Annotated in this window: 51 protein-coding genes (2 of these 51 running past the window's edge); 17 read left to right on the top strand and 34 right to left on the bottom strand. The window is 61.5% G+C overall.

Going from position 1 to position 57064, the window contains the following annotated elements; all coding sequences use genetic code 11:
* From AC1DV9_RS22535 to urtA, 6 genes are all read right to left on the bottom strand, one after another.
* A protein-coding gene (locus AC1DV9_RS22535) for an urease accessory protein UreD (protein ID WP_477950110.1) crosses the window boundary here: on the bottom strand, positions 1 to 451 show its 5' portion. 371 nt of this gene lie to the left of the window's left edge; 451 of the gene's 822 nt are visible here — the first part of the coding sequence; its start codon is at positions 449 to 451; the stop codon falls past the left edge of the window.
* Between the two features lie 159 nt (positions 452 to 610).
* Entirely contained in the window at positions 611 to 1306 is a 696-nt protein-coding gene (gene urtE / locus AC1DV9_RS22530) for an urea ABC transporter ATP-binding subunit UrtE (protein ID WP_477950109.1), read from the bottom strand.
* Between the two features lie 215 nt (positions 1307 to 1521).
* Positions 1522 to 2277, bottom strand: a complete 756-nt coding sequence (urtD, locus tag AC1DV9_RS22525) for an urea ABC transporter ATP-binding protein UrtD (RefSeq protein WP_477950108.1) — start codon at positions 2275 to 2277, stop codon at positions 1522 to 1524.
* Between the two features lie 6 nt (positions 2278 to 2283).
* A complete protein-coding gene (urtC, locus tag AC1DV9_RS22520; protein WP_477950107.1) occupies positions 2284 to 3444 on the bottom strand; it encodes an urea ABC transporter permease subunit UrtC in 1161 nt (386 codons plus the stop codon).
* Positions 3441 to 5060, bottom strand: coding sequence for an urea ABC transporter permease subunit UrtB (gene urtB / locus AC1DV9_RS22515; RefSeq protein WP_477950106.1), 1620 nt, complete (start codon positions 5058 to 5060; stop codon positions 3441 to 3443). Before urtB ends, urtC begins: the two co-directional genes overlap by 4 nt.
* A 118-nt stretch (positions 5061 to 5178) precedes the next feature.
* Positions 5179 to 6471, bottom strand: coding sequence for an urea ABC transporter substrate-binding protein (gene urtA / locus AC1DV9_RS22510; protein ID WP_477950105.1), 1293 nt, complete (start codon positions 6469 to 6471; stop codon positions 5179 to 5181).
* 217 nt (positions 6472 to 6688) lie between these two features.
* Here urtA and AC1DV9_RS22505 point away from each other — a divergent pair, with 217 nt between their 5' ends.
* Together AC1DV9_RS22505 and AC1DV9_RS22500 are read left to right on the top strand one after the other, a co-directional pair.
* The gene (locus AC1DV9_RS22505; RefSeq protein WP_477950104.1) at positions 6689 to 10075 is read left to right on the top strand and encodes a hybrid sensor histidine kinase/response regulator; all 3387 of its coding nucleotides are present in this window, start codon (positions 6689 to 6691) and stop codon (positions 10073 to 10075) included.
* A complete protein-coding gene (locus tag AC1DV9_RS22500) occupies positions 10068 to 10985 on the top strand; it encodes a response regulator transcription factor (RefSeq protein WP_112390416.1) in 918 nt (305 codons plus the stop codon). The genes AC1DV9_RS22505 and AC1DV9_RS22500 overlap by 8 nt, the downstream gene beginning before the upstream one ends.
* 427 nt (positions 10986 to 11412) lie before the next feature.
* On the opposite strand, the gene AC1DV9_RS22495 is transcribed toward AC1DV9_RS22500, so the two are convergent.
* The 7 genes from AC1DV9_RS22495 to AC1DV9_RS22465 all read right to left on the bottom strand — a co-directional run bounded on the left by AC1DV9_RS22495 (position 11413) and on the right by AC1DV9_RS22465 (position 18158).
* Positions 11413 to 12381 carry a 2-hydroxyacid dehydrogenase gene (locus AC1DV9_RS22495; RefSeq protein WP_477950103.1) on the bottom strand — a complete coding sequence of 323 codons (969 nt, stop codon included), beginning with the start codon at positions 12379 to 12381 and terminating at the stop codon, positions 11413 to 11415.
* Between the two features lie 154 nt (positions 12382 to 12535).
* Positions 12536 to 13660, bottom strand: a complete 1125-nt coding sequence (locus AC1DV9_RS22490) for a branched-chain amino acid ABC transporter substrate-binding protein (protein ID WP_477950102.1) — start codon at positions 13658 to 13660, stop codon at positions 12536 to 12538.
* Between the two features lie 229 nt (positions 13661 to 13889).
* Entirely contained in the window at positions 13890 to 14243 is a 354-nt protein-coding gene (locus tag AC1DV9_RS22485) for a DUF6867 family protein (RefSeq protein WP_112390414.1), read from the bottom strand.
* 24 nt (positions 14244 to 14267) lie between these two features.
* Positions 14268 to 14996, bottom strand: a complete 729-nt coding sequence (locus AC1DV9_RS22480) for an ABC transporter ATP-binding protein (RefSeq protein WP_112390413.1) — start codon at positions 14994 to 14996, stop codon at positions 14268 to 14270.
* Entirely contained in the window at positions 14996 to 15859 is an 864-nt protein-coding gene (locus AC1DV9_RS22475; RefSeq protein ID WP_112390412.1) for an ABC transporter ATP-binding protein, read from the bottom strand. Before AC1DV9_RS22475 ends, AC1DV9_RS22480 begins: the two co-directional genes overlap by 1 nt.
* The gene (gene livM, locus AC1DV9_RS22470) at positions 15859 to 17250 is read right to left on the bottom strand and encodes a high-affinity branched-chain amino acid ABC transporter permease LivM (RefSeq protein WP_112516336.1); all 1392 of its coding nucleotides are present in this window, start codon (positions 17248 to 17250) and stop codon (positions 15859 to 15861) included. The genes AC1DV9_RS22475 and livM overlap by 1 nt, the downstream gene beginning before the upstream one ends.
* A 5-nt stretch (positions 17251 to 17255) precedes the next feature.
* Positions 17256 to 18158 (bottom strand): branched-chain amino acid ABC transporter permease, encoded by a 903-nt coding sequence (locus AC1DV9_RS22465; protein ID WP_112390410.1) that lies wholly within the window; start codon positions 18156 to 18158, stop codon positions 17256 to 17258.
* Positions 18159 to 18636: 478 nt separating this feature from the next.
* Here AC1DV9_RS22465 and cysQ point away from each other — a divergent pair, with 478 nt between their 5' ends.
* The gene (cysQ, locus tag AC1DV9_RS22460) at positions 18637 to 19434 is read left to right on the top strand and encodes a 3'(2'),5'-bisphosphate nucleotidase CysQ (protein WP_477950101.1); all 798 of its coding nucleotides are present in this window, start codon (positions 18637 to 18639) and stop codon (positions 19432 to 19434) included.
* A 113-nt stretch (positions 19435 to 19547) separates the two neighbouring features.
* The gene (locus AC1DV9_RS22455; RefSeq protein ID WP_477950100.1) at positions 19548 to 20582 is read left to right on the top strand and encodes a DUF2793 domain-containing protein; all 1035 of its coding nucleotides are present in this window, start codon (positions 19548 to 19550) and stop codon (positions 20580 to 20582) included.
* A gap of 3 nt (positions 20583 to 20585) precedes the next feature.
* On the opposite strand, the gene AC1DV9_RS22450 is transcribed toward AC1DV9_RS22455, so the two are convergent.
* A complete protein-coding gene (locus AC1DV9_RS22450; protein WP_112390407.1) occupies positions 20586 to 21332 on the bottom strand; it encodes a helix-turn-helix transcriptional regulator in 747 nt (248 codons plus the stop codon).
* Positions 21333 to 21728: 396 nt separating this feature from the next.
* Between AC1DV9_RS22450 and sciP the strand changes: the two genes are divergently transcribed.
* Complete coding sequence (gene sciP / locus AC1DV9_RS22445; protein ID WP_034476390.1) at positions 21729 to 22004, top strand: CtrA inhibitor SciP; 276 nt, start codon at positions 21729 to 21731, stop codon at positions 22002 to 22004.
* Positions 22005 to 22023: 19 nt separating this feature from the next.
* Here sciP and AC1DV9_RS22440 read toward each other — a convergent pair whose 3' ends face one another.
* A complete protein-coding gene (locus AC1DV9_RS22440; protein WP_477950099.1) occupies positions 22024 to 22491 on the bottom strand; it encodes a paraquat-inducible protein A in 468 nt (155 codons plus the stop codon).
* Between the two features lie 102 nt (positions 22492 to 22593).
* Between AC1DV9_RS22440 and AC1DV9_RS22435 the strand changes: the two genes are divergently transcribed.
* Positions 22594 to 22872 carry a GNAT family N-acetyltransferase gene (locus AC1DV9_RS22435; RefSeq protein ID WP_477950098.1) on the top strand — a complete coding sequence of 93 codons (279 nt, stop codon included), beginning with the start codon at positions 22594 to 22596 and terminating at the stop codon, positions 22870 to 22872.
* Positions 22873 to 22977: 105 nt separating this feature from the next.
* On the opposite strand, the gene AC1DV9_RS22430 is transcribed toward AC1DV9_RS22435, so the two are convergent.
* Complete coding sequence (locus AC1DV9_RS22430; RefSeq protein WP_112390402.1) at positions 22978 to 23328, bottom strand: flagellar export protein FliJ; 351 nt, start codon at positions 23326 to 23328, stop codon at positions 22978 to 22980.
* 443 nt (positions 23329 to 23771) lie between these two features.
* Here AC1DV9_RS22430 and ctrA point away from each other — a divergent pair, with 443 nt between their 5' ends.
* Positions 23772 to 24473, top strand: a complete 702-nt coding sequence (ctrA, locus tag AC1DV9_RS22425; RefSeq protein WP_112390401.1) for a response regulator transcription factor CtrA — start codon at positions 23772 to 23774, stop codon at positions 24471 to 24473.
* Positions 24474 to 24674: 201 nt separating this feature from the next.
* Here the strand turns inward: ctrA and AC1DV9_RS22420 are convergent, their stop codons facing one another.
* Entirely contained in the window at positions 24675 to 25037 is a 363-nt protein-coding gene (locus tag AC1DV9_RS22420) for a response regulator (protein ID WP_112516329.1), read from the bottom strand.
* Between the two features lie 119 nt (positions 25038 to 25156).
* On the bottom strand, positions 25157 to 25804 hold the full coding sequence (chpT, locus tag AC1DV9_RS22415; RefSeq protein ID WP_477950167.1) for a histidine phosphotransferase ChpT: 648 nt from the start codon (positions 25802 to 25804) through the stop codon (positions 25157 to 25159).
* 189 nt (positions 25805 to 25993) lie between these two features.
* On the opposite strand from chpT, the gene AC1DV9_RS22410 reads away from it, so the two are divergent.
* Both AC1DV9_RS22410 and AC1DV9_RS22405 read left to right on the top strand, forming a co-directional pair.
* Positions 25994 to 26590, top strand: coding sequence for a DUF1134 domain-containing protein (locus AC1DV9_RS22410; RefSeq protein WP_112516328.1), 597 nt, complete (start codon positions 25994 to 25996; stop codon positions 26588 to 26590).
* A gap of 118 nt (positions 26591 to 26708) precedes the next feature.
* The gene (locus AC1DV9_RS22405) at positions 26709 to 27866 is read left to right on the top strand and encodes a hypothetical protein (protein ID WP_477950097.1); all 1158 of its coding nucleotides are present in this window, start codon (positions 26709 to 26711) and stop codon (positions 27864 to 27866) included.
* Positions 27867 to 27868: 2 nt separating this feature from the next.
* On the opposite strand, the gene AC1DV9_RS22400 is transcribed toward AC1DV9_RS22405, so the two are convergent.
* Positions 27869 to 28687 carry a TrmH family RNA methyltransferase gene (locus AC1DV9_RS22400; RefSeq protein WP_477950096.1) on the bottom strand — a complete coding sequence of 273 codons (819 nt, stop codon included), beginning with the start codon at positions 28685 to 28687 and terminating at the stop codon, positions 27869 to 27871.
* A 3-nt stretch (positions 28688 to 28690) separates the two neighbouring features.
* Positions 28691 to 29074, bottom strand: a complete 384-nt coding sequence (locus AC1DV9_RS22395) for a hypothetical protein (RefSeq protein ID WP_477950095.1) — start codon at positions 29072 to 29074, stop codon at positions 28691 to 28693.
* Positions 29075 to 29110: 36 nt separating this feature from the next.
* Here AC1DV9_RS22395 and AC1DV9_RS22390 point away from each other — a divergent pair, with 36 nt between their 5' ends.
* Both AC1DV9_RS22390 and rpoH read left to right on the top strand, forming a co-directional pair.
* A complete protein-coding gene (locus AC1DV9_RS22390; protein WP_112516323.1) occupies positions 29111 to 30145 on the top strand; it encodes an RluA family pseudouridine synthase in 1035 nt (344 codons plus the stop codon).
* Between the two features lie 163 nt (positions 30146 to 30308).
* Positions 30309 to 31217 carry an RNA polymerase sigma factor RpoH gene (rpoH, locus tag AC1DV9_RS22385; RefSeq protein ID WP_477950094.1) on the top strand — a complete coding sequence of 303 codons (909 nt, stop codon included), beginning with the start codon at positions 30309 to 30311 and terminating at the stop codon, positions 31215 to 31217.
* An 88-nt stretch (positions 31218 to 31305) separates the two neighbouring features.
* On the opposite strand, the gene AC1DV9_RS22380 is transcribed toward rpoH, so the two are convergent.
* From AC1DV9_RS22380 to AC1DV9_RS22365, 4 genes are all read right to left on the bottom strand, one after another.
* Positions 31306 to 31815, bottom strand: coding sequence for an SRPBCC family protein (locus tag AC1DV9_RS22380; protein ID WP_477950093.1), 510 nt, complete (start codon positions 31813 to 31815; stop codon positions 31306 to 31308).
* Positions 31799 to 32155: a helix-turn-helix domain-containing protein gene (locus AC1DV9_RS22375; RefSeq protein WP_112516321.1), complete on the bottom strand. Its 357-nt coding sequence runs from the start codon at positions 32153 to 32155 to the stop codon at positions 31799 to 31801. The genes AC1DV9_RS22380 and AC1DV9_RS22375 overlap by 17 nt, the downstream gene beginning before the upstream one ends.
* A gap of 228 nt (positions 32156 to 32383) precedes the next feature.
* Entirely contained in the window at positions 32384 to 34756 is a 2373-nt protein-coding gene (locus AC1DV9_RS22370) for a hypothetical protein (RefSeq protein ID WP_477950092.1), read from the bottom strand.
* Between the two features lie 59 nt (positions 34757 to 34815).
* Complete coding sequence (locus AC1DV9_RS22365; protein WP_477950091.1) at positions 34816 to 36111, bottom strand: adenylosuccinate synthase; 1296 nt, start codon at positions 36109 to 36111, stop codon at positions 34816 to 34818.
* Positions 36112 to 36307: 196 nt separating this feature from the next.
* On the opposite strand from AC1DV9_RS22365, the gene AC1DV9_RS22360 reads away from it, so the two are divergent.
* Positions 36308 to 37225: a DMT family transporter gene (locus AC1DV9_RS22360; protein WP_477950090.1), complete on the top strand. Its 918-nt coding sequence runs from the start codon at positions 36308 to 36310 to the stop codon at positions 37223 to 37225.
* Here AC1DV9_RS22360 and AC1DV9_RS22355 read toward each other — a convergent pair.
* Both AC1DV9_RS22355 and AC1DV9_RS22350 read right to left on the bottom strand, forming a co-directional pair.
* Positions 37222 to 38067: a GNAT family N-acetyltransferase gene (locus tag AC1DV9_RS22355; RefSeq protein WP_477950089.1), complete on the bottom strand. Its 846-nt coding sequence runs from the start codon at positions 38065 to 38067 to the stop codon at positions 37222 to 37224. The two genes, AC1DV9_RS22360 and AC1DV9_RS22355, sit on opposite strands and share 4 nt — an antisense overlap.
* A gap of 321 nt (positions 38068 to 38388) precedes the next feature.
* Positions 38389 to 40428 carry a response regulator gene (locus AC1DV9_RS22350; RefSeq protein ID WP_477950166.1) on the bottom strand — a complete coding sequence of 680 codons (2040 nt, stop codon included), beginning with the start codon at positions 40426 to 40428 and terminating at the stop codon, positions 38389 to 38391.
* Positions 40429 to 40779: 351 nt separating this feature from the next.
* On the opposite strand from AC1DV9_RS22350, the gene AC1DV9_RS22345 reads away from it, so the two are divergent.
* Complete coding sequence (locus AC1DV9_RS22345) at positions 40780 to 41649, top strand: DUF6030 family protein (protein WP_477950088.1); 870 nt, start codon at positions 40780 to 40782, stop codon at positions 41647 to 41649.
* A gap of 4 nt (positions 41650 to 41653) precedes the next feature.
* Here AC1DV9_RS22345 and AC1DV9_RS22340 read toward each other — a convergent pair whose 3' ends face one another.
* The 3 genes from AC1DV9_RS22340 to ung all read right to left on the bottom strand — a co-directional run bounded on the left by AC1DV9_RS22340 (position 41654) and on the right by ung (position 44047).
* A complete protein-coding gene (locus AC1DV9_RS22340) occupies positions 41654 to 42262 on the bottom strand; it encodes an alpha/beta hydrolase (RefSeq protein WP_477950087.1) in 609 nt (202 codons plus the stop codon).
* 11 nt (positions 42263 to 42273) lie between these two features.
* Complete coding sequence (locus tag AC1DV9_RS22335; protein WP_477950086.1) at positions 42274 to 43206, bottom strand: VOC family protein; 933 nt, start codon at positions 43204 to 43206, stop codon at positions 42274 to 42276.
* Positions 43207 to 43345: 139 nt separating this feature from the next.
* On the bottom strand, positions 43346 to 44047 hold the full coding sequence (gene ung, locus AC1DV9_RS22330; protein WP_477950085.1) for a uracil-DNA glycosylase: 702 nt from the start codon (positions 44045 to 44047) through the stop codon (positions 43346 to 43348).
* Between the two features lie 153 nt (positions 44048 to 44200).
* Between ung and AC1DV9_RS22325 the strand changes: the two genes are divergently transcribed.
* The 4 genes from AC1DV9_RS22325 (at position 44201) to AC1DV9_RS22310 (ending at position 49523) form a co-directional block, all read left to right on the top strand.
* On the top strand, positions 44201 to 45622 hold the full coding sequence (locus AC1DV9_RS22325; protein ID WP_477950084.1) for a phosphomannomutase: 1422 nt from the start codon (positions 44201 to 44203) through the stop codon (positions 45620 to 45622).
* A 32-nt stretch (positions 45623 to 45654) separates the two neighbouring features.
* Positions 45655 to 47082 (top strand): mannose-1-phosphate guanylyltransferase/mannose-6-phosphate isomerase, encoded by a 1428-nt coding sequence (locus AC1DV9_RS22320; RefSeq protein ID WP_477950083.1) that lies wholly within the window; start codon positions 45655 to 45657, stop codon positions 47080 to 47082.
* 97 nt (positions 47083 to 47179) lie between these two features.
* The gene (locus tag AC1DV9_RS22315) at positions 47180 to 48496 is read left to right on the top strand and encodes a UDP-glucose dehydrogenase family protein (protein WP_477950082.1); all 1317 of its coding nucleotides are present in this window, start codon (positions 47180 to 47182) and stop codon (positions 48494 to 48496) included.
* Positions 48497 to 48500: 4 nt separating this feature from the next.
* Positions 48501 to 49523: an NAD-dependent epimerase gene (locus tag AC1DV9_RS22310; protein WP_477950081.1), complete on the top strand. Its 1023-nt coding sequence runs from the start codon at positions 48501 to 48503 to the stop codon at positions 49521 to 49523.
* Here AC1DV9_RS22310 and AC1DV9_RS22305 read toward each other — a convergent pair whose 3' ends face one another.
* From AC1DV9_RS22305 to AC1DV9_RS22285, 5 genes are all read right to left on the bottom strand, one after another.
* Positions 49524 to 51311 carry a putative bifunctional diguanylate cyclase/phosphodiesterase gene (locus AC1DV9_RS22305; RefSeq protein WP_477950080.1) on the bottom strand — a complete coding sequence of 596 codons (1788 nt, stop codon included), beginning with the start codon at positions 51309 to 51311 and terminating at the stop codon, positions 49524 to 49526.
* Positions 51312 to 51490: 179 nt separating this feature from the next.
* Positions 51491 to 52378 carry an NAD(P)-dependent oxidoreductase gene (locus tag AC1DV9_RS22300; protein WP_112518332.1) on the bottom strand — a complete coding sequence of 296 codons (888 nt, stop codon included), beginning with the start codon at positions 52376 to 52378 and terminating at the stop codon, positions 51491 to 51493.
* On the bottom strand, positions 52375 to 53361 hold the full coding sequence (gene denD, locus AC1DV9_RS22295; RefSeq protein ID WP_112390375.1) for a D-erythronate dehydrogenase: 987 nt from the start codon (positions 53359 to 53361) through the stop codon (positions 52375 to 52377). Before denD ends, AC1DV9_RS22300 begins: the two co-directional genes overlap by 4 nt.
* A gap of 143 nt (positions 53362 to 53504) precedes the next feature.
* Positions 53505 to 56702, bottom strand: coding sequence for an efflux RND transporter permease subunit (locus tag AC1DV9_RS22290; protein WP_112390374.1), 3198 nt, complete (start codon positions 56700 to 56702; stop codon positions 53505 to 53507).
* Between the two features lie 119 nt (positions 56703 to 56821).
* Positions 56822 to 57064 carry the 3' portion of an efflux RND transporter periplasmic adaptor subunit gene (locus tag AC1DV9_RS22285; protein WP_112518335.1) on the bottom strand. 945 nt of this gene lie beyond the right edge of the window, so 243 of the gene's 1188 nt are visible here — the last part of the coding sequence; its start codon lies off the right edge, out of view; the stop codon is at positions 56822 to 56824.

The raw sequence follows: 57064 nt of genomic DNA, 5'->3' as shown, positions 1-57064 counted from the left end.
GGCCGAGCAGGATGGCCTCGACGGCCAGAAAGTCGGCAGTCTCGTCGAGATCGACGTCGAGGCGGCGAAACAGCGAGGCGCGGTCGAAGAGAATGGTTTCCTGCGGCAGCCAGTCGACCCGCGATCCGGCACCGGCGCTGATCGTGGTCGTGACTTCGGCAGTGCCCGCCGATGCCTTGTAGATCTTCTCGCAGGCCTGGGTAGTGACGTCGATGCGCGTGCCGGGACCGGCAACGACGCTCCAGTTCATCCGGTCGCCGCCCGTCAGTCCGCCGGCGGTGTTGATGATGACGGCTTCCATCGAGGCATCGAAGGTGTCAGGCAGCCGGATCTTCGCCGCACCTTCCTGATAGAGCTCGCGAAGCCGCGTGCGCCCATCCAGCGTCTTGGCGGCCAGATGCCCGCGTCCCTCGGCTCTTTGCGGTCTGGTGCTTGCCGCAGCGATCGTCATCCCATCCCCTTGAACATCCGCCGGTCATCCGGCTGTTCTCATTCAATGCGCTAAACAAGTGAAAGCAAGCAATTCCCGTGCCGCCCGCAATCGCCTTCGCCGCAAAGCCGAACGGCTCGCCCCGGAACCGAGATTGCCGAAGAAAGCGGCAATTGCCGCTCAGACGGTCAGATGGCGGCGGGCCTCAGGCGTATCCAGCGTTTCCGCCAGCCCTTCATGGACGATCTCGCCGCGGTCCATGATGTAGACATAGTCGGCAAGCTCGCGGCAGAAATCGAGATATTGCTCGACCAGCAGGATCGCCATGCCGGTGGAATCCCGGAGATAGCGGATCGCCCGGCCGATATCCTTGATGATCGACGGCTGTATGCCTTCGGTCGGCTCGTCGAGCACCAGGATTTTCGGCCGCGTCACCATGGCCCGGCCGATCGCCAGCTGCTGCTGCTGCCCGCCGGAAAGATCGCCGCCGCGACGGGACAACATCGACTTCAGCACCGGGAAGAGGCTGAAGATATCGTCAGGGATGTTGCGGTCGCGGCGGCCAAGCGGAGCAAAGCCGGTCTCGAGGTTTTCCTTTACCGTCAGCAGCGGGAATATTTCACGCCCCTGCGGCACGTAACCGATGCCCTGCTTGGCGCGGGCAAACGGCGGCAGGCCGTTGAGCGCGGTATCGTTGAAGGTGACGCTTCCGGCCGAGAGCGGATGCTGGCCCGTGACGGCGCGCAGAAGAGAGCTCTTGCCGACGCCGTTGCGGCCGAGCACGCAGGTGATCTTGCCCATCTCCGCCTTGATCGAGATGCCGCGCAGGGCTTGTGCCGCGCCGTAGTGGAGGCTTGCGTTTTCGACTGTCAGCATGGTTGTCCCCTATGATCGCTTAGGGTTGGGGTACCCCCCTCTGCCCTGCCGGGCATCTCCCCCACAGGTGGGGAGATTGGCTGGGCGCACCCGCTCGCTCCAACGTTGATTGTTTGATGAGACGCCTGCCACCAGTCGATCTCCCCCCTTGTGTGGGAGATGCCCGGCAGGGCAGAGGGGGGTATCACGCCTACAACGTTCACGACGACCATCCCTCACCGCCCCAGATAATTCTCGATCACCTTCGGATCGGAACTGACAAAATCGATCGACCCTTCGGCCAGCATCGAGCCTTCCGCCAAACACGTCACCTTGACGCCGAGATCGCGGATGAAGCCCATGTCGTGTTCGACGACGACCACGGAACGGGTCTTGGCGATCTCCTTAAGCAGGATCGCCGTTTCCGCCGTCTCGGCATCGGTCATGCCGGCCACCGGTTCGTCGACGAGCAGCAGCTTCGGTTCCTGGGCGAGCAGCATGCCGATCTCCAGCCACTGCTTCTGGCCGTGGGAAAGATTGGCCGCGAACTCGTCGCGGCGATGCGTCAGGCGCACCGTCTCCAGGATTTCGTCAATGCGCGCCTTGTCGTCGCCGGAGAGACGGTAGAACAGCGTCGGGAAGACGCCGCGCTTGCGGTTCAGCGCCAGTTCCAGATTGTCCCAGACGGTATGGCTTTCGAAGACCGTCGGCTTCTGGAACTTGCGGCCGATCCCGAGTTGGGCGATGTCGGCTTCGTCGAGTTTCGTCAGGTCGGTCTGGCCATTGAAGAACACCTCGCCCTCGTCGGGCCGGGTCTTGCCGGTGATGATGTCCATCATCGTCGTCTTGCCGGCGCCGTTCGGGCCGATGATGGCGCGCAGTTCACCGGGCTCGATGACGATCGAGAGCGAATTCAGCGCCTTGAAGCCGTCGAAGGAGACGGAGACGCCGTTCAGATAGAGCACGCTGTTGGGTTTGATATCGGGGATCATGCGCGCCTACTCCGCTGCCTGGATTTTTGCATCGACGCCGTCCTCGAGCGAGGGAGGCGTGGCCTCCGTCCGCGGCTTGCGCCTGCCGATATACTGCGCGGCCGTGCCGACAATGCCCTTCGGCAGGAACAGCGTGACGGCAACGAAGAGACCGCCGAGCGCAAACAGCCAGAACTCGGGGAAGAGACCGGTGAAGATGGTCTTGCCGCCATTGACGAGGATGGCGCCGATAATCGGGCCGATCAGCGTCGCGCGGCCGCCGACCGCCGTCCAGATGACCACTTCGATCGAGTTGGCAGGAGCGAATTCGCCGGGATTGATGATGCCGACCTGCGGCACGTAGAGCGCCCCGGCAATGCCCGCCATCATCGCCGAAACGACAAAGGTGAAGAGCTTGAAATGCTCGACACGGTAGCCGAGGAAGCGGGTACGGCTTTCGGCATCGCGAACGCCGACCAACACCTTGCCGAACTTGGAGCGGACGATGGCGGAAGCAATCATCAGCGACAGCGCCAGGAAGATCGCCGTGGCAACAAAGAGCGAGGCGCGGGTGCCGTCGGCCTGGACGTTATAGCCGATGATTTCCTTGAAGTCGGTCATGCCGTTATTGCCACCGAAGCCCATGTCGTTGCGGAAGAAGGCCAAGAGCAGCGCGTAGGTCATCGCCTGGGTGATGATCGACAGATAGACGCCGTTGACGCGTGAGCGGAAGGCGAACCAGCCGAAGATGAAGGCGAGCAGCCCGGGCACGGCGACGACCATGATCGCCGCGAACCAGAAGTGATCGAAGCCGTACCAGAACCACGGCAGTTCCTTCCAGTTCAGGAACACCATGAAGTCGGGCAGGATCGGATCGCCATAGACGCCGCGCGAGCCGATCTGGCGCATCAGATACATGCCCATCGCATAGCCGCCGAGCGCGAAGAAGGCGCCGTGGCCGAGCGAGAGGATGCCGCAGAAGCCCCAGACGAGATCGAGTGCCAGCGCCAGCAGCGCATAGGTCAGATACTTGCCGAACAGCGCCATGATGTAGGTCGGGATATGCAGCGGGTTCTCGGGGCCGGTCAGGAGATTGAGCACCGGCACCAGAACCGCGACCAGAAGCAGGATGGCGATGGCTATCGAGATCTTGCGATCGAGAGACCGGAGAAGGAAAGCCGTAATCATGCTTCCACCGCCCTTCCTTTGAGTGCGAAGAGCCCGCGGGGGCGCTTCTGGATGAAGAGAATGATGAGGACGAGCACCAGGATCTTGCCGAGCACGGCGCCAGCGAAGGGTTCCAGGAACTTGTTGACGACGCCGAGTGACAGCGCGCCGACCAGCGTGCCCCAGAGATTGCCGACGCCGCCGAAGACCACGACCATGAAACTGTCGATGATGTAGCTTTGTCCGAGGTTCGGCGAGACGTTGTCGATCTGGCTGAGCGCCACCCCGGCAATCCCGGCAATGCCGGACCCGAGGCCGAAGGTGAAGGCATCAACCCAGCCTGTGCGGATGCCCATCGAGGACGCCATGCGGCGGTTCTGTGTGACGGCGCGCATCTGCAGGCCAAAGGCCGAGCGCTTCAGGAGCATCAGCAGCGTCACGAACACCGCCATCGAGAAGACGATGATCCACATGCGGTTCCAGGTGATAGACAGGCCGCCGAATTCGAAGGCGCCGGACATCCAGCTCGGATTGCGCACTTCGCGGTTGGTCGGGCCGAAGATCGAGCGCACCGCCTGCTGCAGGATCAGCGACACGCCCCAGGTGGCGAGCAGCGTTTCCAGAGGGCGGCCATAGAGATAGCGGATTACGACCCGCTCGATGACGAGGCCGACGAAGCCGGTGAAAAGGAAGGCTGCAGGCACGGAGAAGGCCAGCGAATAGGTCGCCATGCCCGGGAAATTCGAGGTAATGTACTCCTGCACCACATAGGTCGTGTAGGCGCCGATCATCACCATCTCGCCATGCGCCATGTTGATGACGCCCATGACTCCGAAGGTGATGGCAAGGCCGATGGCGGCGAGCAGCAGTACCGAGCCGAGCGACAACCCGTACCAGACGTTCTGCACCACATCCCAGACAGCCAGGCTGCGCTTGATGCCGTCGATATCCGACTGGATTGCCGGTTTCAGGTCGTCAGGCGCGGTTTCCATCGCCGTCGTCAGGATCGTCATGGCGTTGCGGTCGCCGCGGGCGGCGATCGTGTCGATGGCGGCCTTCTTGTCTTCGGCGCTGACATCGCTCTTCAGCATCATCACCGCACGGGCGGCTTCCATCGTGTTCTTGACCTCGCCGTCCTTCTCCGTAGCAAGCGCCGAATTCAAGAGATCGAGATTGGCGGGATCGGCGTCCTTGAGCAGCCCCTGAGCGGCGGCGAGCCGCGCGGAACGATCCGGGCTCAGCAGCGTCAGCGTGCTCATGCTGGTGGCGATGATGCCGCGCAGCGAATTGTTGATCCTGACCTTGGACATATAGTCCGGGTCGATATCGGCGACGGCCTCGCCGCTGATCGGATCGGAGAATGTGGGCTCGTCATCCGTGCCGCCCTGCAGCAGAACCGGGCCGCCCTCTTCCGAATTCACATAAAGCTGGCCGTCGCTGAGCTGCTGCAGGATCTGGCCGACATGCGGATCCTTGGAGGCGACGAGCGCCTTGATGGCCGCCTCGCGGGCATCGAAGTCGCCGGCGCCGAGCGCATCGACGAGGGCGTGAATGTCTTCCTGCGCCTTCAGTGCCGAGGAGAAGACCGGCAGGGCGAGGAGGAGTGTGAAAAGAACGATCTTGATGGCGCGATACATCGGCTTTCTCGCCTGGATTATCGTTGGCCTCTGGGGCACCAACCGTTTGGGACGGAGCTTCCGCCCGGAACATGGGGGTCCGGACGGAAGGCATCAGGCAGGTATCGGATCGGCTAACTCAAGACCCCTTGCCGCCGCACTTGCCGGTCGCAACGTTGAAGTTGCCGCAGTTCATCGGCTTGCGCCAATCGGAGATCAGGTCCTTGGAGTCAGGCAGGTAATCGGACCATTCGTCACCGACGACGGCAGGCGTCTGCTTGACGATTTCGAACTGGCCGTCGCCCTGGATTTCGCCGATGAGAACAGGCTTGGTGATGTGGTGGTTGGGCATCACGGTCGCATAGCCACCCGAGAGGTTCGGAACGGAGACGCCGATGATGGTGTCAAGAACCTTGTCGGTGTCGGTGGTGCCGGCAGCCTCGACAGCCTTAACCCAGGCGTTAAAGCCGATATAGGCCGCTTCCATCGGGTCGTTGGTCACGCGCTTGTCGTTCTTGGTGTAGGCGTGCCATTCCTTGATGAACTTCTTGTTGGCCGGGCTTTCGACCGACTCGAAGTAGTTCCAGGCAGCCAGGTGGCCGACGAGCGGCTTGGTGTCGAGACCGGCAAGCTCTTCTTCGCCGACCGAGAAGGCGACGACAGGAATGTCGGTTGCCTTGATGCCCTGGTTGCCGAGTTCCTTGTAGAACGGAACGTTGGCGTCACCGTTGATCGTCGAGACGACGGCGGTCTTCTTGCCCGCCGAACCGAATTCCTTGATCTTGGAGACTTCGGTCTGCCAGTCGGAGAAACCGAACGGCGTGTAGTTGATGATGATGTCTTCCTTCGGAATGCCCTTGGATTCGAGATAGGCTTCCAGGATCTTGTTGGTCGTGCGCGGATAGACGTAGTCGGTACCTTCGAGAACGAAGCGCTTCACGCCTTCCTTCTCCATCAGGTAATCGACGGCCGGGATCGCCTGCTGGTTCGGAGCAGCACCGGTGTAGAAGATGTTGCGCGAGGATTCTTCACCCTCGTACTGGACCGGGTAGAAGAGGATCGAGTTCAGCTCTTCGAAGACCGGGAGAACCGACTTGCGCGACGAGGACGTCCAGCAACCGAACACGGCCGCGACCTTGTCCTTTTCGATCAGCTCGCGTGCCTTTTCGGCAAACAGCGGCCAATCCGAAGCCGGGTCAACGACGACGGCTTCAAGCTTCTTGCCGAGAAGGCCGCCCTTCTTGTTCTGCTCGTCGATGAGCATCAGCATGGCGTCCTTGAGCGTCGTCTCGGAGATGGCCATGGTGCCGGAGAGCGAGTGCAGAACGCCGACCTTGATCGTGTCGTCGGCAGCGACTGCCCCATGAAATGCGGCCGTGGCCGACATGACGGCGCCGAGAGCGGCACCTGAAACATATGATCGCAGATTCATCTTGTGATCCCCTCTTCTTGTTCGACAACAGGCCGGAAGGCAAAAATTAACTGTTGCTTAAGGGACTATCCGGTGCTGCACTGCGAAAACACATACGTAATATGACGTAGGCACCGGGGCTAAATCTGCACGCTTATGCTGCGGCGCACCCTTAAGCGTCGCGCCCATCCATGTTACGGAAGAATGACAAGGGGAACGAAGGGACCGGCACACAGGCATGGCAGCGCGGCAACGCATCATTCCGGTCAGGCGCGAATACAATCGCTGGGTCGCCAACCAGACGCTGGAAGACTACGCGCTGCGCTTCACCGCAAAGAGCGCCCGGCAATTCTCTTCGCAGCGCATCTCGCAGACGGCGATCGGCGCCATCTCCTTCCTGGCGCTGGAGGCGATCGGCGGCGCCATCACGCTCTCTTACGGCACCACCAACGCCTTCTACGCCATCATCGTCGCCTCGATCGCCATGCTCGCCATCGGCCTGCCGATCAGCCGCTATGCGATCCGCCATGGCGTCGATATCGACCTGCTGACGCGCGGCGCCAGTTTCGGCTATATTGGCTCGACGATCACCTCGCTGATCTATGCGAGCTTCACCTTCATGCTCTTCGCCATCGAGGCGTCGATCATGTCCGGGGCGCTGGAGCTGACGCTCGGCATACCGCTCTGGATCGGCTACATCATCAGCGCCGTCATGGTGATCCCGCTGGTTACCCACGGCGTCAAGCTGATCAGCCGCTTCCAGCTGATGACCCAGCCCTTCTGGATCGTGCTGAACATCCTGCCCTTTATCTTCATCGCCTTTCTCGACTGGGAGAAGTTCGATGTCTGGCGGGCCTTCGCCGGTATCCGCCATGCCTCGGGGCCGCCGGGCACGATTGCCGATTTCAACCTCGTGGAGTTCGGCGCCGCCTCGGCCGTCATCCTGGCGCTGATGTCGCAGATCGGCGAGCAGGCCGACTTCCTGCGCTTCCTGCCACCCGATGGACAACGCAAGTGGCGCCACCGCCTCGCCGTCTTCCTCGCCGGTCCCGGCTGGGTGATCATCGGCGCACCGAAGCTGCTGGCAGGCTCCTTCTTGGTGGTGCTGACCTTCACCGCCGGCGTGCCCGTCGACCGCGCCGCCGATCCGGCGCAGATGTATCTGACCGCCTTCGGCTACATGATCCCCTGGCACAATGCCGCTCTTCTGCTGATGGCCGCCTTCGTCGTCGTCTCGCAGCTGAAGATCAACGTGATGAACGCATATGCCGGCTCGCTTGCCTGGTCGAACTTCTTCTCGCGCCTGACGCACAGCCATCCGGGCCGCGTCATCTGGCTGATCTTCAATGTCGCCATCGCCCTGCTGCTGATGGAACTCGGTATCTACAAGCTGCTTGAGGAAACGCTCGGCATCTTCTCGATCATCGCCATGGCCTGGCTCTGCACCATCTCGGCCGATCTCTTCATCAACAAGCCGCTCGGCCTTGCCCCTCCGGGCATCGAGTTCAAGCGCGCCCATCTCTATGACATCAATCCTGTCGGCCTCGGCGCCATGACGCTGTCGGCAACCGTCGCGCTCATCGCCCATTTCGGCGCTTTCGGCCCGATCGCCGCCTCGCTGGCGCCCTATATCACGCTCGTCATCTCGCTGATCGCCTCGCCGCTGATCGCCTGGGGCACCAAGGGCAAATACTATCTGGCCCGCAAGCCGCGCCACAGCTGGAAGAACCTGACCAGCATCACCTGCTCGGTCTGCGAACATCCCTTCGAGCCCGAGGACATGGCTTGGTGCCCGGCCTATGCCGCGCCGATCTGCTCGCTCTGCTGTTCGCTCGACAGCCGCTGCCACGACATGTGCAAGCCGAATGCCCGGCTGAATGCGCAGATCGGCACCGTCGCCAAGGCGCTGCTGCCCGAAACGGTCATCGAGAAACTCACCACCCGCCTGGGACGCTACGGCATCGCCGTCATCCTGGCGCTGACCGCGGTCGGCGCGATCCTGGCGATGATCGCCCATCAGGTGGCCTCGGCCTCGCCGGAGACCGCCGAGGTCGTCAACCGCACGATCCTGATCGTGTTCTTCGTCTTCGCGGTTATCGCCGGCGTCGTCTGCTGGTTCTATGTGCTCGCCCATGACAGCCGCGTCGTTGCCGAGGAGGAATCCTCGCGCCAGAACACGCTGCTACTCAAGGAAATCGCCGCCCACAAGAAGACCGACGCCGCCCTGCAGAATGCCAAGGAAACCGCAGAAGCCGCCAACCGCGCCAAGAGCCGCTATGTCGTCGGCCTCAGCCACGAACTGCGCACGCCGCTGAATGCCGTCCTCGGTTACGCTCAGATCCTGGAGCGCGACGAAACCATTCCGGCGCCGCGCCAATCCTCGATCAAGGTCATCCGCCGCTCGGCCGAGCATCTCTCCGGCCTGATCGACGGTCTGCTCGATATTTCCAAGATCGAGGCGGGCCGCCTGCAGGTCTATTCCAACGAGATCAACATCCAGGATTTCCTCGACCAGATCATCGACATGTTCCGCCCGCAGGCACAGGCGAAGGGTCTCACCTTCCATCACTATCGCTCGCCCTCGCTGCCGCAATTCGTGCGCACCGACGAGAAGCGGCTGCGCCAGATCCTCGTCAACCTGCTGTCGAACGCCATCAAGTTCACCGACGAGGGCACGGTGACCTTCGATATCGGCTATCGCAGCCAGGTCGCAACCTTCACCGTGTCGGATACCGGCCGCGGCATCGCCGGGCACGATCTCAGCCGCATCTACGAACCCTTCCAGCGCGGCGAGGCCGAAAGCATCCGGCCTATGCCGGGGCTTGGCCTCGGCCTCACCATCACCCGGCTCCTGACCAACACGCTCGGCGGCGAGATCTCGGTCGAGAGCGAGAAGGACAAGGGCTCGACCTTCCGCGTCCGTCTGATGCTCTCGGCCGTCACCCGCGAAATCCTCGCCCCGCCGCAGGAAAAGAAGATCGTCAGTTATGACGGCCCGCGCCGCACCATCGTCGTCGTCGACGACAACGAGGACCACCGCGAGATGATGCGGGAAATCCTGGCACCGCTCGATTTCGTGGTGCTGACGGCAGCCAGCGGACCGGATTGCCTGACGTTGATCGAAGGCATCAAGCCGGACCTCTTCCTCGTCGACATCTCCATGCCCGGTATGAGCGGCTGGCAGCTTGCGTCGCGCCTGCGCGAAAGCGGCCAGACGTCACCGATCCTGATGCTCTCGGCCAATATCGGCGATGCCGCCGCGACCGCCGAAAGCGACGACAGCCACAATGATGCGATCGGCAAGCCCGTCGATATCAAGCAGCTGCGCGACAAGCTCGCTTTGCATCTCGGCCTCAAATGGACCTATGCCGATAGCGCCCCGCCGCCTGCAGCGCCCGCCAAACCGCCGCTGGTCAGCCCGGGTGCGCCCCATATCGAGGAACTGATGCGCCTTTGCGAGATCGGCTACATCAGGGGGATCGAAGCCAAGCTCAATGACCTTGCCAAGGACGAAGCAAATCAGCCATTGACCGATGAACTGCGAGCCTATGTCGGCGCCTTCGATCTCGACGGCTTCATGACCTTCCTGCACGGCTTCGACGAAAAGGTAGAGACCATTGGCTGACACGGCCCAACCCCGCGATATCGTCCTGCTTGTCGATGATTCCCCGGAGGCGCTCGGCTTCCTGACCGATGCGCTGGAACAGTCGGGCTTCTCCGTGCTGATCGCCACGTCAGGAACGGCGGCGCTCAACATCGTCGAGCGCATCACCCCCGATCTCATCCTGCTCGATGCCGTCATGCCCGTCATGGATGGTTTCGAGACCTGCCGCAAATTGAAGGCCAACGCCGCAGTCGGCCAGGTGCCGGTCATCTTCATGACCGGGCTGACGGAGACCGAACACGTCGTCCATGCACTGGAATCCGGCGGCGTCGACTATCTCACCAAGCCGATCAATATCGACGAACTGCGCGCCCGCATCCGCGTCCATCTGCGCAATGCTCGCTCGGCCCAGAGCGCCCGCGTCGCCCTCGACGCCGCCGGACGCCATCTGCTCGCGGTCAAGGGCAATGGCGCCATCCACTGGTCCACCCCGCAGGCCACCCGGCTCGTCAACGCCGCCATGGGCAGCGACGACGGCATGGAGGTGTTAACAGCGCATATCGCCGCCTGGATGAAGGACCGCATGGGAACCGGCCGCGACACAGCCTTCTCCGTCACCCACGCGGGCCAACCCGTGCTGCAGCTCGCCTTCCTCGGCACCATCGGTCCCGACGAATACCTCTTCCGCCTCACCGCCGTCAGCCAGCGCAGCGACGACGCGGTGCTGCGCCAGCATTTCTCGTTGACCCAGCGGGAGTCGGAAGTGCTGCTCTGGATCGCCAAGGGCAAGGCCAACAGGGACATCGGCGAGATTTTAGGGCTATCGGCGCGGACGGTGAACAAGCATCTCGAGCAGATCTATGTGAAGCTTGGGGTCGAGAACCGGGCGTCGGCGGCGGTGAAGGCGGCGCATGTGTTGCATGAGGGGTGATGGTGGGGTTCGCTTGAGTCTTGAGACTTCGAGCAAGAACGCCCCCCTCTGCCCTGCCGGGCATCTCCCCCACAGGTGGGGAGATTGGCTGGGCGCGCCCGCTCGCCTCACACCTTGGTCCGCAGCGGACACCCACCCTCCCTCATTCCTGTGCTTGTCACAGGAATCCAGTGCGCCCCAGTCCTGGGGCGCGGGAGACTTCTTCAATAGAGAAATGAGTCATTCACCGCGCAGACGCGCGGTGGCTGGATTCCTGTGACAAGCACAGGAATGACGGTGCGCGTGGATTAGCTGCAGAAAGCCATTGGCGCTGTAACGTCAATGCCAGCGTGATGCGAGCGGCTGACCCAGCCAATCTCCCCACCTGTGGGGGAGATGCCCGGCAGGGCAGAGGGGGGCGAGCTTGCTCAGGTGGAAAGAACCACCCTCAAACCACCCGATCCGCCGGCTCCCGGCCCTCGAAGAACGCGGCGACATTCTCTACCACCTTCATCCCCATCGCCGTGCGTGTCTCCTCGGTCGCACTGCCGAGATGCGGCAGCAGCACCACATTCTCCATCGCCTTCAGCGCCTCCGGCACCTGCGGCTCCGCCTCGTAGACATCGAGCCCTGCCCCACGGATCGTCCCGTCCCGCAAGGCCGCAACCAGCGCCGCCTCATCCACCACGTCCCCGCGCGCCGTGTTGATCAGGAACGCACCCTTCTTCATCGCCGCGAAGCGCGCCGCGTTCATCAGGTGCCGGTTCTCGGCTCCACCCGGGCAATGCAGCGAGACGAAATCGGCGGCCGCAAGCACGTCCTCGACGGTGGCGAGCTGACGGGCGCCATAACGGGCGGCTTCGGCCTCATCGACCTTGGAGCGATTGTAGAACACCACGTCCATGTCGAAACCGAAATGGCAGCGCTGGGCGAAGGCCTTGCCGATGCGGCCGAAGCCGATGATGCCGACGGTCTTGCGGGAGACCTTGGTGCCGATCATGTGGGTCGGGCACCAGCCCTTCCATTCGTTGGCGCGGACCTGCCGGTCGCCCTCACCGCCACGGCGGGCAACATCGAGCAGCAGCAGCATGGCGATATCGGCGGTGCAGTCGGTCAGAACGCCGGGCGTGTTGGTGACGGCAATGCCCTTGGCCTTGGCGGAAGCGATATCGATGTGATTGTAGCCGACGCCGAAATTGCCGAGGATTTTCGTACGGATCTCGCCCTCGAAAACGGATGCCGGCAGCTTGTCGGAGACGGTCGGCAGCACCGCGTCGTAATCGGCCAGCGCCTGGCGCAGCTGATCGGCGGTCATCGGCACGTCAGCTTCGTTGAGGGTAACCTCGAAACGTTCGGCGAGTGCCGCCTCGGCGGCAGCGGGCCAGCGGCGGGTGACGAGAATGCGCGGTCGGGACATGATGAGCTTCCGTTCTAGATCCAGGCGAGGCTCAAGACCTAGCCCATCACACCTGGATTGAAAACGTCACTCCGCCGCGAAACCGTCGCCAAAAACAAAGAAGCCCGGTCGAAACCGGGCTTCCTCTAAACGGTCGGAACCGTGCAAGCGATGCTTACTTCGCAGCCTGCGGGAAGTAGCTGTACTTGCCGTCCGGGCCCTTCTTCCATTCGTACATGATGTAGCCCGGGAGCTTCGGGTCGCCCTTTTCATCGAAGGACATGTCGCCGAGAACGGTCGGGAACGGACCCTTTTCCTTCATTGCCTTTGCAACGGCTTCCGGATCGTTAGAACCAGCAGCCTTTGCAGCGCCTGCGATCGACTGCATCGCAGCGTAGGAATAGAGGGTGTACGCTTCCGGGTTGAAGCCGGCAGCCTTGAACTTCTCGACGAGGTCCTTGTTGGCCGGGTTCAGCGTCGGATCCGGGCCGAAGGTGTTCAGCGTGCCTTCGACAGCGTCGCCAGCGATCGAAGCCAGTTCGTTCGAAACGATACCGTCACCCGATACGAGCGTTGCCTTCAGGCCCTGGTCCTTTGCCTGGCGGATAATGAGACCAGCTTCGGTGTGGAGACCACCCCAATAGATGATCGAAACGCCGGCTTCCTTCATCTTGGCGATGAGGGCCGAGAAGTCCTTGTCGCCGACGTTGATGCCTTCGTACACGACTTCGGTGATACCAGCGGCGTTCATAGCCTTCTTGGTTTCGTCAGCGAGACCCTGGCCGTAAGGCGTCTTGTCGTGAACGACAGCGATCTTGGCGTCCTTGAAGTGGTCGGCAAGATACTTGCCGGCAATCGCGCCCTGCTGGTCGTCACGGCCGCAAGTACGGAACGTGTTCCAGAGACCACGCTCGGTGAACTGCGGGTTCGTAGCAGCCGGGGTGATTTCGAGGATGCCGTTTTCAGCGTAAACTTCAGAAGCCGGGATGGAAACGCCCGAGTTGAAGTGACCGACAACGAACTTGACGCCGTCAGCAACGAACTTGTTCGCTACCGAGATGCCCTGCTTCGGGTCGGAGACGTCGTCGCCGAGCTCGACCTTGATCTGCTCGCCGTTGATGCCGCCAGCAGCGTTGATATCAGCGGCTGCCTGTTCGGCACCCTTCTGAAGCTGTGCACCGAACGCAGCGTTCGGGCCCGTCAGCGGACCACCAACACCAACAAGCAGGTCAGCCCGCGCAGCGCCGCTGAAAGCAACCATCGCGGAAAGAGCTACTGCTGACAGAAGATACTTCTTCATGTTTTTACTCCCAATTTTTGGGCGGGTTCCGGTCCTAGACCCAGCGCATTACCCACCATCGTTTGCGCCGGGAAAGCTGTTCCTCTCTGGGGGCATGAACCGGTGGCGTTGTGCCTTGCCGGCCATGAGCCATGCCCTTCGATTTCTTGTCAGTGGCGGATTTCCGTTTTAAGTCCAAGACTTCCGGGTACCGCCGCTGAGGCAATTCATGCCTAGTTTCAACGGGCTGTCAATGTTTGTTCTTCCACGAGAAGGCGGAAGTTTTTTCGTACAGCCAGTAATAGTTGTTGACCATCTGATTGGTGCGGCGGAAGCGGAAGCCGGCCGTCGAGAAGACGAGCAGCAGCACGAAATCGATGATGTAGAAGAAGGCGCTCAGCATCGGGCCGTTGAACAGCGCGTGATGCAGGAACTGCATCACCCAGGCGAGCAGGAAGGTATAGGCGATCACCAGCGGGTAATCGCTCCAGCCTTCGGCCGCGGCCTTGCCGGCGCGCCACGCGGTCCAGAAACCGATGAGCATGACGAGCGCACGGATAACCGTCCTGACGCCCATATCCGGTTCGAAGAAAAGTCCCTGCATATCAAAGTCTCCCTTCTGCCCGGATCAATGCCGCCCGCCTTCGAGATAGGCGGCACGGACTTCGGGATTGGCAAGCAGTTCCTTGCCGGAACCGCTCATCGTCACCTTGCCGTTCACCATCACGTAGGCGCGATGCGAAAGCTTGAGGGCAGCAAATGCGTTCTGCTCGACGAGGAAGACCGTCAGGCCTTCGGTTTCGTTGAGCTTCTTGATCGCCTCGAAAATCCCCTTGACGATCAGCGGCGCCAGGCCGAGCGACGGTTCGTCGAGAAGCAGGAGCTTCGGACGAGCCATCAGCGCGCGGCCGATAGACAGCATCTGCTGCTCACCGCCCGAAAGCGTGCCGCCGCGCTGCGTCTGGCGCTCCTTGAGGCGCGGGAACATCACGAAGATCTTCTCGAGGTCCTCATGGAAATATTTCAGGTTATCCAGACCCGCACCCATCTGGAGGTTTTCCAGAACGGTCATGCGTGGGAAAATCCGGCGTCCCTCGGGCGACTGGGCGATGCGCAGACGCGCGATCTCGTGGGTCGGCATCTTGGTGATGTCGCGGCCCTCGAAAATGATCGAGCCGGTACGCGCCTGCGGGCTGCCGCAGATCGTCATCATCAGCGTCGACTTGCCAGCGCCGTTGGCACCGATCAGGCTGACGATTTCACCCTTCTTGACTTCGACATCGATGCCGGCGAGAGCGCGGATATTGCCGTAATAGGTCTCGACACCCTGAACACTAAGAAGCTGTTCCCCAGCCATCAGAATGCGCCCCCTTCTACGGTCGCGATGACCTCTTCAACTTCTTCGTCTTCGACACCGAGATAGGCCGCAATGACCTTCGGGTCGTTCTTCACATGATCGGGCGTACCGTCGGAGATCTTCTGGCCGTATTCGAGAACGACGACGTGGTCGGAAATTTCCATGACCACCGACATGTCGTGCTCGATGAGCAGGATCGAGGTTCCGGTATCGGCGCGGATGCTGCGCAGCAGCTCGTTGAGTGCCAGCGATTCGCGCGGGTTGAGACCCGCCGCCGGTTCGTCGAGGCAGAGCAGTTCCGGACCGGTGCACATGGCGCGGGCGATTTCCAGGCGGCGCTGGGCGCCGTAGGGCAGATCGCCTGCCGGGTCGTCGGCGCGATCGGTCAGATCGGCCTTGTCCAGCCAGTAGCGTGCAAGCTCGATCGAGGCGGCAGCTTCCTTCTTGTAGCTGCCGATGCCGAGCAGCCCGAGGATCGTATAGCCAGAAGCCTTCATCAGCTTGTTGTGCTGGGCGACAAGCAGGTTTTCCAAAACCGTCAGACCCGAGAACAGACGAATGTTCTGGAAGGTACGGGCGACCTTGGCTTCCTTGGTGATGCGGAAATCCGGAAGGCGCTCGAGCAGATACTGCTTTCCGCTCTTCTGGTTCATGGTGATCATGCCCATCGTCGGCTTGTAGAAGCCGGTGATGCAGTTGAACACCGTGGTCTTGCCTGCGCCGTTCGGGCCAATCAGGGCGGTAATGTCGCCGCGCTTGGCTTCGAAAGACAGATCGTTGATGGCCATCAGGCCGCCGAACTTCATCGACAGGTGCTCGACCTTGAGCAGGGTATCGTTGGACATTGTTTCTACAGGGCTCATCAGCCGTGGCCCTCCTTGGTGAAGCTTCCGGATACCGCCTTGCGCTCCTTGAGGAAGGCGGTCGGTTCACGCGAGCCGACGAAACCGCGCGGCTTGAAGAGCATGACCACGACCATGGCGAGGCCGAAGAGCAGCATGCGGTAGAGTTCCGGCGTGAAATCAGGACCGAAGACGACCTTCAGGAAGTCCATTTCGCGCAGCACTTCCGTGCCGCCGACCATGACAACCGCGGCAATCGCGATACCCGTCAGCGAGCCCATGCCGCCGAGGACGACGATGGCGAGGATGACGGCAGATTCCAGGAACACGAAGGATTCAGGCGAGACGAAGCCCTGGCGCGCTGCGAAGAACGAGCCGGCGAAGCCGCCGAACATGGCGCCCGTCGCAAAGGCGGTCAGCTTGGTCGTCACCGTGTTAATGCCGAGCGAGCGGCAGGCGATTTCGTCTTCACGCAGAGCTTCCCAAGCGCGGCCGATCGGCATGCGGCGAAGCCGGATGGTGACGTAGGCCGTGACCAGGCAGAGCGCCAGGATCAGATAGAACAGGAAGATCTTGTAATAGGCAGACGACATCGGCAGGCCGAGCAGCTTGGCAAAGCCGCCAGCGGACGCATCGAACGGAATACCGAACAGCGTTGCCTTCGGAATGCCGGAGATGCCGAACGTTCCCTTCGTGACATCGGTCCAGTTGATCAGCACCAGACGGATGATTTCACCGAAGGCCAGCGTCACGATAGCGAGGTAGTCGCCGCGCAGACGCAGGACCGGGAAGCCGAGGATGATGCCCCAAAGTGCTGCGAAGATGCCCGACAGCGGCAGCAGGACCCAGAAGGACAGGCCGAAATAGCTGGAGAGCAGCGCGTAGGAATAGGCGCCGACAGCATAGAAGGCGACATAGCCGAGGTCGAGAAGACCGGCGAGACCGACGACGATGTTCAGACCCCAGGCGAGCATCACGTAGATGAGGATCTGGATACCGAAGTTATCGACCCACTTCAGCGAGCCCTGCGCACCGACGAGCGCGTAGATCACGACCGGGTAAAGCAGCAGGGCAACCAGCGCAATCTTCAGGAAGTGCGTGTGGAAGAAGCTCTTTTCCGTCGAGATATCGAGCTCGCCCTGCTTTGCCTTGGCAAGCTTGCGGCGATTGATGTTCGGCTGGATGAAGACGACCATGACGAAGCGGCCGATGGCGGCGATTGCGACGAAGATCGCAAGCAGGCCCCAGCGCTGGACGATGATCAGTTCGTTGTTGATGTTCTGCTGCGTGCCGAGACCGACATAGAGAACGAACAGGCCGAGCGAGACGAGACCGGTGAAGAAAGCTTCACGGATACCCTTCTGGACAAGCCCGGCCTCGGGCTTGCCTGCGGAAGTTTCAATGTTTGCCATGACGATTATACCTTCTCGACTTCCGGCCGTCCGAGAATACCGGTCGGCTTGAAGATCAGGACGAAAGCCAGGATCGCGAAGGTCGCGACGTCCTTGTAGGCGATGGTGAAGTAGGCGGACCAGAGCGACTCGATGAGACCGATCAGCAGACCGCCGAACACTGCGCCCGGCAGCGAACCGATACCGCCGAGAACGGCAGCCGTGAACGCCTTGACGCCTGGGGTGAAGCCATCGGTGAACGAGGCGACACCGTAATACATCAGGTACATCGTACCGGCGACGGCAGCGAGCGCGGCGCCCATGATGAAGGTGATGGAAATCGTCTGGTCGACATTGACGCCGAGCAGAGCCGCCATCTTTCGGTCCTGCTCCGTCGCGCGCTGGGCGCGTCCGAGCGCCGTGCGGTTGACGAGGTACCAGAAGCCCGCGAGCAGCACGACCGTGATGACGATGATGATGATCTGCTTCAGCGAAACCGAGATGCCGCCGATATCATAGACCGAAGTGACCAGCGGCGGGATCGGCTTGTTGCGCGGGCCCTGCGTCACCTGGATGAAGTTCGAAAGCGTGATCGACATGCCGATCGCGGTGATCAGCGGCGCCAAGCGGAACGAACCGCGCAGCGGACGGTATGCAACTCGCTCGATCGTCCAATTCCACAAACTCGTCATCAGCATCGCAACAACAAGCATCGCCAGCAGAAGAACTGCTACCGGAAGACCTGCGAAAATGGATGTGAGAACGAGAAAGACGATAAGAGCAGCGAAACCACCAAGCATGAAGACATCGCCATGGGCGAAATTGATCATGCCGACAATGCCGTAAACCATCGTATAGCCAATAGCGACCAGACCATAGATGGATCCAAGAGTCAGCCCATTGAAGAGCTGCTGGATAAAGTACTCCATATGTCATTTCCCCTGGATGCGAACCAACATGGCTGCATCTCTTTTTGGTTAGGGCTCCGCTTTTAAATCGAAACCTCGTAGCCGCATGCATAGCGCTTTCAGGGAAAATGTGAAGACAAAAAGGCTGCGCTGAATCAGATTCTTGCTCAAACGGACGCAAATGGCGCGTTGCGGATCAATTTCCACACTAAAAAGGCATTATATGACAAAAATTTAGCCAGAAACGGCCTGTGGATTAACCATTGCGGCGCTTTTGTGATCCGGCACCGGTTCCGGCCAACGAAAGCTATTCCACAAAAATGGAATTCGAAGCAAATTCCGACCGCGCGACGGACGATTGGGTGAAAACCATTCCGGTGCTTGTCTGCTTTCATAGCGGTTTTCCGCGGCGTGCAAAAGTCTGGCCTCAATCTTATATTTAAAGTTATATTCGACGCTTCGCCGGGGCCCTTCCCGGTCCGACAGATTCTGAAACGTGATGTTGCCGACATTCGAAAATGCAGCTCTCGAAGCAGGACGGAAGATCATCGAGATTTTCCGTGCGGGCTATCACGTCTCGACCAAGGCCGATGAGACGCCGGTAACGCTGGCCGACCACGAAGCCGAAAAGATCATTCTCGTGCATCTTTCCAAGGAATATCCTGACATTCCCGTCATTGCCGAAGAATCAGTGGCCGCAGGCCATATCCCTGATATCGGCGAGAAGCCGTTTTTCCTCGTCGATCCGCTGGATGGCACGCGTGAGTTCGTCGACAAGCGCAAGGAATTCACGGTCAACATCGCCTATATCGAGAACGGCATCCCGGTCGCGGGCATCGTCTATGCCCCGGCGCTGGGCGTCGCCTTTGCCGGGGAATCAGGCCGCGCCGAGAAACTGCATGTCGGCGAAGACTTCACGGTAGACAGGCGCGAAACCGTGACCGTCCGTGACGAGCCGGAACACCGGCTGGCGCTGGCAAGCCGTTGCCACAACAGCCCGGCGACCGACAGCTTTCTGGCCAAGCACGACATTTCAGAATGCACCAATATCGGTTCGTCGCTGAAATTCTGCCTGCTGGCCGAGGGCAAGGCGGATGTCTATCCGCGCTTCACCCGGACAATGGAATGGGACACGGCGGCGGGCGATGCCGTTTTGCGCGCCGCTGGCGGCACGACCCTGACGCTCGACGGGCTGCCGCTGACCTACGGCAAGATCGGCCGAAAGGGTGAACCTGACTTCGTCAATCCGGATTTCATTTCCTGGGGAAGCCGGAAGCGCGCGCTTCGCCGCGCATAACAGGGCAAGAATCCGCTTGAACATCAACGGCGGCAGCGGGCCTTCGTCCCCGGCCGCTACAGCGGATCTAAGATCGGCAGCACCCGACGCCCCGGCGCAATGGAGATTGCTGCATGTCCGAGATTACCGCCAATCTTGCCCTCCCCTATATTCTACCCTCCCAGGCACAGAAGCATGTGACGCATAACGAGGCGCTACAGCTGATCGATGCGGTCATCCAGCTGACGATCACAAGCGAAGCCTCGACCCCACCGGACGCGCCGGAAGAAGGCAGCTGCTATCTTATCGCAACAGACGCGGCAGGGATCTGGGCCGGGAAAAAGGGGCGGCTTGCGTTCCGCCAGGACAGCGCCTGGCTCTATATCGCGCCGCGCGAGGGATGGCGGGCGTATTTTACCGCCATCGGAAAGTTCCGGGTTCTGGTCGATGGCACGTGGAGCGATATTGCCCCACCGCCCTCCAGCCTGCCGCTTCTCGGATTGAACGCGACAGCCGATCTGCAAAACCGCCTCGCCATCTCCTCCCCTGCCAGCCTTTTCAATCACGAAGGTCATGGTCATCAGGTGAAGGTCAACAAGGCGTCGGCCGGCGACACCGCGTCGCTTCTCTTCCAGTCCAACTGGTCGGGTCGTGCGGAAATGGGGCTTGCCGGCAATGACGAGTTCTCGATCAAGGTGAGCGGCGATGGCGCGGCATGGGAGACAGCCCTGGCGATTGCCGCCGGCGGCATCGTCAGGACACCGGCACGCCCGGTCGTGCGGGCTTCGCTTGCTGCGGGGACCTCGACCCCAGCCAGTAACACCCGCACCGGCTTCAATGCCATGCATGCGCAGCAGGGTGGGTTCGCGTTGGGCGCCGCGGTGCCATCAGGCACCGGCAACAGGTTGATCGTCCCGGCTTCCGGTCTCTATCTGCTGATTCTCTCCGTCAGCACGCTGACCTCATCGGCCTATGGCGCACGGCTGGAAGCGAACGGCAGCACCGCACTTGCAACCGTTGCCGGTGTCACAACCACCGCAGCAGCACGCCAGACAGCATTCGGCCTCGCCCAGCTTACGGCCGGAGACTGGCTGTCGATCGTGCATACAGGAACGGCGCAATATGAATTCGGCGCCGGAAAGACGGAGATCAGCGCCATCCTGCTCTGAAGGTCAGAGCAACCGGTAACGCAGCGCCCGGGCAACGGCCTGCATGCGGTTGACCGAATCGAGCTTGCGCATGGCGCTCTTCAGGTAGCCGACGACGGTATGCGAGGAGAGGTCGAGAATGATGGCGATCTCGTCGCTGCTCTTGCCGGCCGCAGACCAGCGCAGACATTCGATTTCGCGCCGCGTCAGGCTTTCCGCCGGGCCCACTTCATCGCGATTGGCGCTGCTGAAGCGGTCGAGCGCCTGCATCGCCGAGAAAAAAAGTGCCATCTGCTCTTCCTGCTGCAGCGCAGGACGCGAACCGGAAAATGCAAAAATGTATTGTTTTAGATCAGCGTCATGTAGCGAAAAGCCGAAAGTTGCCTGCAATCCATGCATCTGGAAGGCGGCGTTCAACCGGCGGTTTTCTAGATTGGCGGCAGCCCCGCCAAAGGTTCCCGCATTGCAATATACTGGCACGATCGTCTGCTTCAGAGCATTGACGAGTTCGCTGCAGTAAAACATGTCCGCGCCCTCGTATAGATTGACGAGGGTCTGCGGCCAGTTGCTTGCGACCCGGTTTTCAACGAAGCCCGTCGCATCGCCGCGCGGAAACGAGGCAAGCAGGAAAAAATCGAAGCCCGCTTCCTTGGTCATGCGCTCAAGACTGCGCTTGAACTCGATCTTCAGATCGCCCTGGCGCGTGGTGGTGGAAAGCGAAAAAGCGTTATCGTCTACGCAGTTACGCACTGCGCGCTCACGTCTCGTCATCGATTTTTTCCTCAATCGCGACCTGCGGTCCGTTCCCGCTCCAGCAGGCCGTTGAAGGCGCCGGACAACAGCAAGAGCACAGCGAGGCTCCGCGTCGCAGTGGACGGAAGCTTTCGGCGTGATTCTATGACTGAATGCTGCGAGAAGAACGGAGACGAGGTCTAGCGCTCATTCGTAATGTTGCAGCGCTTATAAATCTTCCCGCGAAATATAGATATTATTTATTACGCATGGGAGCCATGCACCGGGCTCAAATTTACGTAAGGGAAGTTCGGCCGGAGGTGGGTAGCTCCGGCACTTAAAGTTGTTATCAAATTCTTACGACCGGTTTAGGCAATTTTTAAATGTGACGGGCTAGAGTGACGTTTGTGGTCTTGAGTTGTGTAGAGAGTCCCAATGACCGAAATGATACGACCCCGAGTAAAATATGTCATCGGCCCCGATGGCAGCCCGCTTACGATTGCGGATCTACCGCCGCCGAATACAAGGCGCTGGGTTATCCGCCGCAAGGCTGAGGTTGTCGCGGCTGTGCGCGGTGGCCTGTTGAGCTTGGAAGAAGCGTGTGAGCGTTACACGCTTACCGTAGAAGAGTTCCTGTCCTGGCAGTCGTCGATCAGCAGTCACGGCCTGGCCGGCCTGCGCACGACGCGTATCCAGCAGTACCGTCACTAACCGCCTTTTGGCACCAAGTTCATTTCGGGCCGGACGCATTCCCCTTCAAGGAATGCAGAAGGCCCGAAATTATTGTTGAGGCCGCATAACACCAGAGGCCCGGCTGCGTAAAAGCATCCGCCAGCCCTGTGGTCTTCGCCGCAGCAATGACGATCGCCACCAGAAGCACGTCCATCATTGACCACTTGGACAGGTAAGGCACGGCGTGACGATAAAACCAGCTGCCGGTTCCGCCACCGGCCGCTGTTGCCTCCACCGCCAGGCCGATCATCTTGCAAACCGGCAGAACGATCGAGACCAGGGCCACGATCGCCGCAAGCAGCATGTCGCCGCCGCTCCAGAGCGATGCAACGATCCCGATCAGCGACGGCGTCTCATCGAAAAAATAGAGCTTCTCGAAGCGGATCAGCGGCAGGACCAGCCCGAGCGCCAGAAAGAAAGGCGCCGCGACCAGCAGCACGGGCTTCAGCAGCGCCAATTTCACCATCAAGCCTTCTCCGTTGAACACTGCGTCGCCCCCGCTCCGGCTTGTGAGCCCCTGCCCGGCATGCCACGTTCGGGCAACACATCTCTTTCGGAGGACAATAGAATGGATATCCGCAACGAAGAAAATGCCTCGGGCGGCCGTTATGTCGTTGATGTCGAGGGGCATGAGGCCGAGATGACCTATTCCCGCACCTCGCCGAAGCTCGTCATCATCGACCACACCGGCGTGCCGGACGCCTTGCGCGGCAAAGGCGTCGGCCAGGCGCTGGCGCTGCACGCCGTCGAGGAAGCCCGCAAGGGCGGCTGGAAGATCTTTGCGCTTTGCCCGTTCTTCAAGGCACAGTCACAGCGCCACGACGAATGGCGCGATGTGGTGAACTGAGAAACAAAAAACACGAAAAGCCACGTATGACGGACCTTGCCCGTCATACGTGGCTTTTTCTTCGGCGATTCCCCAGGACGCCAGGCGGCGTCCATCGCCAGACCGTTACGCCCGGGCGCGAATCGCGCCGTCGCGCTCCTCGAGGGCGGCTGCACGGGCATATTCTGCCTGCATCTCCTCGAGCGCCTGTTCCAGAGCCTCTTCCTGCATCTTCAACTCCTTGATGGAGACCTGAAGATTGTCGGCGCGCTGACGTGCGGCCTTGGCGAAGGTCGGGTAGGCGAAATGATTCGGGTCGGAAATGCCGGACTTCTTCTCTTCGACGACGATCTGGCTCTCCAGATCCTTCGTCATCCGTTCGAATTCAGACATCATCATCTGCAATTGCTGCAGCTGACGTCGTTTTTCGTTCACCTGAAATTCCTTCAGGCGAACTAGGCTCTCACGCGACTTCATACGCATTACTCCAGTGATGCGAGATCCCGGCTTTACTAAAACTGCCCCTTGCGCACCGCTTTGAGACGGTCTGCCCAAAAAATTTCCGTCGGTATTAACAAAAACCTACCGCTGGTAACCTTTCGTTTACGGGCATCGTTAATGATAGGTCCGATGATTTAAGGCTCGGTAAACATCACTACGCGATTTCCGAAACCTTTTCATTGCTGAGTCGAATGAATCGCTTAGCGGCCGTTCTTAATGTAAAAGTTAAGGAATCGGTCTTGCGAATTCTCGTTGGAAAACAGCGGAATGGACAAAATATTTAATAAATTCGTTACCTCTTGCCAGAGTGGAATAGAATTTGTTAACCATTTCGTGGCAGCTTCCAAATCACGCAGTGACATATTTCGGTATCGCGTAGGGGGCCAGACCACCTTTCGGCGGCGGTAAAGGGGATAATAATGCGGGTACTACTGATTGAAGACGACAGCGCGACCGCGCAGAGCATCGAACTGATGCTCAAGTCCGAAAGTTTTAACGTCTACACCACCGATCTCGGTGAAGAAGGCGTCGACCTCGGCAAACTGTATGATTACGACATCATCCTTCTCGATTTGAACCTTCCCGACATGTCCGGATATGAAGTGCTGCGCACTCTCCGCCTGTCCAAGGTCAAGACACCGATCCTCATCCTCTCGGGTATGGCCGGCATCGAAGACAAGGTCCGCGGTCTCGGCTTCGGCGCCGACGACTACATGACCAAGCCGTTCCACAAGGACGAGCTCGTCGCCCGCATCCACGCCATCGTCCGCCGTTCGAAGGGCCATGCCCAGTCGGTCATCATGACGGGCGAACTGATCGTCAACCTCGACGCCAAGACCGTCGAAGTCGGCGGCCAGCGCGTTCACCTGACGGGCAAGGAATACCAGATGCTGGAGCTGCTTTCGCTCCGCAAGGGCACGACGCTCACCAAGGAAATGTTCCTGAACCACCTTTACGGCGGCATGGACGAACCGGAATTGAAGATCATCGACGTCTTCATCTGCAAGCTGCGCAAGAAGCTTGCGAACGCTGCCGGCGGCGCCAACTACATCGAAACCGTCTGGGGCCGCGGCTACGTGCTGCGCGAGCCGGATGGTGCCGAATACGCCGAAAGCGCCTGATACCGCATTTCCCCTTTTGCCAAATTCAAAATCCCGCCTTCAAGGCGGGATTTTTTCGTTTGCGGCCTGTTGTTCTCCCGATCGCCAGTCGCCCTGCATCATTCCGGCCAAGTGCCGGAGAGTGCTAGCTTATTAGACGCGCGAAAATGCCCGGGACGCGCCCCGGGCATTGCATCTGGAACTTCAAAATGGATTGGATCTTTACGCGGCGATCGCGCGATTGCCGAAGACGGCGGTCAGGATCTTGCGGTCGAACGGCTTCAGCAGGAAGTCGGTCGCCCCTGCCCGCTTGCCGGCCATCAGCTTCTTCAGGTCGGCTTCGATGACGCAGTAGTAGATCTTGACCTCTTTGCCACCCTCCATGGCGCGGATGGTGGTGATCAGCTCAAGCGCGCCTTCCATCCCGGAATCGACGATCAGGTAATCGGGAAGTTCAGTCTGGCAGGCAGACAGGGCTTCGGCGGCATTTGCCGCCTCGCCCACCAGGAAATCGAGCTCGGAAAGGATACGCTTGCCGACCTTGCGAACGACGTCCGAACTGTCGGTGATCATGAAACGCTGCATCACTGCTCCTTCGCCCCACTTCTGTCCCGGTGGCGCTTCCTCAGCCCGAAAGGATAGGTCGATTTGGCTAAGGAAGTGTTACCCGGAAAGAGACAATGCGCAGTCATGCAACCATAAGCTTAGGCCGCAACGGTTTCGGCTGTAAAAATAATCTCTTCGCCGGTTGCGCTATGGCCGAGCTCCATGCCGCATTCGTCGGCCAGCAGAACGGTGTAATAGGGCTGGATCGAATGGGCATCGACCGCTTCTTCGATGTTGCCCGAGACAATCTCGACGAATTTCGGCGGCAGGCGCATCAGCTTGCCCTTGGCGACGATCTTGAATTTCGCGTCGAATTCCGGATTTTCGAGCGTCACTTCCAGAGAGCCGCCGCGCGGGATCGAGGAATAGGCGACCAAAAGCAGATTGAGCAGCAGCTTGACGCGGTTCTTGGCGACGATGGCGCGCGGACCGATCCAGGTGATCTCGGTCTTCTTTTCAGCCGCAGCGAAATCCTTGGCGGCACGTTCTGCCTCGCCGGTATCGATCGAGGCGCCGACGGAGCCCGAAGCACCGAAGGCAAGACGAGCGAACTTGAGACGCACAGAGGCATTCAGCGCACTGGTGCGGATCAGATCCATGGCGTCGGCATCGGCACCGCCCTCGTCGAGCAGCTCCAGACCGTTGTTGATTGCGCCGACAGGCGAGATGACGTCATGGCAGACGCGGCTGCAGAGCAGCGCGGCAAGATCCGGGCCGGTCAAAGTCAGATTGGGGTTCTTGGACATCATCGTCTCCTAATGGCGGTCAATTCATTCCGCCATATCTTGCCTGATCAAAATTGCACGAAGTTTGCGCCCGTACTCGGCGCCATAATGACACCATATTTGGTAAACCGATTGTTAAGGCGATCGGAGCAAAATGTATCAATTGCCGGAAACGGCTCATTGAACCGACCATGATGAACGGATGACACCATGCACCTTCAATCCCCAGGAAGATTTATGGGCTTCTGCCGGCTGCTTGTCGCGCTGACCATCTCTGCATTTATGCTCTCTTCGCAACAGGCTGCGGCCCAGCAGGCCAATAGCAGCCAGTACACGGTCCAGGAAATCGTCGACGCCGGACACTCCTTCTTCGGCTCCACCAGCGGCGGTCTCGCCAAGGTCATCGAAGCTGCCTTCCAGAAATACGGCTTGCCGAACGGCTACATTCTCGGACAGGAAGGCTCCGGCGCCTTCATCGCCGGCCTCACCTATGGCGAAGGACAGCTGAACACCAAGAACGCAGGCGAGCATCCGCTCTACTGGCAGGGTCCGTCGCTCGGCATCGACTACGGCGGCCAGGGCTCGCGCGTCATGATGCTGGTGTACGACCTGCCGTCTATCGACAGCATCTATGCCCGCTTCGGCGGCGTCAGCGGCCAGGCCTACGTCATCGCCGGCTTCGGCATGACGCTGCTCAAGAACAATAACGTTCTCGTCGTGCCGATCCGCACCGGCGTCGGCGCCCGTCTCGGCGTCAATGTCGGCTATCTCAAGATCACCCCCGGCCCGACGTGGAACCCCTTCTGATATGGAATGGACGGCGGGATTCTTCCCCGCCGTCACCCATCCGCCACTTGCCCCGCGCGCATTGCGTGCGTAATCATTGCTGCGACGCAAATCACTTTCTGGAAGCATTGACAGCGCCGTGATCGAATATGCTCTTCTGTTCGGGCTGGGTTTCCTGACTGCGGCCTTCCTGGTTTTCCTGGTGTCCCCTGCCATCCACCGGCGCGTCGTCTGGTACACGGAAAACCGGATGCGGGCGACGATGCCGCTCAGCCCCCAGGAAGTGCGGGCGCAGAAGGATATGGTCCGCGCCCTCTACGCTGCCGATAATGCGCGCACGACGCAGGATCTTACCCGCGAGCGTGAAAAATCCCTCTCCCTGCAATTGCGGCATGACTCTTTGGCGCTCGACGGCGGCCGCTTGGCCGCCGAGATCAGCACCCTCCAGGGCCAGATCAGCGATCTCAACGTCGAAGCCGCCGAGCTGCGCTCGCATCTGCGCAAGGACGAGAACTATATCAGCCAGCTGAAGACCAGCCTGCATATCGCCGAGCAATCGAGCGCCCAGAAGGAAGGCGAGCTGGATGCACTGCGCATCCGGCTGAACAAGCTTGCTGAACAGACAGACAATTTGAAGATAGACATGGCGGCACGCGAAACCGAGATCGAAAGCGTCAAGTTCCGCGCCAATGCACTGCGCGACGAGCGCGACACGCTGCGCCAGGACGTCAACCTCCTGCAGAAGCGCGCCAAGGATGCCGAGCAGAAGCTGACCCAGCAGGAACACATGGTGATCCGCCTTGAAGACAAGGTGGCGCGCGAAACTGCTGCTGCGGCCGACAAGGACACGCTGCTTACCCGCCGCCAGCAGGAGCTCGCCAAGCTCAAGGAGCAGCTGAAAGGCACCAATTCCGAGCTGCGCATGGCAGGCCACGTCATCCGCGAGGCCGGCATATCGGGTTCGCTGCTGAACGCACTTCCCGACACTGCACCGGCAACAGAGGAAGACGAAGGCATGGACCCGGCAGCCGCCGCAGCGCAGCTCGCCGAGGATGCGCGCGCCCGCAGCAGCGATCTCTCGGATCGCGTCCTGAAAGCGAGAACCGCCACCGGCAAGGATAGTGCGTTGCGCGAAGAGATCGCCTCGATCGCTGCCAAGGTCGTGGCGCTGACCGCGCTCAACGAGGGCGAGACATCGCCGGTTCGCAAGCTCTTGCCCGAAAATACCGGCAGCCTACAGGCCGAGCGGCTGAACCTCGCGGCCCGCACGGCCACCATTCTATCCGAACAAAAATAGGCTCAGAGCCTGCGGGCAGCCGACGCCATGGAAAACAGGGCGATCCCCGTTGCCGTCGCTACGTTCAGGCTATCCAGCCCTTCGGATTGCGGGATCCGGGCGCTGCGGAACCGCGAAAGGATCGCCTGCGGCAACCCCTCGCCCTCCGTCCCGGCAACCAGTGCCATGCGCGGCGAAGCCGGGATATCGCGGATATCGACCTCGCCACGCGGCGAAAGTGTCCAGATATCGAAGCCGCGCTCAGCAAGACCGCCGAGCAGATCGAGCGCCGTTCCCTGGCGCTCGTAGGGCACGCTGAGCACAGAGCCGACCGAGACGCGCAACGCCTTGCGATAGAGCGGATCACAAGAGGTTTCGTCGAGGAAGATCGCGTCCGCCTTGAACGCTGCCGCATTGCGGAACATCGATCCGGCATTGTCGTGATTGGAGATGCCGCATCCGGCAATGACCAGCGCCTGTTCCGGCAGCCGGTCGATCAGGCTTGTCTCCGGCACGAGCTTCCTGCCGAGCGCCAGCACGCCGCGATGCAGATGGAAACCGACGATGCCATCCAGCGTGGCGGCATCGGCGATGTAGACAGGCACGTCGCCGGGAAACTCGGCCAGGATATCGTCTACGCCTGCCGCCCGGTTTGCGAGCAGCAGGATCTTCTCGGCCGCAAACGTGCCGCGCCGGTGCGCCTGCGCCAGCATGCGCAGCACCACCGTTCCCTCGGCGATGAAACGGCCCTGGCGCCCCGTCAGGTCCCGCTCGCGGATCTCGCGAAACTCCGCGATCCTCGGATCGGCGGGATCATCGATCGTGACCGGAGCAGCCGCCATGGCTCAATTGCCGGCGATGGCGATATCGGCGACGGTATGGCCCGTCCTGGTATCGACGACGATCGCGCGGTGCTTGCCATCGCTACCCTGACCGTAGAACAGGATCTGGCTGCCCGAAAGCGAGGTCGACTGAACCGCGAAGCCGGCCGGCAGCGAAACCGTGCTGCTGACCGGCGAATCCGTCGGAACGCCGTTCGAAGCAACAGCAGGCGCGCCTGCCGGTGCAGGCCGCGTCACCTTGTAGACAACCGCGCCGAAGACCGCCATAAGGCTCACGAACATGATGGCGCCGGAAACGATCTGCAGGCGAACCATCTTGCGCCGGACGCTTTCCATTGCCGGGTCAAGGGGCTTGTCTTCCTGATCGTCTGGTTCGATTTGCGTCATTACGGTGTCCTATGAAAACTTCGGAGAAGAAGCGACTTGAGCGACCCCTTTAAACAAGCATCCGGCATTAGGAAAGTCCTGACGGCAGATGAGAGCGCAACGGGCCGCCTCGACGCATGGCTGACGGCCCAGCTCGGGCCTGAGTTTTCGCGCAGCCGGGTGAAGGTGCTGATCAAGGAAGGCCAGCTTCTGGTGAACGGCGCGCTGGCGACCGATCCGCAAAAGAAGGTCCGCCCCGGCGATACCTACGAGATGCTGCTGCCCGAGCCGGAAGATCCGGAGCCCAAGGGCGAGAACATCCCGCTCGACATCCTATACGAGGACGACGACGTCATCGTCATCTCGAAGCCATCGGGCCTCGTCGTCCATCCCGCCGCCGGCAACTGGACCGGCACGCTGGTCAACGCATTGATCTATCACTGCGGCGACAGCCTTTCCGGCATCGGCGGCGTCAAGCGCCCCGGTATCGTTCACCGGCTCGACAAGGATACGACCGGCGTGATGATCGTTGCCAAGAACGATATCGCCCACCGGCATCTGTCGGCGCAGTTTGCCGACCACGGCCGCACCATGCCGCTGGAACGCGCCTATCAGGCGATCGTCTGGGGCCGTCCACGCTCGCTGGCAGGCACCATCGACGCGCCGCTCGGCCGCGGCACCAACGACCGCACCCGCCGCGAGGTGAAGCGCCCCGGCAATCAGGAGGCCGACGAAGCGATCACCCATTACGAGGTGCTGGAACGCTTCCAGGAGACGCCGGACGCCTTGTCGCTGGCTTCGCTGGTCGAGTGCCACCTGGAAACCGGCCGTACCCACCAGATCCGCGTTCACATGGCCCATATCGGCCATCCGCTGCTCGGCGACACGGTCTATGGCGCCGGCTTCAAGACCAAGGCAAACAAGCTTCCCGATGCCGTCCGCAAGGTGGTGAACGGCTTTACGCGGCAGGCGCTTCACGCCTATATGCTGCAGTTCGAGCACCCGCGCACCGGCGAAGTCATGCGCTTCGAAGTGCCGCTGCCGGATGATATGATCGAGCTCGTCGAGGCGCTGCGGGCAGCCGCGCCATAACGCCTTCGTGAATGCCCCGGTGGCCTTGAACCCCTGTTCGGCCATACTTATCTGTATATGGACTTAGTGCGGGCTCAGCTTTGGGCCGCACGTCCCGGTTTGCCTTTAACGACGCGGGGACGCGTTCCATCGGGAACCGGAATCTATATAGGAGGGTGCAATCATGGCCCGTAATAACCTGCCATCCATTACGGCCGGCGAAGCCGGTCTTAACCGTTACCTCGACGAAATCCGCAAGTTCCCGATGCTGGAGCCCCAGCAGGAATACATGCTCGCCAAGCGCTATTCCGAACATGGCGACCGCGATGCTGCGCACAAGCTCGTCACCAGCCACCTGCGTCTCGTCGCCAAGATCGCGATGGGCTACCGCGGCTATGGCCTGCCGATCGGCGAAGTCGTGTCCGAAGGTAATGTCGGCCTCATGCAGGCCGTGAAGAAATTCGACCCGGAACGCGGCTTCCGCCTGGCAACCTATGCCATGTGGTGGATCAAGGCCTCGATCCAGGAATATATCCTGCGTTCGTGGTCGCTCGTGAAAATGGGCACGACCGCCAATCAGAAGCGCCTGTTCTTCAACCTGCGCCGCCTCAAGGGCCGCCTGCAGGCGATCGACGAAGGTGATCTGAAGCCGGAACACGTCTCCGAAATCGCCACCAAGCTGAAGGTGTCGGAAGAGGAAGTCGTCTCCATGAACCGCCGCCTGTCGGGCGACGCATCGCTGAACGCCTCCATCAAGGCGTCCGAAGGCGATAGCGGCCAGTGGCAGGATTGGCTGGTCGACGATCACGACAGCCAGGAAGAAGTGCTGATCGAGCAGGATGAGCTCGACACCCGCCGCCGGATGCTGTCCAAGGCGATGTCCGTGCTCAACGAACGCGAACGCCGCATCTTCGAGGCCCGCCGCCTCGCCGAAGATCCGGTCACGCTGGAAGACCTGTCGTCGGAATTCGACATCAGCCGCGAACGCGTCCGCCAGATCGAGGTCCGTGCCTTCGAAAAAGTCCAGGACGCAGTCCGCAAGGAAGCGCTCGACATGGCCAAGGCCGTGCGCGTGGTGGAAGCCAGCGCGTAAGCGCCTTCGGCAAGACAACAATTGAAAAAGGCGGGCCAATGGCCCGCCTTTTTTGCAATGTGGATGCGCTGGGCTTCACGATACCATATCAGCAATGATCGCCGATGCTGGAAAGAAATTCGCGGAGTTGTTCCAGTTGTTCCGGCAATGCGGCCGCGCCTTCCTGCAGTGCTTGTTCAAGCGCCTCCCTGGACGGATAGACTTCGTGGAAGGTCAACAGGGTTTTCCCGCCCTGATCCTCGAAGGTCACGGTCGTGATCGCGCCCTCTTCGCCCTCGTCATTGGTCCAGACGATACGCTCGTTGGGCACGACCTCGAGATACTTACCGTAGAAGGCCATGGTATCCGAACCGCCCGTGCCGAATTCAAGCCGATATTTGCCGCCGGTGCGGACGTCCATGGCGCACGATACCAGCGAAACGCCGCCCGGCGCCGATTCCGGCACCCACCAGCGCTGAAACAGCTCCGGCTGGCTCCACGCCCTGTAGACCGTGCTCGGCGGCGCATTGAACGTTCGCGTAATGACGAGCTCGCGATCCCCTTTGCGCTGGACTGAGGTAGGGTTCTGCGCGCCTGTACTCTCAAACTGCTCCTTCATCGCTTCCTCCCTGTTGCATTTCGTTGATGATTTCATCCAACGCGTCGAAACGGGCCTCGAAGAGCTTGCGGTGCGCCTCTATCCACTCCGCCTCCGCCTTGAGGCCGCGTTTTCCAAGCCTGCAGGTTCTCACCCTTCCAACCTTCTGCGTGACGACAAGCCCGGCCCTCTCAAGAACCTGGACGTGCTTCTTCATGCCGGTCAGCGTCATCTGAAAGGCATCAGCGAGACTGGTAATAGATGCGTCCCCATGGCCGAGCAGATCGATGATCCCACGGCGTGTCGCATCGGAAAGCGCCGCGAACGAGAGATCAAGAGGAGGAGCTATATACTGAACCATATAGTTCAGTGTTGTAATCTGCTTAGACGAGAAGCGCAAGCGTTCCCTGCGATTCCGACTATTCGCTATGTCCCTTTCCAGCGCGCGGATTCGATCGAGTTCGAAAATTCGACACTCGTAATCGTCCCGCCAACCGCGGTTCGTGGATAGAACTGGAGATGTTTCTGGCACGTGAACGGCAGGCGGTCCCGGCAGGAACCGCCTCGTTTTGTGGCTACCAGCCAGATTTTACTGGCTGGTGCTGACGTCGCCGAGGGCGGTCCAGCTGCTGATCGCGGTGTTGAACGCGGCGCCGCCGGTCGAACCCTTCTGCATGGTGATCAGGGCACGGCGGCCGTTGCGGTAGGTGATCGGGATGTCGATCCAGTCGCGGGTGGCGAGCAGGTCGAGGTTCGACTTGCGGGCGTCCGGATAGTCGTTCAGGGCGATCATGTGGAAATCGTCGGTGATCTTGGCCGGAACGGCGATCAACGCGTCGCCGCGGTCCTGCTCGGTCCGCTTCATCGAGATGCGCTGAACGCTGTCGATCTTACCACCTTCAAAATTCGGCGGTACCGAGAAGACGATTTCGACCAGATGGCTGGCGGGCAGCGACGGGTCGGAATTGCGCTTGAAGGTCACGAGAGCCGAGAGATTGCGCTCGGGAACGGTGACATTGCCCTGCACCGTCGCCTCATCCTTGCCGTTGGCGCCCTTCTCGTGCTGGACGCTCCAGACGACCGAACCCTGGATCGCCGTCGGCGAGCTCTGGCCAATACGCTCCTCATAGAGGAACATCTTTTCCGATGCGCCGACCGGTGTCTGCGTCTGCGCGGCAGCCGGGGCCGGCGCATCCGTTGCAGGTGGCTGCTGTGCATTGGCAGCGCCCGGCTGCGCCGCAGGCGTGGCCTGTGCCTGTACGGCCGGGGCGGCAGAAGCGACGCTCTGCTGCGCAACCGACTTGCCTTCGGCTGTCGGTGTCGTGGCGACCGTGGCTGGACCCGGATCCGTCTCGCTGCCGTCGGCCATCAGGCGCTGGTTGAACTTGTTGCTGACCGACGAGCCGTCATCCACGGCGGCAACCTGCTTGTTGCTTTCAGCCGGGGCTGCGGAGCTGTCGTTTGCCGCCGGAGCGGTGCCCGATGCCGGAGTGGTGGCGGGCGGTGTCGTGGTCGCTGCGGGCTTCGTCGTTTCGGCGGTCTTCGGCGCCGAGCTGATCAGGCCATTGACCATGGCGTTCAGCTCGTCACGCTTCATCCACGCCGCGTAGCCGCCACCGCCAAGCACGGCGAGAGCAACGAGCGTACCGATGATCCTGCCGAGGCCGAAGCGGCGGCGCTTCGGCTCCATGCGGAAATTCTTGTTCTGCAGCTTGGCAGCGACGATCTGGTCGATATCGGCAACCGGCGCCGTGTCGTCGTCATCATTGGCAACGCTGCCGCGGCGGCCGTAGCCGCGAAGCGATTCGGCTTCCTTCCACTCGCTGCCGGGCACATCCGGCGCCGGCTGCGCAGGCGCCGCCTTGTTGCCATGCACTTCGGAAAACAGATCGGAATCGTCGCCATGCGGTGCCGCTGCGGCCTTCTTGGGCGCATCGATCGGCGGCAGGTCGTCGAAGGCTGCCGCTTCCCATGAGAAGCCTTCGTGCGCCGGAGGCATCTTGGCGGGCTCCGGCACAGAGCTCAGACCCGACAGCGCCTCTTCGAAGGCGCGGGCGCCGGAATCGGCGTTAGCGGCAGGCGCAAGGGCGGAGAAGTTGTGCAGTTCCTGATCGGCCCAGACCGTTTCGGCATCCTTCGGCGGCTCGGCGGGTGCCTCGGCAACGGGCTCGCTCCACACAGGCTCGAAACGCCCGGCGGCATCGCTCTGCAGCGGCTCTTCCTGCGTCTGCTCGACAAATTCCTGTGGCTTCTCGAACGAGGCGAAAGGCTCGACCAGGCGGTTGGCTGGATTATATTCGCTAGCGCGAAGCGGCTCGACGGCTTCCACCGGTTCCGGTTCGGCGTGATGTTCTTCGAAGACTGCGGTTTCGGCGGCAACGTGGTGTTCCGGCTCGACCGGCTCTTCGTGCTGCGGGGCGTGCCAGGTTTCAGCAGGCGCGTCCTCGGCAGGCTGCTGCCACGGCGCCGGCTCTTCTGCGTGCACTTCGGGTTCGGCGGCCGGTGCCGCTTCTTCATGATAGACGGGCTGCGGCTCTTCGTAGGCAGGCTCGGCGGCGGCAGGCTCTCGGTCGGCGACAGGCTCCTTGTAGGCCGGATGCTCTTCCGGAGCGGCGTCTTCAACCGGCTCGGCCGCCGCATGCACGGGCTCTTCGACCGGCGCTTCCGCTGCCGGTTCTTCATGGACGGGCTCGGGGATGGCCTCGGCAGCGGCTACAGGCTCCAGCGCTACGGCGTTGTCGTCCGGCAGCGCCTCGGCATGCTCGGCCTCGACTTCACGAATGGCGGCGTCCAGCTTTTCCAGCTGCCGTTGCAACATCGCTTCCGGCGGACGCGGCTTCATGTTTTCGAGCTGCCGCTGCACTGCGCCGCGGGCCCGCTCGTAAACCTTCACCCGCATCTCGGGCGTATTTTCGGTCAGACCGTCAACGGCCCGCCGGATGACTGCAATAAAATCCGCCATTCGTACTTTCTCAAAAGGCCCGGCTTAACGCACGGGCCAAATCGCAATGACCCGCGACATTAATCCTCAAAGGGATCGGTCACAAGTATGGTGTCATCTCGCTCAGGGCTTGTGGACAACAAGGCGACCGGTGCGCCGATCAGCTCCTCGACCTGGCGTACATACTTGATCGCCTGCGCCGGAAGATCGGCCCAGCTGCGGGCGCCGACAGTCGATTCCCTCCATCCCTCGAGCGTGATGTAGACGGGCTCGACACGGGCCTGAGCGGCCTGGCTTGCCGGCAGGTAATCGATCTCCTTACCGTCGAGCTTGTAGGCGACGCAGATCTTCAGCTCGTCCAGACCATCGAGGACGTCGAGCTTGGTCAGCGCGATACCGGTGATGCCGGAGGTCTTCACCGTCTGACGGACGAGAACCGAATCGAACCAGCCGCAGCGGCGCGGACGGCCGGTGTTGACGCCGACTTCGCGGCCGACGGTCGACAGGTGCTTGCCGATCTCATCGTTTAGCTCGCACGGGAACGGACCTTCGCCGACGCGGGTCGTGTAGGCCTTGGTGATACCGAGGACATAGCCGATCGCCGTCGGACCGAGGCCGGAACCGGCAGCAGCCTGACCGGCAACGGTGTTCGACGAGGTCACGAACGGATAGGTGCCGTGGTCGTTGTCGAGCAGCGCACCCTGTGCGCCTTCGAACAGGATACGGGCGCCAGCCTTGCGCTGGTCGTCGAGGATGCGCCAGACCTGATCGACATAGGGCAGAACCTGAGCGGCAACGTCGTTCAGTTCCTTCTCCAGCGATTCCACCGAAATTTCCGGGAGGCCAAGGCCGCGGCGCAGGGCGTTGTGATGGGTCAGCAGGCGGTCGATCTTGGCCGGCAGCGTTTCCGGATCGGCAAGATCGATGGCGCGGATGGCGCGGCGGCCGACCTTGTCTTCGTAAGCCGGGCCGATGCCGCGGCGGGTGGTGCCGATCTTGGTGCCGCTGTTGGAGGCGGCGTCTTCGCGGAAGCCGTCGAGGTCGCGGTGCAGCGACAGGATCAGCGGCGCGTTGTCGGCGATGCGCAGCACTTCAGGCGTAACGTTGACGCCCTGGGCGCGCAGCTTCTCGACTTCGGCAACGAAGTGATGCGGATCGACGACGACACCGTTGCCGATGACGCTGAGCTTGCCGCGGACGAGGCCGGACGGCAGCAGCGCCAGCTTGTAGCTGACGCCGTCGATGACCAGCGTATGACCTGCATTATGGCCGCCCTGATAGCGAACGATGACGTCCGCACGTTCCGAAAGCCAATCGACAATCTTGCCCTTGCCTTCGTCACCCCATTGGGAACCGACCACGACTACGTTCGTCATCCAACTCTTCCTGTTACCGGCGGATTATCCGCGCCCTGCTCAAACCCGCGCATCTATAAAGGTTTGTTTTTTGGAAAGCGACCCTGTTATCGCGGTGAAATGGGCTTTTTGCGTGACAAAACAGCCCGCCGCGGGCTATTGCCGGAGCCACGCCCCGCCTCCTGTCCGGCCAATCACCGATACGGAAAGAATCATCGTGCAGATCACGGCCTATATTTGCCTCGTCATCGCAACGCTGTGCTGGGGCGGCAATGCGGTGGCCGGCAAGCTGGCGCTTGGCCATATCAGCCCGATGATGCTGACCCTGCTGCGCTGGACGCTGGCAACGGCATTGATCGCCGCGATCTCCCTGCCCTACCTCAAGCGCGATTGGCCGCTGGTGCGCAAGAACCTGCCGCTGCTCTTCTTCTACGGCATCATCGGCTACACGACCTTCAACGCCATGCTGTATTCCGCCGTCCAGTATACGACGGCGATCAACGTGGCGATCGAGCAGGCCGGCATCCCGATGCTGATCTTCCTGCTGAACTTCCTCTTCTTCCGCACCAGCGTCTCGTTGGCGCAATTCGCTGGCTTCGGCATGACGCTGGTCGGCGTCGCACTGACGGCGGCCCACGGCGATTTCGCCACGCTGCTGCAGCTCAGTCTCAACCGCGGCGACGCGCTGATGCTGATCGCCGTCGTCGCCTATTCCGTCTATACGATCTTTCTGCGCTGGAAACCGCCTGTCGACTGGCGCACGCTGATGGCGATCCCGGCACTTGCCGCCGCGCTCAGCTCCATTCCGCTACTGATCTGGGAAGGTTCCAAGGGCAACATCCAGGTCCCTGATGCGAACGGCTGGGTGATCGCCTTCTACACGGCGATCTTCGCCTCGCTGCTGGCGCAGATCCTCTATATCAAGGGTGTCGAAACGATCGGCGCCAATCGCGCCGGGCTGTTCATCAACCTCGTACCGGTTTTCGGCACGCTGCTGTCCGTTCTGCTTCTCGGAGAAGAGCTGCAGGTCTTCCACATGATCGCACTGGCGCTGACGCTCGGCGGCATCGCGATCGCCGAGAAGGGGCGCCCAAAGGCATCCGCTCCCACGACGCCAGCCTCGCCGGTCGATTAACCGAGCTCGAGCGTCGTCACGCCGTAAACGTTCTTCAGCGGGATCACCGGCGCCTGGCCGCGATACATGCGCATCGTCTCCAAGAGCGGTTCAAGCCCGATCGCCTCGGCGAGCGCGATAGCTTCCGCATTACCTGCAGGCACGTCGATGAAGATCCGGGCGCCGTTCGCCTCCGTGACGAGCTGCGCAACGAGCGCCGCCGCCGTATCGGCATCGGCGGCAAATAGCGGGCCGATCTTGTAGCCTTCGTAACAGCGACGGATCGTGCCATAGCCGCGGATCTTGCCGCTCTTGCGCACGACGGCACTCTTGCGGCCCTTGCGGCTGGTGCACCAGGCGCTGATGAACTCGGGACGCGATGCGGGGAAGATCGAGGAGTCGTAGCGGGCGATGCCATCTGTCTTGTCGGAGACCGCTTGTGCGAGCTGCGGCGATTGCGGTGCAGGCTTGGCTATGCCGCCGAAGCGGATCGTCTTGTAGGCGGGCTCGAAACCCGCCTTGCGGTAGCTCGGCTGCTGCGCCTCGACGCCATCGAGGCCGATGGTACGGCCTTCGGCAGACGCCATGCCGGCATTCCAGATCGCCTTGCCATAGCCTTTGCCACGGAAATCCGGGTGAACGATATAGAGGCCGAGAAAGGCGAAACTGTCGCCATATTTGACGACCGAGATCGAGCCGACAGGCACTTCGCCTATGGCGCCGACAAAGAAGCCGGACGGATCGGCGTCATGAAATGCAAGGGAATCGTCGAGGCCGGGATTCCAGCCTTCCTGCCGGGCCCACTCGAGTACAAGCTCCAACTCGCCCGGCCGCATGGGACGAACCGTAAACTCCGAATTCATGCAACTTCCCTAACCAACTCTGCCGCAAGCCCGCAAAGCGCATATGAAAAAAAGCTAAAGAATAGCTTTCCAAGCATCCCCGCCCATACGAAGAAACATGTTCATGACTGAAACGATCAAACATCGATCGCCGTAAGGCCCGGCGCGAGAAACTTCGTGCCGCAATGATCATGAAACAACAAAGCTACAATCTCAAGAAAATTACTTAACAAATCGCCAGCATCGCGAAGCCGTGAAAGAAGATTCCGGCGGCTCCACGCGTGCTATTCTCGCTGTTCCGGCAGTGCTGGAAGAATGCGGTCGGCAGTCTTCGGCGATCCGTTACTTGATCAGCAGATCTTTCACCCGGCGGGCGAAAGCATCGCCGAGAAACGGCTTGGTCATCACATGCATGCCGTGGTCGAGATGGCCGTGGTTCAGAACCGCATTCTCGGCATATCCGGTAACGAACAGGACACGGAGATCGGGCCGTGTCGCCCTGATCGCATCGGCCAGCTGCCGCCCGTTCATCCCGCCGGGCAGTCCGACATCGGTCACCAGGAGATCGATCGGCTGGCCGGAATTCATGATCCGCATCGCGCTCATGCCGTCATCGGCCTCCAGCACGTGATAACCGAGCTCCTCTAGGATCTCGACCGCGACCATACGCACCAGCGGCTCGTCATCGACGACGAGGATCGTCTCGTGGCCCGAAGCGCGCGGCGTCACCGTCGGGCTCGACATGTCGTCAGCCGTTTCCGCATCGCCGAGATGGCGCGGCAGATAGATGCAGATCATCGTGCCCTTGCCGAGCTCCGAATAGATACGCGCCGTCCCGCCGGACTGGCCGGCAAAGCCATGCACCATCGACAGGCCGAGACCGGTGCCCTGCCCTGTGGGCTTGGTGGTAAAGAACGGATCGAACGCCCGCTCCACGACATCCGGCGTCATGCCGGTGCCGGTATCGCTGACGCAGAGCGACACATATTGCCCGGACGACAGCCCTCGCTGCCGCGAAGCCCGCTCGTCGAACCATCGGTTGCCCGTCTCGATCGTCAGCTTTCCGCCATCGGGCATCGCATCCCTGGCGTTGAGGCAGAGGTTCAGCAGGGCGTTTTCGAGCTGTCCGATATCGACGAAGGTGGTCCACAGACCACCCGCCAGCGCCGTCTCCACCTCGATGGTCGGCCCGACGCTGCGGGTCACCAGATCCTGCATGCCAGACACCAGACGATTGAGCGTTGCCGGTTTCGGATCGAGCGTCTGCCGCCGCGAGAAGGCGAGTAGCCGCTGAGTCAGGCCCGCCGCGCGCTTGACCGCGCCCTGTGCGCCGGTGACGTAGCGGTCGAGTTCGCTGATGCGGCCCTGCGCCAAGCGCGTCTGCATCAGCTCCATGGAACCCGAGATACCGGCCAGCAGGTTATTGAAATCATGCGCCAGACCGCCGGTCAGCTGACCGACCGCTTCCATCTTCTGCGAATGGCGCAGTTGTTCTTCGGCATGCATCAATTCCGCCGTCCGCTCGGCGACACGCTGTTCCAGCGTATCGTTGAGCGAGCGCAGCGCCGAGGTCGCGCGGTCGCGCTCGGCCTCGACGGCACGGCGCGTTTCGATGTCGAGGAGCACGCCCGGAAAGCTGAGCGGCGTGCCATCGGCAGCAAGCTCGACCCGTCCATTGGCTTCCAGCCAGTAATATTGCCCGTCGGCGCGGCGCGTCCGGTATTGATGCGCATAGGGACCGCCGCGTCTCAGGGCTTCGCCCATGGCCTGCGAAAGCGAGGCCTTGTCGTCGGGATGAACGGTTTCGATCACCTGATCGAGGCTGAGTCCGATCCGGCCAAGCGCCGGATCGAGACCGAATGCCCGCGCAAAGGCCTCATCCACTGTGAATCGGTTTGACGGCACGTCCCAGAACCAGGTCCCGATAATGGCGCCGGCCGCGAGTGCCAGCTGAACGCGCTGCACATTTTCGCGCGCGGTCGCCTCGCTGTCACGCAATGCATTTTCCGCCTGCCTGCGCGCGGTGATATCCCGAAACAGCACCGAGACCTGCCGCAGGCTTGCCGGCTCGACGCGCGAGGCCGAGACTTCGATATAGCGGTCGACGGCAACGAAATGCTGCTCGAAGCGGATCGCCCGGCCACTTTCCAGCACGCCGCCATAGAGCGTCAGCCACTGGTCCGGCGCATTCGGTTCGATCTCGCGCAGCCTCTTGCCGATGATGTCAGAGATCCCGGTATGCCGCCCATAGCCGGAATTGGCCTCGATATGCACATAGTCGCTCAAGGGGCCATGCGGACCGTCGACGAATTCGATGATGCAGAAGCCGTCGTCGATCGCCTCGAACAGTGCCCGGTAGCGCGCCTCGCTGCGCATCTGCATCTCGTCGGCCGATTGCGGCACGTCACCGCGTCCCGGCTCGACGCCGCTGTAACTGCCTGCTCCGAGGGGTCTGTCTGGCTGCTGCGATCTCAGACGTCGTACTTCTTCTTCGAGCTGCTCCCGGGAGAGCGATGTTACGTCTGAACTCAAGGCAGCAACCTTTTCTGGATGATATCCGCTTGTACGGAGAGGTACAGATCTAGATCACCATCGGCCAACCGCAATGGTCCGAATGCCGTGCTGTGGGCATTTACTGCACATCGGCAGAATTTGCGGTATTTTATTGAGTATTCCGCTTTATCTTTACTGAGACGTGGCGGGCGGGAAGCGCTGGGGAAACGCCACACCAGAGTGATCGATTTGGCAACCGAGACCTCAAATCAGGACATGAAGAACCCGCCGCTGCGCCGGAGGCGCGGCCTGGTGCTGTGGTCTATGCTGGCCGTCTCGCTCTCGCTGATCGGCGGCACCGTTCTGCTGTCGAACGACATGCGGCATCTGCGCGATCTTGCCGGGCGGCTGGGCTACCCGCTCACGCCACAAAAGACCGTGGCAGTCCTCCCGAAAAGCTCGCCTCCGCCACCCAGGCCAAGGCCGGCACCCAATCCTGTCCTCGTCAGCATCGAGCGTGATCCGCGGCTGATGGAGCCACCGCTTGCCGAACTCGCGGCCGCCTTCTTCAGGACATGGTGGACGACGGGCCCGGCGATCTGCGACGCCCTGCGCAAGGCCGGCATCGGCACGACGCCGTGGCGGGCCGCGGGCATGAGCAGCACCACATTCGAATGCACCTTCCAGCAGGTCTACAAGCAGGATGCTGAGCGCCCGCTGAGCTCGGTTTTCGTGATCATCCGCGGCGACCGCGACGGAGCGATCTTCAACATGCGCGCCAAGCTCGTCGGTCCGGAAACCGACAGCGCCGGAAAGCTCGACCCGGCAGCGATGCGAATTTTCGAGACCATGCTCGCCCAGCCGCACTGGCAGGACTTCTCCGCCACGCTCGCAGCGATCCGCGAATTGAAAGACGTGAAGGAAGAAAGCTTCGGCACCAGCGTCAGCTTTACCCGCGAAACCGCCAGCGACAATAGCTTCAACTTCATCATCGCCATGAAGGCGACGCCCGGACCGCAGATCCGCACCAGAGCCTATTTCTCCGGCGAACGCTGGCTTGAGTTGCCCGAGCAGCCGCCTTCGGAAAAGCGGCCGCCCTATTTTCGCTAGAGCCTTAGAAGTAAGGCTCGAAGAACGTCCTGATGGCATCGATCTCGTTCGGACGGATGTCATGCCCGCCCGTGTGCCATTCGGTCGTGACCTTTGCCTTTTCCTGTTCGAAATAGGCAGCAAGCGCCTCGGTCAGCGGAACCGGGCAGATCGGATCGCGCTGGCCCGCGGTGATCAGCACGCGCCGTCCGGCAAGTTCCGCATCGGACTTCGGCTGAAACGGGATCAGCGGATGCAGCAGTGCGCTAGCATCCAAGATGCCTTTCCCGATCAGCACATTGGCGAGAATGTTCGCACCATTGGAAAAGCCCAGTCCGAGAATGTGTGACGCGCCGTGACCGGCCGCGAGATCCCTGACATAGGCGGCCATCTTTTCGGTCGCCCGGGCGAGGTCGTCCATATCGTAGACGCCCTCGCCGGTGCGCTTGAAGAAGCGCGCCGCACCATGTTCGGAAACATCGCCCCGCGGCGAAACGATTGTTGCTTCCGGCAGCAGACGCCGGCCGAACTCGAAGAACTGCGTCTCGTCGCCCCCGGTGCCGTGCAGCACGAAGAGAATAGGCTTGCCGGGTGCACCGGCATGCAGCCGGTGCACATATGAATGATCAGCCATGGCTGTTCTCCTTAGGCTTCGAGCGGCGGCAGATGCTGCTCGATCAACTGGCGCATATGCGCATGCTGCTGCGGCAGCTTCAGCGCCTCGCCCAGATGAGCCGTATCTTCGTCACGGTCGAAGCCCGGTTCGTTGGTGGCGATCTCGAACAGCACGCCGCCCGGCGTGCGGAAATAGATTGCCCAGAAGTAATCGCGGTCGATGACCGGCGTCACCTGGTAACCGGTATCCATCAGCGCCTTGCGCACCTCGAGCTGCGTCTCGCGGTTTTCGACGGCGAAGGCGACGTGGTGGACGGAACCGGCACCCGGCAGCGCCCGGTTGATGCTCGGCATCGTTTCGAGATCGATCAGATGCGCACCATTGCCGCCGGGAAGGATCAGACGCTTGACGCCGTCCTTCTCGTCCTGGACCTGATAACCCATGAACTTCAGAAGTTCGGACGTCGCGCCGTCATCGCGCAGCCGCATGGCAACCGAGTGGAAACCGCGGATCGCATGATCCTCGGAGATACCGCCGTTCGTCCACGGCTTGCGCGCATCGTCCTTGACCTCGACGAGCGCGAAGCCGTCACCGTCGGGACCGGCAAAGTTCAGACGCTTCTCGCCGAAGCTTTCCTCGGTCTTCAGGCCGCCGGCATCGAGCTTCGACAACCGGTCGCTCCAGAAGCCGATCGAGCCTTCGGGAACCGAGTAGACGGTGGTGCCGACTTCGCCGGTACCCGGACGGCCCTGCGCCATCTTCGGGAACGGGAAGTAGGTCATGATCGTACCCGGCGCACCGGTCTCGTCACCATAATAGAGGTGATAGACGTCGGGAGCGTCGAAGTTCACGGTCTTCTTGACCCGGCGCAGGCCGAGCGCGTGGGTGAAGAACTGATTGTTGGTCCGGGCATCCTCAGCCATCGATGTGACGTGGTGCAGCCCCTTGATCTGGTTCAACATGGAAAACCCCTTTCTTGCCCGCATCGGCGGGCTTTCGATGGGTGATAGATGATCCCTCGGCGGCTTTTGGAATAGCCCCGCAAGCTGACACGCATTGTCTCTTTTTATTGAACGATGAAAGAATGTCGTTCAGAAAGCGCTAGTTATTTTGCGGATCGACGGGCAACTGCCAGTCGATCGCTGCACGGTCATGAGACTGCAGATAGGCATTCGCCTTGGAAAACGGCTTGCTGCCGAAGAAGCCATTATGCGCCGAGAGCGGCGAAGGATGCGGCGCCTTCAGCACCAGATGGCGCGCGCTATCGACGAACGCCGCCTTGCGCTGCGCATAGGATCCCCAAAGGATGAAGACCACGTGCTCGCATTCCTCGTTGACCTTGCGGATCACGGCATCGGTGAATTTCTCCCAGCCCTGCCCCTGATGCGAGGCAGCCTGCGCCTCCTCGACGGTCAGGACACTGTTTAGGAGCAGCACGCCCTGCTTCGCCCAATGCTCCAGGAAGCCATGCCGGGCGCGCTCGATACCGAGATCGGTCTCCATCTCCTTGTAGATATTGACCAGCGACGGCGGGATACGCACGCCGGGACGCACGCTGAAGCACAACCCGTGCGCCTGTCCGAGACCGTGATACGGATCCTGGCCGAGGATGACCACCTTCACATCGGATAGCGGCGTCAGATCGAGGGCGCGAAAATACTCCGACCCTTTTGGAAAGATATGCTTTCCCGCCTGCTTCTGCGCCTGCAAAAACGCCTTCAGCTGCTGCATGTACGGGCTCGAAAACTCCGGGGCCAGCGCGGCCTTCCAGCTGTCTTCCAATGCGATTGTCTGTTCGGTCATTTGCGCTCCCGTTCTCTGAGAACGAGCACCTGATGTGGCTCGAAAAGGGAATTGCGAAGTAATTTAGTGATCGCTGCGGATCAAAATTTACGAAGTGACAGTAGTGTGTTGATAATGGCCGACGGATTCAAGCGCTGGCAGGGCTTATTCAGAATGAAATTTGGGACTAGTGGACTGCGCGGGCTCTCCGCCGATCTGAAAGGCAGGGCTTCCGCGCTCTATGCGACCGCCTTCGGTCAGTATCTCCTGGAAAGCGGACAGGTAAAGCCGGGTGACCTCATCCTGCTCGGCCGCGACTTTCGCGATTCCAGCCCGGAAATTGCTGATAACTGCACCGCAGCGCTGGCCTCGCTCGGATTCGCGGTCGCCGATTGCGGCACCGTGCCCACCCCGGCGCTGGCGCTCTACGGCCTCAAACTTGGCGCCGCCAGCCTGATGATCACGGGCTCGCATATCCCCGCCGATCGCAACGGCATCAAGTTCTACAGGCCGGATGGCGAAATCGACAAGGCCGACGAGACGGCGATCTCCGCTGCCGCAGCCAAGCTCGACGCCACGTTTGTGATGCCCGCGAAAACAGGCACGGCATCGGATCATGCCGCCGTCTGCGCCGAAGGCTTCTTCAAGCGCAACGCCGCCATCCTTCCGGCAAAAGCGCTCTCCGGCCTGCGCATCGGCGTCTACCAGCACAGCACCGTCGCGCGCGACATGCTGGTCGATCTGCTGGCGCTCTATGGCGCCGAGACGATAGCACTCGGCCGTTCGCAAACCTTTATCCCGGTAGATACCGAAGCCGTCTCGCCTGAGACGATCGAGCTGTTGAAGGGTTGGGCTGCCGAGCACCGGCTGGACGCAATCGTCTCCGCTGATGGCGATGGCGACCGACCGCTGGTGACCGACGAAACCGGTACGCCGCTGCGCGGTGATCTCCTCGGCCTCATCGCCGCGAAGTTCCTGAAAGCCGCCGTGGTCGTCACTCCGGTGACCTCGAATTCCGGCATCGAGACGGCGGGCGATTTTGCTGTTACCCGCACCAAGGTCGGCTCGCCCTTCGTCATCTCGGGCATGCAGGAGGCGGTTTCGGCGGGCAAGGCGCGCGTCATCGGCTTCGAAGCTAATGGCGGCACGCTGACGGCGTCGGAATTTGCGATCAACGGAACGGTGCTGGCGCCGCTGCCGACACGCGATTGCTTCCTGCCGATGCTGGCCGTGCTTTCGCTTTCGGCAACGGACGGCAAACCGCTGTCCAAGATTGCCTCGTCCTTTGCCCTTCCCGTCGCTGCTGCCGACAGGCTGGAGAATTTTCCGGTCGAGACCAGCGCCAGGCTGATGGCTTATCTTCGCCAATCGCCTGACAACCTCGCCGAATTCCTGACGCCGATGGGCGAACCGGTGACGGTGAGCGATATCGATGGCCTGCGGGTAACGCTTAAGGATGAAGCCGTCATCCACTTTCGGCCTTCCGGTAACGCACCGGAAATGCGCTGTTATGTAGAAGCGAAAGATGAAGCTGCGGCAGCTGCGCTGCTGGATGCCGGCCTGAATCGGATCCGGCAATGGGCGAACACCAACTGAACCAAGACTTACGACCGCGAGGACACATAGAAATGACGCAGAAGATCGTTCCCGTGATCATGGCCGGCGGCAAGGGCACGCGCCTCTGGCCGCTGTCGCGCGCATCGGCGCCAAAGCAGTTCATCCAGTTCATCGGCGACCGGACGCTGTTTCAGGAAACGCTCGCCCGCGTCTCCGATCCCGCCCTCTATGAGGCTCCTGTTGTCCTCACCAATGAGGAGTTCCGCTTCCTCGTTGCCGAGCAGGCCCGCGAGCTCGGCCATGAACTGAAGGCGATCCTGCTCGAGCCGTCGGCCCGCAACACCGCACCCGCCGTTGCCGCCGCCGCCGTGCTGATCGCCGATCTCTTCGGCAAGGACACGCTGATGCATGTCCTCGGCTCCGACTACGAGATCGTTGCCGACCAGAGCTATTTCGATAGCGTGCGCGCCGCTGAAGCGACCGCCGCCAAGGGCAAGCTCGTCACCTTCGGCATCGAGCCATCGGAGGCCGCAACCGGCTACGGCTATATCGAAGGCGGCGAGGCGCTTCCGACCGGCGCATTGACCGTCAAGCGCTTCATTGAAAAGCCGCCGCTGGCCAAGGCCGAGGAAATGCTGGCTGCGGGCGGCTTCTACTGGAACTCCGGCATGTTCATGTTCCAGGTGTCGGCGCTTCTGGCAGAAATGCGGGAACACGCGCCGGAGGCATCGCAGGCTGCCGAAGAAGCGGTTTCCAAATCCGTCCGCGACCTCGACTTCATTCGTCTGGATGCCAAATCCTTCGCCAAGGCGCCGAATATCTCCATCGACTACGCGATCATGGAAAAAACGGCCAATGCCGCCGTCGTCCCTTCGCCCTTCAAGTGGTCGGATCTCGGCAGCTGGGACAGCGTGTGGAAGTCAGGCAATCGTGACGAGCATGGCAATGTCGCCACCGCCAACACGACGCTGATGAACAGCCGGAACTCACTGGTCATGAGCCACGGCGTCCACCTCGCCGTCCAGGGCATGGACGACATCGCTGTCATCGCCAGCGAAGACGCCGTCTATGTCGGCCGCCTGCAAGACAGCCAGAGCGTCGGCGATATCGTCAAGACGCTGGCCGCACGGCCGAAGACGGTGAAGCTTACCGAGACGCACCCGACCTCCTACCGTCCGTGGGGTGGTTACACCTCAATCTTCAATGGCGACCGCTTCCAGGTGAAGCGCATCTTCGTCACGCCGGGCAAGAAACTGTCTCTGCAGAAGCACCATCACCGCTCCGAGCACTGGATCGTCGTTAAGGGCACTGCCGAAGTGACGATTGGAGAGAATGTGCAGATGCTGCGCGAAAACGAGTCGGTCTATATCCCGCTCGGCGAAGTCCACCGCCTTGCCAATCCCGGCAAGATCATGCTGGAGCTCATCGAGGTGCAGACCGGTTCCTATCTCGGCGAAGACGACATCATTCGCCTCGTCGACGAGTTCGGCCGCAACTGACCACAGCACTTGTCTTGAACTTATGACTTTCGCTCTGTAACACGGTCGCGTTCTGCCAATGGCGGACGCGATCGTTTTTCATGATGGAAGTCATCCCATGCGTATTGTTATGATCGGTTCTGGTTATGTCGGCCTGGTGTCCGGCGCCTGCCTTGCGGATTTCGGCCACCACATCACCTGCGTGGACAAGTCCGAAGCCAAGATCGATGCCCTAGAGCGCGGCGAAGTGCCGATCTTCGAGCCGGGCCTCGACGCGATCATCGAGCATAACCGGGCGGCCGGCCGCCTTGATTTTTCCAAAGATCTGGCGGCTCCCGTCGCTGCCGCCGACGTCGTCTTCATCGCTGTCGGCACCCCATCGCGCCGTGGCGACGGTCATGCAGATCTGAGCTACGTCTATGCCGCAGCCCGTGAGATCGCCGCTGCCGTCACCGGCTTCACCGTCATCGTCACCAAGTCTACCGTGCCCGTCGGCACCGGCGACGAGATCGAGCGCATCTTCCGCGACGAGTTCCCCGGCAAGGACATCGCCGTCGTCTCCAATCCGGAGTTCCTGCGTGAAGGTGCCGCGATCACCGACTTCAAGCGCCCCGACCGCATCGTCATCGGCACCGAAGAGCCGCGCGCCGTGGAAGTCATGCGCGAAGTCTACCGCCCGCTCTATCTCAACGAAGCACCGCTCTATTTCTGCGAACGCCGCACCTCCGAGCTGATCAAATACGCCGCCAACGCCTTCCTGGCGATGAAGATCACCTTCATCAACGAGATCGCCGACCTCTGCGAACAGATCGGCGCCGACGTGCAGAAGGTCGCAAAAGGCATCGGCATGGACAAGCGCATCGGCGACAAATTCCTGCATGCAGGCCCCGGCTATGGCGGCTCCTGCTTTCCGAAGGATACGCTGGCTCTCGTCAAGACCGCCCAGGACTATGACAGCCCGATGCGGCTGATCGAGACGACGGTCGCCATCAACGACAACCGCAAGCGCGCCATGGGCCGCAAGGTCATCGCCGCCTGTGACGGCACAGTGCGCGGCAAGAAGATCGCCGTCCTCGGCCTGACCTTCAAGCCGAATACCGACGACATGCGCGACGCCCCGTCGATCACCATCATCCAGGCGCTGCTCGATGGCGGCGCCGAAGTCCATGCCTATGACCCGGAAGGTATGGAAGACGCCAAGGGCATGCTCGGACCTGTCACCTACGGCAAGGATCCCTACGAGATCGCCGAGGGTGCCGACGCGATCGTCATCGTCACCGAATGGGATGAGTTCCGCGCCCTCGATTTCAAGCGCCTGAAGACCACGGTCAAAACGCCGACGATCGTCGACCTGCGCAACATCTATCCCGCCGCCGAAGTCAGTAGACATGGTTTCAGCTACTTCGCCGTCGGCAAGAAAAGCGAGAAGCAGTAAGAGGATGCATTATTTCATAACAGGCACGGCCGGTTTCATCGGATTCCACCTGGCGCGGCGCCTGTTGCAGGATGGTCACCGGGTGACCGGCTTTGACGGCCTGACGCCCTATTACAACGTCAAGCTCAAGCATATGCGCCACGCAGCGCTGGCGCAGTTTCCGTCCTTCACGCCTGCTATCGCCATGCTCGAAGACCGCGAGAAGCTGGAGGCGGCGATTGCTGAGGCACAGCCTGACGTGCTGATCCATCTCGCCGCGCAGGCGGGCGTTCGCTACAGCATCGAGAACCCGCGTTCCTACATCAGTTCGAACGTCGACGGCTCCTGGAACATTCTGGAATTTGCCGAACGGTATAAGGTGAAGCACCTGATGCTCGCCTCGACCTCGTCGATCTACGGCTCCAACCCGGACGTCCCTTTCCGCGAGACCGATCGCGCCGACGAGCCACTGACCATCTATGCCGCGACCAAGAAGTCGATGGAGCTGATGGCGCACAGCTATTCGCATCTCTACAAGCTGCCCATCACCGCCTTCCGCTTCTTCACCGTCTACGGCCCCTGGGGCCGGCCGGATATGGCGCTCTTCAAATTCGTCAAGAACATGCTTGAAGACCAGCCAATCGAGATCTACGGCGAAGGCAAGATGAGCCGCGATTTCACCTATATCGACGATCTGGTGGAATCGATCGTCCGCCTCTCTGCCGTCATTCCCTCCGAGGAAAATCGTGTCGCGGGCGACAAGGTCGAGACGCTCTCGCGCCAGGCACCGTTCCGCGTCGTCAATATCGGCGGCGGCCAGCCCGTCAGCCTGATGGATTTTGTCGAGACCGTCGAACATGCACTCGGCCAGTCCGCAAAGCGCACGATGCTGCCGATGCAGAAGGGTGATGTGCCCCGCACCTTCGCCAGCCCCGACCTGCTTCTGGCGCTGACCGGCTACAAGCCGGAGACGACGCTGGATCAGGGCGTGAAGGCATTCATCGAGTGGTATCTGGAAGCCCGCGCCGACATGGAAATCCCTGCCTAGCTATCGTCCGCCGACGCCTGGCGTCGCGTGGTTCAGGGCACGCGGCGCGATCAGTCTGGCGATATCGGCCGCGGGCGCCGGATAGCCCAGCGCATAGCCCTGCAGCGTATCGCAGCCGATCGCCGTCAGCACCTCCGCATGCCCTTCGGTTTCGACACCCTCGGCAATCACTTCGACATTCAATGCCTTGGCGATCTCGACGATCGAGCCGACAACACGGTGCTGTTCTTTCGAGCCGACGATATCGGTCACCAGCTGCCGGTCGATTTTCAGCCGCTTCGGGCGCAGGCGGGCGAGCCCGATCAGCGATGCATGACCGGAGCCGAAATCGTCGATCTCGATATCGATGCCCATCTGCTTGATGCGCTCGATGCTGGCGACCAGACGGTCGTCGGAATCGTCGAGGAAGATGGTTTCGACCAATTCGAAGGACAAGGCGCCTGGCGGGATCTTCAGGGCTTCCAGATTTGCAAGCAGCCGGGGATCGAAGAGCCGCGGGCCCGAAATATTGACGGCGACACGGGGGACCACAGCACCCTGCGCCTGCCAGTCGAGCCGGTCTTCCAGAACCCTGCTGAGAATGGCCGCGTCGATCTCTGCGGCAAGACCGTTTTCGTCAGCCACCTTGAGGAAAACAGCAGGAGACAGCACGCCCTTTTCAGGATGGATCCAGCGGGCCAGCGCCTCCAGGCCGGCAATTTCCCGGGTCTTCGCGTCAAGCTGGATCTGGTAGTAGGGAACGATCTCGCGGCGCTCCAACCCGAGCCTCAGCTCCTCGGCCAGCCGCCGCTTGCTTTGAATGTCGTCCTGCAGCTGACGGGTGAAGAATTCGATGCGGTTGCGGCCGAGCTTCTTGGCCTGGAACAGCGCCAGATCGGACTCGGTCAGGAGATTGCGCGCGTTGCGCCCGTTGTTCCAGGCAACGCCAATCGACGTTCCTGATTGCAGGAGTTCCTGTCCGAACCGGATCTTCTTGCCAAGCCGGCGCTGCAGGTCGCTGGCAATGCGATCCAGTTCCTCGCGGCCTGCAAAATTCCATAGAATGATGACGAACTCATCGCCGCCGACACGGGCCACCATGCCGTCAGCGGGAATGCCCGCGGTGATCCGCAGGGCAGCAGCACGCAGAACGGTATCGCCGGCCGAATGGCCATGGCTGTCGTTGATCTGCTTGAACTGGTCAAGATCGAGATGCAGAACCGCCAGCGACGATACCGACTTGTTGCCATGCAGCTCGGCAAGCCGCTTGTCGAGAAGCCTGCGGTTCGGCAGACCCGTCAGATAGTCGTGCTCGGCGGCATGCTCGATCCGCGCATTGCTTTCCTCCAGCGCTTTCGCCCGTGCCTCCGCGACGAGGCGCTGGCGCTGCAGCTCGGCGGCGAGCTCGACATCGGCGGTCACATCCCATTCGGCGCCGATGAACGACGGTGCGCCGTCCTCGCTGACGAAGAAATGCGCCCGCGAGCGCATGTGACGAATCTCGCCGTTCGGCCAGATGATGCGAAATTCGGAATTATAGGCGCCGCGCCGCGCAATCGCATCGTCGAACTCTGCGAAGGCACGGTCCCGGTCATCGGGATGGATGGCGTTTTCCCAGATCGCTGTCGGCACCAGCCGGCTGGTCTCGCCGGTCTGGTATAGGCGGTGCATCTGCGCATCCCAGACGATCCCGCTCTTGCGGACATCATGTTCCCACACACCGATCTGCGACGCATCAAGGGCAAGCTCGAGGCGTCTCAGCAAATCCTGGAATTCACGTTCTGACCGGGTCGGTTTGTTATGGGGCAATGCAGTCTCAACCTAGCAGCGGCCTTTGCCGATATTACCACCTTCTCAAAGCCGGATTAACGAAGGCTTCTCCGTATTATCGAACTAGTTACTAGGTGAACTGTTCCTTACAACAGTCGCAAAAACGCTCATGGGTTGTGCCGGGATCGTATTTTCACTTGAGAATCAAGCACCCTGTATCACCGCTTGGCGCGCGAATGCTTGTCCTCGAAATGCTGGAGAATGCCGCTGTGGTCGACGTCGCCGCCGCCGCCCGCGACGAATTCGGCGAACTCGGCACGCACGGTTTCTGTCAGCGGCAATGCCAGCGACAGGCTCCCTGCCACAGCCAGGATATTGTTCAGATCCTTGAGCTGCAGCTTCGAAGGGCCGCCGGTGCCGAAATTATGATCGACCATGCGCTGGCCATGCAGATCGAGGATACGGCTCTCGGCGAAACCGCCGCGGATCGCATTGCGAAACGCCTCGCGTGAACCGCCGCCGGCTTCCACCAGCATCATCGCTTCGGCAACGGCACCGATGGTCACAGCAACGATCTGCTGGTTGCCGAGCTTGGCAAGCTGCCCGGTTCCGGTGGGGCCTACATGGGTGACGCGGCCGAGAGGCGAAAAGACATCCGCTAGTTCGGCGATGACAGCCCCGTCCCCGCCCGCCATGATCGCCAGCGTTCCGGCTGCTGCACCGACGACACCGCCGGAAACCGGCGCGTCGATATGCCGGATGCCGCGTTCGGCAAGGCGCTGCGCATGATCCCGCGCCGCCTTGGGCGCGATGGAGCTGCAGTCAATAACAAGCGCACCTGCGGCAAGCGCTGCCGCAACACCCTGGTTGAAGAGGACGTCCTCAACGGCATTGCCATCCGACAGCATGGTGAAGACGATATTCGCGCCCTTTGCCGCTTCACTTGCATTACCTGCAATGCGCGCGCCTTCGGCCGAAAGTGGCGCAGCCTTGCTGGCATCCCGGTTCCAGGCCGTGAGCGCAAAGCCCGCGCCCAGCAACCGGCGTGCCATCGGCCCGCCCATCAGGCCGGTGCCGAGGAAGGCGATGTTCCGTGTGCTGCTCATCCGATCTTGCCTCCAAGCTCGTCGTCTATATGAATGCGGATGATCTCATCGAAGGAGCTGTCGGCGCTGAAACCGAGCGCGCGCGAGCGCTTCGCTTCAAAAGCTTCCGGCCAGCCCGAGACGATGCGCATGATCAGTTCGTCGGGCTGGCGGCGGATGAGCTTCACCGCCTTGTCCCCAGCCACGCGGCGCAGCGCCTCGATCTGCTCTCCAACAGTGGCGCTGACGCCGGGCATGGTCAGGCTTCGCGCCGCGCCGAGCGGCGCGAGATCGATCCGCGACGCCTGCAGCAGAAAGCCGACGGCCGAGCGTGGCGATGCATGCCAGTGCCGCACAGTATCCGGCACCGGCAGGATGGCTTCCTGTCCGGCGAGCGGTTCGCGCAGGATACCGGAGAAGAAGCCCGAGGCTGCCTTGTTGGGCTTGCCGGGGCGGATGCAGATGGTCGGCAGGCGGATGCCGATGCCATCGAGGAAACCGCGGCGGCTGTAATCGGACAGCAGCAGCTCGCTCATCGCCTTCTGCGCGCCGTAGCTCGTCAGCGGCGTCTGGTGGAAATCATCGGGAATGACCTTCGGGAAGGGTGAACCGAAAACCGCCAGCGACGAGGTAAAGACCACGCGCGGCTTGTAGCCATCCTCGGCATGCGCGAACCGGATCGCTTCGAGAAGCTCGCGCGTGCCGTCGAGATTGATACGGTAGCCCTTCTCGAAATCGAGCTCCGCTTCGCCCGAAACGATCGCTGCCAGATGGAAGATCAGGTCCGGCCGGCCGGCAACGATCTTCGCCGCTTCACCAGACGCCGAAATGTCGGACGCCCAGGCATTCACCGTGCCGGCAAACCCCGCCGGCTTTTCCGGTTCGATGACATCGATCAATGAAAGGGCCGAGATTTCCGCGCTGCCGAGGACCTTGTCCTTGACGAGACGCGCCGTCAGCTTGCGGCCGACCATGCCGGCCGCACCGATAATCGCGATATGCATGCATTCCTCCGCTATGCGCTCAATCGGCCTAACTCCACCCGGCCGATGTACGTTCATCAAAGACTAACCGGCTGACCGGGCGATGCAAATGAAAAAGGCGGGACTAAATGTCCCGCCTTCCTGTTTCACTCTGGGGTTGCCGCTTACTCGGCTGCGACCTTCATATGGTCTTCTTCATCCACCGGATGGTTGTCGTTGTGCTGGATCAGCGGGCGATTGCCAGCCAGCTTGCGCAGCAGCACGTAGAACACCGGCGTCATGAAGATGCCGAAGAAGGTCACGCCGATCATGCCGGAGAACACCGCGATACCCATGGCGGCGCGCATTTCGGCACCCGCACCCGTCGAGGTGACGAGCGGCACGACGCCCATGATGAAGGCCATGGAGGTCATCAGGATCGGGCGAAGACGCATGCGGCTCGCTTCGACCGCCGCCTGCACCGGCGTGCGTCCTTCGAACTCCAGTTCCCGGGCGAATTCCACGATCAGGATCGCGTTTTTCGCCGAGAGACCCACAAGGACCACGAGGCCGATCTGCGTGAAGATGTTGTTGTCTCCACCGGTGAGCCAGACACCCGTCAAGGCAGCAAGCACACCCATCGGCACGATCATGATGATCGCCAGCGGCAGCGTCAGGCTCTCATACTGGGCTGCCAGCACGAGGAAGACGAGCAGCAGGGCCAGCGGGAAGACGACGACGCTCGAGTTGCCGGCGAGGATCTGCTGGTAGGTCAGATCCGTCCATTCGAAGTCGATGCCGGATGGCAGCGTCTCCTTCAGGATCTTCTCGATCGCAGCCTGCGCCTGCCCGGACGAGAAGCCCGGTGCCGGACCGCCATTGATATCGGCAGCGAGGAAGCCGTTATAGCGGTTCGTGCGCTCCGGACCGGTCGTGGCATCGACTTTCAGCAGGGCCGAAAGCGGGATCATCTGGCCGGATGCCGACCGAACCTTCAACTGACCGATATCTTCCGGCTGTGCACGGAACTTGGCATCGGCCTGCACACGGACGCTGTAAGTGCGGCCGAAGGCGTTGAAGTCGTTGACGTAGAGCGAGCCGAGATAGATCTGCAGCGTCTGGAAGACGTCGGTGACGGAAACCCCGAGCTGCTCGGCCTTGGCGCGGTCGAGATCAGCGTAGAGCTGCGGCACGTTGATCTGGAAGCTCGAGAAGATGCCTGCGAGTTCCGGCGTCTGGTAGGCCTTGGCGAGCACGGCCTTGGTCGCCTCGTCGAGAGCCTGGTTGCCGAGACCGGCGCGGTCTTCGATCTGCAGCTTGAAGCCACCCGTCGTGCCGAGACCGTTGACCGGCGGCGGCGGGAACATGGCGATGAAGGCGTCCTGGATGACACCGAACTTCTGGTTCAGCGCCATGGCGATTGCCCCGCCAGAAAGATCAGGCGTCTTGCGCTCGTCGAAATCCTTCAGCGTCACGAAGACGATGCCGGCGTTGGACGAGTTGGTGAAGCCGTTGATCGACAGGCCCGGGAAGGCGATCGCATTGGCGACACCCGGCTGCTTCAGCGCGATATCGGTCATCCGCTTGATGACGTCTTCGGTGCGGTCGAGGCTGGCGGCATCCGGCAGCTGGGCAAAGCCGATCAGATACTGCTTGTCCTGCGACGGCACGAAGCCGCCGGGCACTGCGGTGAACAGGCTATAGGTTGCCCCCACCAGCGCCAGGTAGATCACCATGACGATGCTCTTGCGCGACAGGAGACCGCCGACGCCCTTGCCATAGGCATTCGAGCCCGAGCCGAAGGCACGGTTGAAGCCGCGGAAGAACCAGCCGAAGATCGCATCCATGAACCGCGTCAGCCAGTCCTTCTTCGCGCCATGCCCCTTGAGGAGCAGAGCTGCGAGTGCCGGAGACAGCGTCAGCGAGTTGAAGGCGGAGATGACGGTCGAAATGGCGATCGTCAGCGCGAACTGGCGGTAGAACTGGCCGGACAGACCGGAGATGAAGGCGAGCGGCACGAAGACCGCGACCAGCACCAGGGCGATCGCAATGATCGGACCGGACACTTCCTTCATCGCCTTGTAGGTGGCGGCCCGCGGGCTGAGACCCGCCTCGATGTTTCGTTCGACGTTTTCGACGACGACGATCGCATCGTCGACGACGATACCGATCGCCAACACCAGCCCGAACAGACTGAGCGCGTTGATCGAGAAGCCGAAGGCATACATGACGGCGAACGTACCGATGATCGACACGGGGACGGCGATCAGCGGAATGATCGAGGCACGCCACGTCTGCAGGAAGATGATGACGACGAGCACGACGAGCGCGATGGCTTCGAGCAACGTGTCGATGACCTTCTCGATCGAGGCGCGAACGAACTTCGTGGTATCGTAGACGATCTCGTACTTCACGCCTGTCGGCATCGCCTTCTGCAGTTCCTGCATCGTCGCATTGACGTTGTCGGCGATCTGGATAGCGTTCGAGCCGGGGGCCTGAAGCACCGCGACGGCAACGGCAGGCTCGCCGTCGAGCAGCGAACGCAGCGTGTAGTCGGCCGCGCCGAGCTCGATGCGGGCAACGTCGCGAAGGCGGGTGATCTGGCCGTTGGCCCCCGTCTTGACGATGATATTGCCGAACTCCTCAGGCGTGCGCAGACGGCCCTGGGCATTGACGTTCAGCTGAAGGTCGACACCCTGCGGGCTCGGCGACGCGCCGATGATACCGGCGGCGGCCTGAACGTTCTGCGAGCTGATCGCATTGCTGATGTCGCTGGCTGCGAGATTGTGCTCGGCAGCCTTCTGCGGATCGATCCAGACGCGCATCGAATAGTCGCCGGCGCCGAACACCTGCACCTGGCCGACGCCCTCGATACGGGCAAGGCGGTCCTTGATGTTCAGCGTCGCGTAGTTACGCAGATAGGTGATGTCGTGATCACCACCGGTCGAGACGATGTTGACGACCATGATGAAGTTCGGCGAACTCTTGACTGTCGTCAGACCAAGCGCGCGAACTTCGGCCGGCAGACGCGGCTCGGCCTGCGACACGCGGTTCTGAACCAGCTGCTGGGCCTTGTCGGGATCGGTGCCGAGCTTGAAGGTGACGGTGACGTTGAGAACGCCGTCCGACGTCGCCTGGCTTGCCATGTAAAGCATGCCTTCGACGCCGTTGATCTGCTCTTCGAGCGGTGTTGCCACCGTCTCGGCGATGACCGAGGGGTTGGCGCCAGGATAGGTGGCGCGCACGACGATCGACGGCGGCACGACCTCGGGATATTCCGAGATCGGCAGCGAGCGCAGGCCGATCAAACCTGCGACGACGATCAGAACCGACAGCACGCCGGCAAAGACCGGCCTGTCGATAAAGAATCTGGAGATGTTCATATCAAAGCCCTCTCCGGGATGAACGTGGAATGCAACGTCCCACTCCGGCGGCTTGGGAGGCCGCTGGCGGGGTAGGAATAATCAGGGATTCCGCTTCTCCCGCGGGGAGAAGCCAGGTCTCAGTTGGTCGCGACCTTCTCTTCCATCTGCGGCGCCACGACTGCGCCTGGACGGATGCGCTGCAGGCCGTTGACGACGATCTTTTCGCCGGCCTTCAGGCCGTCTTCGACGACGCGCTGGCCGTCATAGATGGCGCCGAGCTTGACCTGGCGATAGCCGACTTTGTTGTCGCCATCGACGACGAAGACGAACTTCTTGTCCTGGTCGGTGCCGACGGCGCGGTCGCTGATGACGATCTTGTT

The organism is Rhizobium sp. 01L410, from assembly GCF_056400165.1.
The sequence above is the reverse complement of the archived record's forward strand: the minus strand, read 5'-3'. Positions and strand labels throughout refer to the sequence as shown.

Coding starts and splice junctions, on each gene's coding strand:
- urtE (WP_477950109.1), bottom strand. CDS start 1,306: ATGCTGACAGTCGAAAACGCAAGCCTCCACTACGGCGCGGCACAAGCC.
- urtD (WP_477950108.1), bottom strand. CDS start 2,277: ATGATCCCCGATATCAAACCCAACAGCGTGCTCTATCTGAACGGCGTC.
- urtC (WP_477950107.1), bottom strand. CDS start 3,444: ATGATTACGGCTTTCCTTCTCCGGTCTCTCGATCGCAAGATCTCGATA.
- urtB (WP_477950106.1), bottom strand. CDS start 5,060: ATGTATCGCGCCATCAAGATCGTTCTTTTCACACTCCTCCTCGCCCTG.
- urtA (WP_477950105.1), bottom strand. CDS start 6,471: ATGAATCTGCGATCATATGTTTCAGGTGCCGCTCTCGGCGCCGTCATG.
- AC1DV9_RS22505 (WP_477950104.1), top strand. CDS start 6,689: ATGGCAGCGCGGCAACGCATCATTCCGGTCAGGCGCGAATACAATCGC.
- AC1DV9_RS22495 (WP_477950103.1), bottom strand. CDS start 12,381: ATGTCCCGACCGCGCATTCTCGTCACCCGCCGCTGGCCCGCTGCCGCC.
- AC1DV9_RS22490 (WP_477950102.1), bottom strand. CDS start 13,660: ATGAAGAAGTATCTTCTGTCAGCAGTAGCTCTTTCCGCGATGGTTGCT.
- AC1DV9_RS22485 (WP_112390414.1), bottom strand. CDS start 14,243: ATGCAGGGACTTTTCTTCGAACCGGATATGGGCGTCAGGACGGTTATC.
- AC1DV9_RS22480 (WP_112390413.1), bottom strand. CDS start 14,996: ATGGCTGGGGAACAGCTTCTTAGTGTTCAGGGTGTCGAGACCTATTAC.
- AC1DV9_RS22475 (WP_112390412.1), bottom strand. CDS start 15,859: ATGAGCCCTGTAGAAACAATGTCCAACGATACCCTGCTCAAGGTCGAG.
- livM (WP_112516336.1), bottom strand. CDS start 17,250: ATGGCAAACATTGAAACTTCCGCAGGCAAGCCCGAGGCCGGGCTTGTC.
- AC1DV9_RS22465 (WP_112390410.1), bottom strand. CDS start 18,158: ATGGAGTACTTTATCCAGCAGCTCTTCAATGGGCTGACTCTTGGATCC.
- cysQ (WP_477950101.1), top strand. CDS start 18,637: ATGTTGCCGACATTCGAAAATGCAGCTCTCGAAGCAGGACGGAAGATC.
- AC1DV9_RS22455 (WP_477950100.1), top strand. CDS start 19,548: ATGTCCGAGATTACCGCCAATCTTGCCCTCCCCTATATTCTACCCTCC.
- AC1DV9_RS22450 (WP_112390407.1), bottom strand. CDS start 21,332: ATGACGAGACGTGAGCGCGCAGTGCGTAACTGCGTAGACGATAACGCT.
- sciP (WP_034476390.1), top strand. CDS start 21,729: ATGACCGAAATGATACGACCCCGAGTAAAATATGTCATCGGCCCCGAT.
- AC1DV9_RS22440 (WP_477950099.1), bottom strand. CDS start 22,491: ATGGTGAAATTGGCGCTGCTGAAGCCCGTGCTGCTGGTCGCGGCGCCT.
- AC1DV9_RS22435 (WP_477950098.1), top strand. CDS start 22,594: ATGGATATCCGCAACGAAGAAAATGCCTCGGGCGGCCGTTATGTCGTT.
- AC1DV9_RS22430 (WP_112390402.1), bottom strand. CDS start 23,328: ATGAAGTCGCGTGAGAGCCTAGTTCGCCTGAAGGAATTTCAGGTGAAC.
- ctrA (WP_112390401.1), top strand. CDS start 23,772: ATGCGGGTACTACTGATTGAAGACGACAGCGCGACCGCGCAGAGCATC.
- AC1DV9_RS22420 (WP_112516329.1), bottom strand. CDS start 25,037: ATGCAGCGTTTCATGATCACCGACAGTTCGGACGTCGTTCGCAAGGTC.
- chpT (WP_477950167.1), bottom strand. CDS start 25,804: ATGTCCAAGAACCCCAATCTGACTTTGACCGGCCCGGATCTTGCCGCG.
- AC1DV9_RS22410 (WP_112516328.1), top strand. CDS start 25,994: ATGCACCTTCAATCCCCAGGAAGATTTATGGGCTTCTGCCGGCTGCTT.
- AC1DV9_RS22400 (WP_477950096.1), bottom strand. CDS start 28,687: ATGGCGGCTGCTCCGGTCACGATCGATGATCCCGCCGATCCGAGGATC.
- AC1DV9_RS22395 (WP_477950095.1), bottom strand. CDS start 29,074: ATGACGCAAATCGAACCAGACGATCAGGAAGACAAGCCCCTTGACCCG.
- rpoH (WP_477950094.1), top strand. CDS start 30,309: ATGGCCCGTAATAACCTGCCATCCATTACGGCCGGCGAAGCCGGTCTT.
- AC1DV9_RS22380 (WP_477950093.1), bottom strand. CDS start 31,815: ATGAAGGAGCAGTTTGAGAGTACAGGCGCGCAGAACCCTACCTCAGTC.
- AC1DV9_RS22375 (WP_112516321.1), bottom strand. CDS start 32,155: ATGGTTCAGTATATAGCTCCTCCTCTTGATCTCTCGTTCGCGGCGCTT.
- AC1DV9_RS22370 (WP_477950092.1), bottom strand. CDS start 34,756: ATGGCGGATTTTATTGCAGTCATCCGGCGGGCCGTTGACGGTCTGACC.
- AC1DV9_RS22365 (WP_477950091.1), bottom strand. CDS start 36,111: ATGACGAACGTAGTCGTGGTCGGTTCCCAATGGGGTGACGAAGGCAAG.
- AC1DV9_RS22355 (WP_477950089.1), bottom strand. CDS start 38,067: ATGAATTCGGAGTTTACGGTTCGTCCCATGCGGCCGGGCGAGTTGGAG.
- AC1DV9_RS22350 (WP_477950166.1), bottom strand. CDS start 40,428: ATGCAGATGCGCAGCGAGGCGCGCTACCGGGCACTGTTCGAGGCGATC.
- AC1DV9_RS22340 (WP_477950087.1), bottom strand. CDS start 42,262: ATGGCTGATCATTCATATGTGCACCGGCTGCATGCCGGTGCACCCGGC.
- AC1DV9_RS22335 (WP_477950086.1), bottom strand. CDS start 43,206: ATGTTGAACCAGATCAAGGGGCTGCACCACGTCACATCGATGGCTGAG.
- ung (WP_477950085.1), bottom strand. CDS start 44,047: ATGACCGAACAGACAATCGCATTGGAAGACAGCTGGAAGGCCGCGCTG.
- AC1DV9_RS22325 (WP_477950084.1), top strand. CDS start 44,201: ATGAAATTTGGGACTAGTGGACTGCGCGGGCTCTCCGCCGATCTGAAA.
- AC1DV9_RS22320 (WP_477950083.1), top strand. CDS start 45,655: ATGACGCAGAAGATCGTTCCCGTGATCATGGCCGGCGGCAAGGGCACG.
- AC1DV9_RS22315 (WP_477950082.1), top strand. CDS start 47,180: ATGCGTATTGTTATGATCGGTTCTGGTTATGTCGGCCTGGTGTCCGGC.
- AC1DV9_RS22310 (WP_477950081.1), top strand. CDS start 48,501: ATGCATTATTTCATAACAGGCACGGCCGGTTTCATCGGATTCCACCTG.
- AC1DV9_RS22300 (WP_112518332.1), bottom strand. CDS start 52,378: ATGAGCAGCACACGGAACATCGCCTTCCTCGGCACCGGCCTGATGGGC.
- denD (WP_112390375.1), bottom strand. CDS start 53,361: ATGCATATCGCGATTATCGGTGCGGCCGGCATGGTCGGCCGCAAGCTG.
- AC1DV9_RS22290 (WP_112390374.1), bottom strand. CDS start 56,702: ATGAACATCTCCAGATTCTTTATCGACAGGCCGGTCTTTGCCGGCGTG.